Below are 57,671 nucleotides of genomic sequence, written 5' to 3'. Positions count from 1 at the left end.
GGGCTCTCCGGTGCTCGGCGTGGTGCATGACCCGGTCGCCGGGCGCACCTGGTCCGCCGTCCGGGGCCGGGGCGCCTTCGTACACGCCTCCGGCCCGTCCGGCCGGCCGCTGCGCGCGCCCCACCGGGCGGTGCCGGCCGCGCCGGTGCTGGCCTGGACCCAGGGGCACGAGGTACGCCGGGACGACAGCACCGCCCGCGCCCTCAAGGTGGTGCTCGACGGCACCGCCCGGCGGGTGCTGCAACTGTGGGCGCCGCTGCTGGCCTGGGTGATGCTGGCCCGCGGCGACATCGACGGTTTCGTCGGCTACCGCCCGGAGGCGGTCGATCTGCCGGCCGGGATGCTGCTGGCCGTCGAGGCGGGCATGGCGGTCCGCGCCCTCGATGGTGGCTGCTTCGACGACCGGTACGGCTGCCCGGCCGACCGGCGCAGCTTCGTCGCAGGGCCGCCGGAGACCATCGACCGGCTGGTCAAACTGGTGACCGCGGCACAATGGATCGAGCCGCAGGTCCGGCAGCTCACCCCGATCAGCCTGACGACCGTGGGCTGGTGAGCCCGGTACGTGGAGTCGTCAGGCTCGCCGGGTGGCGAACCGCTCGGCCAGGAAGGTCTCCCAGCTCCGCGCGCCGGTGTCGGCGCCGTCGAGGGTGAGGTTGTCACCGTTGCGGTACGCCCGGCCGGCCTTCCCGGGCAACCGGACCGGCAGCAACAGCCGGCGCTTGCCGACCGCCCGCAGGTAGCCGCGGATCAACTCGTCCATCCCGTACACGGTTGAGCCGGCCAGGTCAGGCACCAGACCGGCCGGCTCGCCGAGCGCCAGGTCGACCAGCCGGGCCGCCACGTCGTGGGCGTCGACCGGTTGGAACCGGAGCCCGCCCGGCACCGGGATCACCGGCAGCTTCGCCATCTTCTCCGTCACGGTCAGCACGAGGTCGTGGAACTGGGCGGCGCGTAGCGTCGTCCACGGCAGATCGGACTCGGCGATTGCCCGCTCCGCGTCCAGCTTGGTGCGCAGCCAGGCAAGCGGTACCCGGTCGGCGCCGATGACCGAGATGTAGACGAGGTGCCGGACGCCGCCGCGCCGCGCGGCCCGGACCAGGTTGCGGGTCGCCTGGTCGTCGCCTTTCTGTCCGCCGGCCAGGTGCAGGACGATGTCGGTCCCGCGCACTGCGGCGTCGACGCGGTCGCCGGTGAGCAGGTCGGCGGTGACGTGCTCGATGCCGGAAGCGGTCTGCCCGCCCCGGCGGCTGAGCACCCGCACCGGGTGCCCGGCCTCGCGTAGCAGCGGGGTGACAAGGCGGCCGAGGGTGCCCGTGCCGCCGGTGACCAGGATGGGTGCGCTCATGTCGTCCTCCGTGCTCGTCCGGGCCGCGAGTCGCGGTCCCTGCTGGGCTTACCGGTTCGACCCCGTGGAATCGGGGAACGTGACCGATGTGACCGGTGCCACAGAAAGCTGAGGTGCTGTCACACTGGCCGGCCGCGCCGGGTCGAGTGTGGAGACCGGGCGAGGAGGAACGGGACATGCACGAGGACAGTTGGCTGGCCGAGCGGTTCGAGCAGCACCGGCCGCAGTTGCGGGCGGTGGCCTACCGGATGCTCGGCTCGCTCACCGAGGCCGAGGACGCGGTGCAGGAGGCCTGGCTACGGCTCGCCCGGAGCGATACCGACGAGGTGGACAACCTCGCCGCCTGGCTGACCACGGTGGTCGGCCGCGTCTGCCTCAACACCCTGCGGGCCCGGCGCGTCCGCAGTGAGGAACCCCTCGAGGTGTGGATGCCCGATCCGGTGGTGAGCATCGCCGACGCGGAGGACCCGGCGCACGCCGCCGTCCTGGCCGACTCGGTCGGGCTCGCGTTGCTGGTGGTGCTGGACACCCTTACCCCGACCGAGCGGCTCGCGTTCGTGCTGCACGACATGTTCGCCGTGCCGTTCGACGAGATTGCCGACATGATCGACCGGTCGCCGACCGCCGCCCGGCAACTCGCCAGCCGGGCGCGCCGCCGCGTCCAGGGTCGCGCCCCGGCTCCCGATCCGGACCTGGCCCGTCAGCGCGAGGTGGTGGACGCGTTCCTCGCCGCCGCCCGGGACGGCGACTTCGACGGGCTCGTCGCTGTGCTCCATCCGGACGTTGTGCTCCGCTCCGACGGCGGCGTCGCCCGCGCCCGGCACACCACCGTGATCACCGGCGCGCAGGCGGTGGCGGCGCAGGCCACCACGTTCGGGCGGTTCTCCCCGTTCGCGCGGCCGGCCCTGGTCAACGGGGCCGCTGGGGTGCTCGTCGCCGCGGCTGGCCGCCCGCTGTCCGTCATGGCCTTCACCGTCACCGACGCCAGGATCGCCGCCATCGACGTGATCGCCGACCCGGAGCGGCTCCGCCGGCTCGGCCTCGCCGTGCTCGGCGACGACTGATCCCGGCGACGTCACGCCCGCCGGCCGCGTTCGCCTGCCGCAGCCGAGATATGGCCGGGTCAGGGGCCGATCAGCAGGGCGGCGACGGTGGCGGCGGTGCCGAGCACCGCGAGCGCGGCGCTGGTGGCCATGAACCGGCCCAGCGGGACGGCGACCCCGGCGGCCCGGCAGCGCTCGTACCAGATCAGGGTGGCCAGCGACGCCCACGGGGTGGCCAGTGGGCCGACGTTGGTGCCCACCAGCAGGGCCAGCAACTGGGTGTGGTGGTCGACGGCGATCACCGCCTCGCCGGCCACGTACGCGGGCAGGTTGTTGACCACGTTGGCGAAGAGCGCGCCGACCCCGCCGGCCCGCAACGCGCCCTCGACGCCCGCGTCGCCGCCGATCAGCGCGCCCATCACGGTGTCCAGGCCGTGCCGGCCGATGGTCTGCACGACCAGGAACAGCCCGGTGACGAAGACCAGCAGCCGCAAGGGGACCAGGCGCAGTGTCAGGCGGCGTCGGGCGCGGAGGGCGAAGCCGGCGACCAGGATCGCCGCGGCCACCCCGGAGGCGACCCCGATCTGGACCCCGGCGAGGATCCCGGCGACGAACAGCAGGCACGCGCCGAACGCGGTGCGGTACAGCACCGGGTCGGGCGGCACGTGCGGCGGCGGCGTGACGAACGGGTCGGCGCCGGCCCGCGCCGGCCGCCAGTACCACCGCCACAGCAGCAGCATGGTGATCACGATGGCGACCAGTTGCGGCCACCACATTCGGGCGGCCCACGGCACCGGTGCCAGGCCGATCCGGTCACTGGCCAGGATGTTCGTCAGGTTGGAGACCGGCAGCAGCAGGCTCGCCGTGTTGGCCAGCCAGACCGTGGTCATCGCCAGCGGCGTCGGCGGCACGCCGAGCTTGCGGGCCAGGGCGATCATCACCGGGGTGAGCAGGACGGCCGTGGTGTCCAGGTTGAGCGCGACGGTGGTGACCGAGGCGAAGCCGACGCAGAGCCAGAACAGCCTCCGGTAGCTGCCCCGCGCGGTGATCGCCACCCGGGCGGCGAGCGCGTCGAAGACCCCGGCCACCGCGGTCAGTTCGGCCAGCACCACCACCGTGCCGAGGAAGATCAGGATGGGCAGGATCCGGCGTACGGTGGCCTCGGCGTCCGCGCGGGGGAGCAGCCCGGTGAGAATACAGAGGACGCCGCCGGCGGCCAACCCGATCGCGATCCAGTCCAGGACGTGCAGCCGGCCCCAGCGGGATCGGTCCGGCGCGGCGGACGGCGGCTCGCCGACGGTCTCCACGACCCATGATCCTCGCACACCGCCGTACCGCCGCCCGGGCCCGACGCGACCCGGAGACGTCCCACTGTGGCCACGGATTGACGATCAGTGGCCATAATGGCCAGGTGGCTGTAGGCGCGCACCCGACCCGGTCCGACCGCCCCATCGACTTCTTCATCAGCTACTCGCCGGCCGACGAACGCTGGGCGACCTGGCTGGCGTGGGAGTTCGAGGCTGCGGGCTACCGCACCCTGCTCCAGGCGTGGGACTTCGTCGCCGGCACCAACTTCATCGACTTCATGGATCGAGGGGTCCGGGAGGCGGCCGTCGTGGTCGCCGTCCTGTCCGAACGCTACCTGCACTCCACGTACGGCAAGCTGGAGTGGCAGGCCGCACTGCGCGCCGACCCCGACGGCACCGGCAACAAGCTGGTCACCGTCCGGGTGGAGGACTGCCCGATCGACGGCCTGCTCGCCACCATCACGTACGTCGACCTGGTCGGCATCACGGATCCGGGCCAGGCACGGGCCCGGGTGCTGGACCGGATCCGCGAGGCGCTCGACGGGCGGGCCAAACCCGTCCGGCAACCGGCCTTCCCGCACCACCCTGCCGCCCCGGCCGGGGTGCTCGCCGCGCCCGTCGCCGGCCCGCCCGCGCCGCGCCGCGCCCGGCGTACGCCGATCAACCCGCCGCCGTTCCCGCCCGCCTCCGCGGCCGTGCCGGCGGCGCGGGGCACGCTGACCGTGCTTCAGGTGGCCGGGCCGCGCTTCGGTCGCGGGGTGATCGAGCCGGGCGCCCCGGTCACCCCCGGCGAGCTGCAGGAACACCTGATGGGTGACCTCACCCTGCTGATGAACGACGGGGTGCCGCGGCCGGACCTGCTGGTGGTGGCCGGCAACCTGACCGAGTCGGGCAGCCCGCGCGAGTTCTCCGACGCGCTCACCTTCCTCACCGGGCTGCGGGTGCTGCTCGGGTTGGAGCCGCACCGCCTGGTCGTGGTGCCCGGCCCGCGTGACGTCACCATGGCCGCCAGCCGCGCGTACTTCGCCACCTGCGAGGCCGACGACGTCGACCCGCAGCCGCCGTACTGGCCGAAGTGGCGGCACTACGCCCGGCTCTTCGACGAGCTCTATCAGGGACTCGACGACCGGATCTTCGACAGTGAGCAGCCGTGGACGCTGTTCCCGGTGCCGGATCTGCGGGTGGTGGTGGCCGGGCTCAACTCGACCATCGCGGTCACCCACCGGGAGGAGGACCGGTACGGCTTCCTGGGCGAGGCCCAGTCCGCCTGGTTCGCCCAGCGGCTGAGCCACTACCAGCAGTCCGGCTGGCTGCGGCTGGGCGCGATGGCGCACGCCCCGGGCGGGCGCAGCCCGTACGCCGACGAGGTGGCCGTCCCCGACGGGGTGACGCTGCGCGACCGGCCCTCGTTCCACCGTCTGGTCGGTCCGATGCTCAACCTGCTCCTGTCCGACGCCGCGTCCGGCGCGCGGGTCGACCCGGTGGTGCCGGTGGCCTCCGCCTCCCGGGACGGCCGGGCGCAGGTGCTGCGGCTGGCCGCCGACGGGATGACCCGCTGGGTGCTCGGCCGCGACGACCGGCACGACGTGGGCGAACCGACGGCGGTCGCCTGGCCGCGGACGGCGGCGACGTTCGGGGCGGCCGGCCCGGCCCAGGTGCCCGACCCGCGAACGCCCACACCGGCCGAGGGGCCCACCCAGGGCCCGCCCGCCGACGGCACGGCCGCCGCGCCGGCCGCGGTTCCGCCGGCCCCGCTGGACCGCCTCCTCGACCGGCTGGCCGAGGTCTGCGAGGCGCGGCACGACCGGGTGCTGATCCGCCGGGAGTCGGCCGAGCCGCCGCACCTGTTCGTCACCTACCGGTCCGACGGGGTGATCCGGCAGCAGCGGGTCGGCGCGTACGTGGGCACGCCGACCGCGGCTGACGTCGACCACTTCGCCCGGCGGGTGCACGCCACCGACCCGGACATTCCCTCCGAGCTGGTGTACGACGGCGACCGGGTGCCGCGCGGGCTGGCCGAGGAGGCGCAGCGGCGCGGCATCCGGGTGCTGCACCTGACCGAGTTCCAGGGTCTGCTCGACCTGCGCGAGTACGTCGCCGCGCAGACTGCCCGGCTGCAGGCCGACCGGCTCTACCCGCCTGGTCAGTACGTGCCGCAGCGTTACCGGCACCTGGTCGGTGCCGACCAGCGGGTCCGCGAGGACGTGGTGGACGAGCTGCTGGAGCTGATCTCCGCGCCGGACGGCCGGTTCGTGCTGGTGCTCGGCGACTTCGGCCGGGGCAAGACGTTCGCGTTGCGCGAGGTGGCCCGCCGACTGCCCACCGCCGCCCCGGACCTGATCCCGATCCTGGTGGAGCTGCGCGCGCTGGACAAGGCGCATTCGGTGGACGGCCTCGTGGCCGCGCACCTGGCCAACCACGGCGAGCAGGTGATCGACCTCAAGGCGTTCCGCTACATGCTCCGCCAGGGGCGGATCGTGCTGCTCTTCGACGGCTTCGACGAGCTGGTGGCCCGGGTGACGTACGACCGGGCGGCCGACCACCTGGAGACGCTGCTCCAGGCGGCCGAGGGGAACGCCAAGATCGTGGTGAGCAGCCGCACCCAGCACTTCAAGACCAACTCTCAGGTGTTGACCGCCCTGGGCGAGCGGGTCGGGCTGCTGCCGCACCGCCGGGTGCTGGCCATCGAGGACTTCACTCCCGGGCAGATCGAGACCTTCCTGCGCCACCGCTACGACGGCGACGAGCGGGCCGCCCGCCAGCGGATGGACCTCCTCGCCGGGGTGAAGGACCTGCTCGGCCTGTCCCGCAACCCGCGGATGCTCGGCTTCATCGCCAACCTCGACGAGGGGCGGCTGACGGCCGTGGCGGGCGCCGGCGGCACGTTCAGCGCGGCGGCGCTCTACCGGGAGATCCTGGAATCCTGGCTGGACTTCGAGGAGCGGCGCACCCAGGGGGTGCCGGGCGCGCCGGTCGGCCTGCGCCGCCCCGAGCTGTGGCACGCGGTGAGCCGGCTGGCGTTCCAGCTCTGGGAGAGCGGGGAGTCCTACCTTCGCCCGGCCGAGGTGGCCGAGACCGCCGGCCGGCTCGCCGGGCTGGCCGACTCCCGGCTGTCCGGGCCGCAGGCGGCGCACGCGGTGGGCGCCGGCAGCCTGCTGATCCGTACCGACGACGGCCTGTTCGGGTTCATCCACACCTCGGTGATGGAGTGGCTGGTCGCCGAGGGGATCGCCGCCCAGATCAACCGGGGCGAGGAGCCTACGGCCCTGGCGGTGCGCCCGCTGTCGGCGCTCACCGTGGAGTTCCTCGGCGACCTCGCCGACCCCGCCCGGTGCACGGCGTGGACCTCCCGGGTGCTCGGCGACGAGACGGCGGGGGAGACGGTCCGGGCCAACGCGTTGCGGCTCAGCGCCCGGCTGCGGCTGCCCGACCGGGCCGACCTGCGCGGCGCGGTGCTGCGCGGCGAGGACCTGTCCCACCGGGAGCTGACCGGGGCGGATCTGACCGCCGCCGACCTGACCGACACCCGCCTCGTTGCCACCAACCTGGCCGAGGCGCGGCTGGAACACGCCCGGCTGCGCGGCGCCCGGCTCGACCAGGCCCGACTCGCCGGCGCCGACCTGCGCGGGGCGGAGCTGGCCGGGGCCCGACTGTTCCGCGCCGACCTGCGCGGCGCCCGGATCACCGGCAGCAGCTGGCACCGGGCCGCGCTGATCGACGTGACCGCCGACCCGGCGCTGCTGCGCGCGCCGGAGCTGCGCGGCGCGGTGGTCGCCCCGGGCCGTCCGGTGATGCCGGGCCTGGCCCCGCCCGCCGTCGGCGTCTCGTACGGCTTCGAGGTGGGCCGGCTGCCGGTGCCGGTCGCCTACAGCCCGGACGGGGCGGTGCTGGCCGTCGGCACCGACGACGGTGGCGTGCTGATCTGCGACACCGCCAGCGGCCTGCCGGTGCGTACCCTGCAGGGCCATCGGGGGCGGGTGTACGCGGTCCGCTTCGACGCCGCCTCGCACCAGCTCGTCACCGGCGCGGCCGACCTCACCGTACGGCTGTGGGACGCCGACCACGGCGACGTGCGGCACGTCATCGAGGACGTCTTCGCCGGCTGGGTGTGGCCGCTGCTCACCGACGGGGCGCGGGGCCGGCTGGTGGTGGGCGACGCCGCGGGGGTGGTTCGCCTCTACGACACCCGCACGGCCCGGCTGCGCCAGGAGTGGCCCGGGCACGCCGCACCCATCTGGGGCACCTCGTTCAGCCCGGACGGCCGGCGGGTCGTGGTGGTGGACAGCGCTGGCGTGATCCGCGGCTGGGACATCGCCTCCGGCGACCTCGCCTTCGAGGCTCGGGAGCCGGAGGCGGTCTACCGGGTGGTGCACACCCCGGACGGCCGGGCGCTGGCCGCGGTCGGCCAGCACGGGCGGGTGTGGATCCGCCGGGCCACCGATGGTGAGATGCTGCGGCAGCCGCGCGGCCACGAGGCCGACGTCTACGCCCTCGACGTGCACCCCGACGGCACGTTGATGGCCACCGGTGACACCCACGGCGCGGTGCGGCTGTGGGAGGTGGAGACCGGGCGGCCGGTGCGGGTGCTGGGACGGCAGCGCGGCGCGATCTACAGTGCCCGGTTCAACGGTGACGGCACCCTGGTCGCCACGGCCGCCAGCGACGGAGTCATCCAGCTCTTCGACACCGCCGACGGCCAGCCCCGGCACGAGCTGACCCGGCACCGCGGCTCGGTCTGGCCGGTGGTCTGGCGGCCGGACCAGGCGCAGGTCGCCAGCAGCAGCAACGACGGCACCACCCGGATGTGGGACGTCCGCACCGGTCAGCTCCAGCACACTCTGCGCGGGCACGGCCGGCGGGTCAGCGCGCTCTCCTTCCGGGACGACGGCGAGGTGCTGGCCGCCTGCGGCAACGACGGCGTGGTACGGCTCTGGGAGCCGCGCACCGGCCGGCTGGTGCGGGAGCTCGCCAGCCCGGCGGACCGGCTGCTCTCCGCGGTGTTCTGCCCCGGCGAGTCGCTGGTCGCCTCGCCCAGCGGTGACGGCGGGGTACACCTGTGGAATACCGACACCGGCGCCGACGAGCGCGAACTCAACGTGGACACCGATCACGTCTGGGCGGCCGCGTTCAGCCCCGACGGCGACGCGTTGGCCACCGCCAACGACGACGACACCGTTCGGCTCTGGTACCGGCGTACCGGCCGGCACTTCGCCACGCTCGCCCCGCACCAGGGCCGGGTGCGGGCGGTCGCGTTCAGCCCAGACGGCGAGACCATCGCCACCGGCTGCGACGACCGGCTCGTCCGGCTCTGGGACGCGGCCACCGCGACCTGCCGGCTCATCCTCGAACACCACACCGACCGGGTCTACGGGGTGTCCTTCAACAACGAGGGGACGATGCTGGCCACCGCCAGCAACGACGGCACCGCCGTGGTGTGGGACGTGCCCACCGGTGAGCGGCGCACCGTGCTCACCGAGCACACCGGACGGCTCTGGTCCTGCGCGTTCAGCCCGAACGGCGCCCTGGTCGCCACCGCCGGGGACGACCTGGTCATCCGGCTGTGGGATCCGGGCACCGGCCGGCTGCACGGCAGCCTCGCCGCGCACACCCGGCGGGTCTGGTCGGTGGCGTTCAGCCCGGACAGCAGCCTGCTCGCCAGCGCCGGCGACGACGGCACCGTGCGGCTGTGGGATGTGGCGGATCCGGAGCACGCGCAGTTGCGGGCCACCCTGATCGGCCTGCCCGATGGCTGGGCGGCGGTAAGCCCGGACGGGCGATACAAGCTGGACGGCGACCCGGGCGGGCAGTTCTGGCACGTCATCGGCACCTGCCGGTTCGAGGTGGGGGAGCTGGACCCGTACCTCACGCAGGTGCGGCGGCTGTCGGTGGACGCGCCGTTCTGAGCGGAGCCGGCCGGGTCGGACCCGGCCGGCTCCTGGCGCTCACCGGGCCGTGCCCGGTCCTGCTCCGCTCAGCGTCGCCACTTCTGGTTCGCCCCGCCGGTGCAGTCCCAGATCTGCAACGGGGTGCCGTCGGCGGAGCTGACCCCGGTGGCGTCCAGGCACTTGTTCGACTGTGGGTTGACGATGTCCCCGGCGGAGCTGAACGTCCACCGCTGCGCTCCGGTGCCGTTGCAGTCGTACAGCTGCACCTTTGCGCCGTTGGCGGTCGACCCGCCGGTGACGTCCATGCACTTGCCGAGGGCGCGTACCGAGCCGTCGGAGTTCCAGGTCCAGCGCTGGGCGGCCGTGCCGTTGCAGGTCCAGAGCTGGATCGCGGTGCCGTTGGCGGTGTTGGAGCTGGCCACGTCCACGCACTTGTTGCCGTACCCGACGATCTGGCCGGCGGTGCCACCACCATCGCTGCCGTTGTCCCAGGCCTGAACGCGGACGTAGTCGATGGTCATCGTCTGCGGGTAGACACTGCTGCCGTCCGGCGAGCCGGGCCAGTTGCCGCCGACCGCCACGTTCATGATCATAAAGAATGGGTGGTTGAAGACCCAGCGGTTGTTGCCCGCGTCCGCCGGCGTCTTGCGCAGGTAGGCCACGCCGTCGAGGTACCAGGTGATGGAGTCGGGTGCCCAGTCGACCGCGTAGGTGTGGAAGGCGTCGGCGAGGGCCTGGCCGCCGGGCAGCGACGTCTGGCCGGTCAGCGGGTTGCCGCCGGAGTAGCCCGGCCCGTGCAGGCTGCCGTGCACGGTGGACGGCTCGCGGCCGATGTTCTCCATGATGTCGATCTCGCCGCTGTTGGGCCACGGGTTGGTGGCGATGTCGTTGCCCAGCATCCAGAACGCGGGCCAGATCCCCTGCCCCCTCGGGATCTTGATCCGCGCCTCGAACCGGCCGTACGCCTGGCTGAACGTCCCGTTGGTCAGCAGCCGGGCCGAGGTGTACTGACAGCTGCCGTACCAGCAGGAGTAGCCGGACGGGTTCTCCTTGCGGGCGGTGATCACCAGGTTGCCGTTGCCGTCGAGGGCGGCGTTGCGGGTGCTCGACGTGTAGTACTCCAGCTCGTTGTTGCCCCAGCCGCTGCCGCCGATGTCGTAGCGCCACTTGCTGGCGTCCGGCGCCGCGCCGGCCGGACCGTTGAAGTCGTCGGACCAGGTGATCGCGCCGGGTCCCGCTGCGGCCGGTGCGCTCGTGGTCGCGATCAGGCCGACCGTGAGACCCACGCTCGCGAGGGCCACGGCGGCGATGGTGCGGATGCTGCGCACAGTTGCCTCCCCTTGGTCGGTCGGTCCGTTCCCGACGGGTCCGGGCCAGACCGAACAGTTAACAAACCATACTAATAGACATACTTAAAGATATGGATTAAGTCTGTCAAGGGAGGGCTCTCCACCTCGCCGTTTCTGAGCCGCTGGTTCGACGCCGCGGGTGCCGCCGCTTCGGCGCCCCGCCCCGGCGGGCCTGACCGAGCGCACCGCTGGTCACCGTCGGTAATGACAGCCGGCATCGGAAGGGACCACCCCTCGTCGCCTTTGCTCTGCAGCCATGGACGCAACGGTCACGCACAGCTTCCGATGCGTATCTGGCTGCAGAGCAAAGGCAGAAGCAAGGGTGGGACGGGAGAGGAGCCGATTCTCCGAAATCCCTGGTCAGAGAGTTGGGCTGGCAGCAGCCGCCTTCACGGCGTCGATCAGTGACATTACGTGGCGTGACCGAAGCCATTCGACTCTGCCCGGCACTCACCGTAACCGTGAGGAGGTGGTCCAGTGCCGTCCCGCCGGACGTCAGGCCCAGGGGTAGCAGGCGGAGTGCCGGGAGCCGGGCCTGCTCAGCGGGCCGAGCGGGCGCCCTTGAGGCGGCGGCCCAACTCGCGGGCGATCTCCCGGTTGGCGTCCCGCTCGGCGAGGGCCTGCCGCTTGTCGTACGACTTCTTGCCCCGGGCCAGCGCCAACTCGACCTTGGCCCAACCGTCGGAGAAGTACATCGACAGCGGCACCAGGGTCACCCCGCCCTCACGCAGCTTCTCCAGGATCCGGGCGATCTCGATCCGGTGCAGCAGCAGCTTGCGGGTGCGCCGCGGCTGATGATTGGTCCAGGTGCCGTAGCCGTACTCGGCGATGTGTAGGCCGTACAGCATGATCTCGCCGTCACGCTCCTGGGCGAACGCGTCGACCAGCGACGCCCGCCCCTCACGCAGCGACTTGACCTCGGTGCCGGCCAGCACGATGCCGGCCTCGTACGTCTTGAGGATGGTGTAGTCGTGCCGCGCCTTCTTGTTCGAGGCGATGAGCTTGCGCCCGTTCTCCCTGGCCACGCCCACCTCCCGCTCGCCGACCCGGAGCAGGATACCCGCCGGCGCCGGCCGGGGTCGGCACCGGCGGGGTGGTCAGCGGGCCGGCACCGGATACGCCGAAATTGTGGCAGCCGGTGTCTTCTGGGCGTCCCGCCCCGCGCCTACGGTCAACCGTATGGAGCGCCTCACCGAGATTGCCTTCCGCCTGCCGAGGACGCCGGAATCGGCCGCCTTCCTCGGCCAGCTGCGCACCCTGCTCGCCGGCGTGGCGTACGCCGAGTCCGTCAGGGCGCCGGGCGGGGCGGTGGAACGTCTGACCCTCACCCCGCCCCGGCCGTCCGGCGCCCGTCCGCTGACGATCTTCGAGCTGGCCGACACGCCCACGCCGGCGGTCGCCTTCGACACCGGCCCGTACCTCGGTGTCGAGGGCGACGTGCTGCCCGACGTGCTGCCCACGGTGGACCTGGCGGAGCTGACCCGTAGGCTCGCCGGGCACGTCCGGCGGGTCGACCACACCGGCGTGAACCTGCCCGGCCGGACAACCTCTCCCGAACAATGGCGCGACCTCTTGCTGGCTCTCGCCTCGACCTCCACCCTGTACCGCTATCCCACCGGCGAGGAGTGGCCATTCATCCTTCCGTCGACCCCTGACGAGCTGCGCGGCAACATCCGTGACTTCGTGGTGGGCCGCGAGCCGCGGTTCGAGCTGGTCTACGAGGAGTGGCGGACGCGCACCGAGTGGCAGTTCGCGCTCTGGACCGACCTGACTCGGGCGGAGTTGGAGCTGCTCTTTCCCGAGCCCGAGGGGATCACCTTCCCCGGCCTCGACGAGATCTTCCGCGTGGTCCCGGTCAATCACCCCTGGTGGCCGGAGGTGAGCATCCGATTCGACCTGTGTTACCGCATCGAAGGTGGCCCGACGGACTGGGAGACTGGGGAGTGGTTGGTCACTGCGGGCGGCCGCATCCGCTGACGCCGCACCATCCGCCGGGCGTACGGCAATGCGCCGTACGGGAGGAACGCCCCGCTGAGCAGACAAAGCGCCGCCGCGACGACGAGAGAGAGCCGTATCGAGGTCGTGGCGGCGACGATCCCGCCGATGGTGATGAAGGCGGGCTGGACGGACTTGGAACTCACCGACCACGCGGCGCTGACGCGCGCCATGAGATGGTCGGGTGTCGCCTCCATGCGATACGTCGCGAATACCGGATTGAACAGGCCTGCGGAGGTCAAGAGCAGGAAATTTGAGGCCGTGATGACCGCGATCCCTACCGTGCCGGATCCGGCGAACGGCAGGGCGGCAAGCCAGGGGATGCGGGACAGCCCAAGCACGAGCAACGCACGGCGCTGCCCGATCCTTGCTACCACCTTTGGTGAGAGCATGGCACCGAGCAGGCCGCCGAGGCACGGTACGCCAAGCACGAAGCCGTATTCGAGCGGTGTTGCATGCATCTGTTGCAGTACCAGGACGGCCAGAAGCGGGCTGCTCCACATGATGGCGCCGCCGAAGAGCATCGCGTTGATGTACAACATACGAAGCGTAGGCTCGCGGAAGATCCACGACCATCCGCTAAGCAGCCTTCCGCGTTCGCGGCCAACTGCCTTCGTCGCGGCGGGTGCTGCTGCCGGGATTCGGCGCAGCAGCAGGGCGGAGGCGAGATAGCTCAGCGAGTCTATGACCACTGTCGCGAACGGTGTCGTCGCCGCGATGAGGGCACCGCCAGCAGGCGGGCCGGCGGACTGTGTGATCCAGTTGGCCGAATCGATCCTGGCGTTGGCGGAGGTCCGCTGGTCGGCTGGCACCACCGCCTTGACATATGCGAAACCCGCCGCGTTGTACGCGATGGCGCCGGTGGTCTGGACGATCGCTACGCCGCACAGCTGCGCGAAGGTCAGGGCGTCGGCGACGATCGCGACCGGAATCGTTGCCAGCGCGGCGAACCGGACGGCGTTGCTGACGACCATCACCCAGCGCTTCTCGCTCGCATCGATGAGCGACCCCAGCGGAACGGAAATGACGGCGCTGGAGACCGCGCCGATCGCCGCCAGCGCAGATACCTCAAAGGCACCCGCGTGCAGGACGAGGATCGCGATGAGCGGGAGCGCGCCCGCGCCGACGCCGCTGCCGACCGCGCTGACCGCGTATGCCTGCCAGAAACGGCGGAACGCGACCGGACGGATGGGCGACATCGTTGGTTCGCTCATGCGAGCTGCACCCCGCGGGTTGCGGACCCTGCGGTTGTCAGGATGGCTTGACGACCTGGGCGACGGACGCCCGCCACGTCGACGGCCCAAAGGTGAGGATCGGGCCGGTTGGGTCCTTGGAGTCGCGTACGCCGATGACGCCGGGCAGGTTGTCGGCGACCTCGACGCATGCTCCGCCGTTGGAACTGCTGCGGGTGCTCTTGCGCCATCGCGCGCCGTTCAGCTTATCCATGATCGCGCTTTCAAGAAGTCGACGGTCTGGTCTCGTGGCAGAGAGACGGACCTCACGGTATCCCAGACAGCCCAGAGAGAGGCAACATCATTCGTGATGCGGCCGGCAGCCTGGTCGTCGAGGTAGCCAACCTCCTCCCCGTTGGGCGTACTGGCGATGATGAACGGTCCGGCCTGGCCGGGGTGGAGCCCGGCAGGCAGGGGAAGGACGTGAACCATGACGTTCGGCCGCTGGGCAAGGTCGACCACTCGGGCGGAGTTGGAGCTGCTCTTTCCCGAGCCAGAGGGGATCACCTTCCCCGGCCTCGACGAGATCTTCCGCTTGGTCCCGGTCAATCACCCCTGGTGCCCGGAGATGAGCATCCGATTCGACCTGTGCTACCGCATCGAAGGTGGCCCGACGGACTGGGAGACCGGGGAGTGGTTGGTCACTGCGGGCGGCCGCATCCGCTGACGCGAGTGTCGAGAACGAGGTCCGTGGCGGGGGTTAGGTTGCGTACGGGAGGAATGCCCCACTGAGCATCGGCGGCTCCGGCCCCGCCAACACGCGGGGCGCTGCCAGTGGTGCGCCCGCCCCGTACGTCTCCGAGAACGCCGCCGGCACGGCCACCGTCGATCACCTGATCACCGCAAGAACCACTACCCGTCCGGGCCGAGGAACGACCGTGAGGTGACAGCCGTCCGGGCTACGCGCGACGCGGGCCGGCGCCGACGCCGCGGGCAGCGGCGTCGGCCAGGCCGGCATTCACCCCGCGTGAGCGCCGACGTGGCCCAGGTTCATCGGGCCGCTTCCCGCTCCGGGTCCGCCGCCGCACGTGCCTCGGCCAGATGACCCGCTTGGGTCACACGGTGTACGCCTGGTGCGGCCCATCGCCGGGCGCCACCCGCCCGGGACTGGCTGCCCTCCCCCGTACGCGGGAGACGGAGACCACCGGTTGCCACCGGCCCGCGGTGGGCCGGCGGCAACCGGTTGCGGTCAGGAGTGTTTCAACGTCTGCATCCAGTCGCGTAGCTGGCGGGCCTGGCGGTCGAGTTCGGTACGCGCCGCCTTGCTGCCGGTGGCGGGCTTATTGGCGATCGCGCTGATCCGGTTGAGCGACGTGGTGGCGGTGTTGTAGTCCCCTCCGAGGTAGGCGGCCTGGGCGTCGTCGAGCAGCGCGGAGGCGGCCTCGGCCGACGCGGGCTCCAGGGTGCCGTCGGCGGCGCCGGTGGTGATCAGCGTCCGGGTCTGTCGGTAGGTCGAGCAGTTCGCCTCGGTCTGGTCGGCGGTCCAGTGGATGCCGGCCAGCAGGATCCGGGTGAACGGGTCACGGTAGTACTGCGCGCGGTCGTGGCCGAGGATGAGGGAGAACTCGCGTCCGCCGTCGTACTCCTGGCACCAGGCGATCGGGTGGTCGCCGTTCATCAGCCGCAGCGGGTTGGTGGCGGCGTTTCCACTGTTGAGGCTGCGCTGGTACGACGACTCGTCGAGGCTGAGCAGCGTGTGCACCTCGGCGCGCGGGTTGTGGTCGAAGTTGTACAGCTCGTCGATGGTGAGCCACGTCTTCGGCAGGTGCGCCACGGCCGGGTTGGACGGGTCCTCGGTGTTGACCCGTACGTTGATGCAGCTGCCGCAGGTGCCTTCGCCGTTCTGGCCGCCGGGGTGGTTGGTGAACCACGCTCCTACCAAATCGCGGTACCACGGCACGTTGTGGATCGCGTCGGAGGCCCCGTGCAGCCCGAGGTAGCCGCCGCCGGCCTGGATGTATTCCTTGAAGGCGGCCAGCTCACCGGCGTTGAGGGCGTCCTTGTCCGGCGCGCTGTTGGGGTTGGTTCCGTCCACCGGCGAGGAGAAGATGATGGTCTTGTACTTTGCCAGGTCGGCGGCGGAGGTGAACGGCGTGCTCCGCAGCGAGTTGGGGGCCAGGCTCGGATCCCAGATGTCGACGTCGAAGCCGTACTGCTTGCCTAGTTGCTGCACGAGCAGGGCGGTGTCGGCGATGTGGTCGTGGCGGAAGCCCTTGGTGGCCGAGAAGTACAGCACCCGGTAGCTGGCGTCGGGGAAGTTGGTGGATGCCGCGAGCGGTGTCGCGGCGGGGATCGGGTTGGGTCCGGTGGCCGGCGTGACGGTCATGCCGGTCGGCGGGTCTGCCGGCAGCGTGCCGGTGACCTGCTGCTTCAGGTATCGGGCGTCGCTGACCAGGGTGTCGCGGGTCGGCCCGGATTTGGTGGCGCTTTGCGTGGCCGCGACGAACTTGTTGAGCAGGGTGGCCGCCGCGTTGGTGCCGCCGGTCTCGGCGAGGCTGGCGGCCTGGGCGAGGGTGGCGCGCAGGCTGTCGCCGTCGGCGGCGTCGAGGGCGCCGCTGGTGACGTAGCCGGCGATGAGGTTGTCGAGGTCGGTGAAGGACGTGGTGACGACGAACGCCTGGTCGAACCGGGCGGCGTTGCCGGCCGCGTCGCTGGCCACCACGCTGATGGTGTGCCCGCCGGTGGCCAGGGTGGAGGTGGTGACGGGCAGCGGGGTGACCTCGGTGCCGTCGAGCCACATGCGGTGGATGAAGACGCCCCCGGAGCCGGGCGCGGGATCGGTCCGGGTCGGGATCAGTGTGGCGGTGTGGCCGACGTGCCCGTCGACGATGCCTGGCCAGCTGACCACCGGGGCGACGGTGTCGATCCGGACGGTGATGGTGCGGACGGACTCCGCGGAGCCGTCGCCGCCGATGGCCCGGTAGCCGATGGCGGTGGTGCCCTCCTGGGTGATCTGCACCGAGCCGGTCAGGCTGGCGGGGTACGGGGCGGCCGCGGACGCCGCGGTCTGGAACGGCGCCGTATTGCCGAGCCGGTACTCCAGGCGTTGAACACCGTTGACCTCGTCGGTCGCGGACAGGTTCAGGGTGACCGGGCCTCGGTAGAAGCTGTTGGTCCCGGTCGGGGCGGTCGGGGTGAGAATGGCCGGTGCGCTGGTGGGCGCGGCCCAGGCCGGGGTGCCAACGGCGAGCGAGCCGACGGACAGGGACGCGGCGGGTAGGACGGCGGCGAGCAGGAAGCGCAGCAGTCGTCGGCGGGCGTCTGCGCCCGCTCGGCGGGACGGGTGTGCTCTGCGGGTTCTTGCTGGCGGGTGGTGGCTGGACATGCGGTTCCTTTCCAGTTCCGGCCCGGGGAAGTGGGGGCGGACCTCGACGAGCCAAGGGGACGCGATGTGTTCTCGGGCGAGAGGCTATCGCCGACAGCAACATGAAGCTAGATGCATCATTACGAAACTTTGAAATGAATCAGCAAAAGTTGCGCGTGGGAGTCCTGAAGCTCGCGCAGAGCGCGACGGGGTGGCGGCCGCGCACTGAACCGCCGCGCCGGGCTGGGTCTGTGACGGCTGCGGCGCGGACTGGGCGTGCCCGGCGTGGACGGCGGCACCGACGGACGCGGCTCGCCGGGCGGAACTCCTGCCGGAGTTCACGCGGCTGACCCGCCAGGCGATCCGGGACCTACGCGGTCGGCCGGACGGCCCTCAACCGCCCGAGATCGTACGGCGGTTCCTGTGGTTTCTGCCGCTGACGGACGAGGAGGCGCGCGCCGTGGCACTGAGGTTGCGATGAGCCGCCGCCGGCCCGAGCATCTTCCGTCGCGTCCGACCTGGCGTTGCCAGGCATGCGGCATCGCCTGGCCCTGCTCAGCCGCGAAGTTGCGCCTACTCGCCGAGTATCGGGGCCAGCGGGCCAACCTGCTGATCTACCTGGCGACCCTCCAGGCTGAGGCCGCCGTCCAACTCGCCGACTTGGGCGGCGGCACCGCACTGGCGGGCTTGCACGACCGCTTCCTCGGGTGGGCGAGACCGCGCGGGTAGCGGCGGGCGCAGGGCTACTTCAGAAAGTCCAGGAGCTGACGGGCGGTCTGTTCGGGGGCTTCCTCTGGGATGAAGTGTCCGACGGGTAAGGGCTCGCCGCGAACATCGTCCGCCCACTCCCGCCAGATGGCCAGTGGATCGTCGTACAGTTGGGCGACCGACCCCCGTTGGCTCCAGAGAAAGAGCACCGGGCAGGCGATCTTCCGCTTGCCCCGGTCCGCCTCGTCCTGCTGGTAGTCCAGGCTTGCGGCGGCCCGATACTCCTCGCAGATGGCATGCACGGTGGCGGGATCACTGAACTTCCGAACGTACTCCGCCCGTATCTCGGCCGGGAAGGCGTCCTTCACCTCCGGCCAACTGTCGAGCATGAAGTTGACCAGGACATCGGGCGCCGCACCGATGAACTGCTCGGGCACCGGCTCCGGTGCCGCCAGGAAGGACCAGACCCAGTACCCCAGGCTGAACTTCATCTCCGCCCGGCGGTAGGCGTCGCCGGTGGGGACGACGTCCATGACGGCCAGCCGGGTGACCGCGTCCGGAGCATCCAACGCGAGCCGGTACGCGCACCGTGCGCCGCGGTCGTGTCCGACGAGTCGGAACTGGTCGTAGCCGAGATCTCGCATGACCTCGATCTGGTCGCGGGCGGTCGCACGCATGCTGTAGGGCTCGTGGTCTGCGGTGCTGGGCGGCTTGCCGCTGTCGCCGTAGCCCCGTAGGTCGGTGGCGACGACGGTGTAGTGCTCGGCGAGCTGTGAGGCCACCCGGTGCCACATGAGGTGTGTCTCGGGAATGCCGTGCAGGAGGAGGACGGGAGGTCCGGTGCCGCCCACGCGGCCGTGGATTGTCGCTCCCGATGTCCTCATGTCGAATTCTTCGAACCCATCGAACACCGCAAGACCTCTCCGTGTGGGCTCGCTGCCCTGCCTGGAAGCTACCGGAGGGGGACCCGCCGCTTCCTCGAAACGGATATTCACGGCAAAGTGTGCGGACGTGCCAGTCGGCACGGCCGGGCGGTGCCACCGTCGTCACGCCTCGTATCCTTTCCGCCGGAAGGCCCGCGATGTGGAAGGGGAATCGGTGTGAGCGACCGGGGCGAGACGTTGGAGTTCCAGGCCGAGGCCCGTCAGCTGCTTCAGCTGATGGTTCACTCGATCTACTCGAACAAGGATGTCTTCCTGCGCGAACTGATCTCGAACGGGTCCGACGCGCTGGACAAGCTGAGGCTGGAGTCGCTGGTCGACAAGGATCTCACGGTCGACACCTCCGACCTGCACATCGAGATCGAGGTCGACAAGGAGGCCCGCACGCTGACCGTGCGGGACAACGGCATCGGCATGGCTCGCGACGAGGTGGTCGGGCTGATCGGCACGATCGCCAAGTCCGGCACCGCCGAGTTGCTGAGCAAGCTGCGCGAGTCGAAGGACGCTGCCGCCTCCCAGGAGCTGATCGGCCAGTTCGGCGTCGGTTTCTACGCCACCTTCATGGTGGCCGACAAGGTGACCCTGCTGACCCGCCGCGCCGGGCAGGACGGCGGCACCCGCTGGGAGTCCACCGGCGAGGGCACCTACTCGGTGGAGCCGGTCGACGAGGCCCCGCAGGGCACCTCGGTCACCCTGCACCTCAAGCCCGCCGACGACGAGGACAACCTGCACGACTACACCGCCGAGTGGACGATCCGGGAGATCGTCAAGCGCTACTCCGACTTCATCGCCTGGCCGATCCGGATGACCGTCGAACGGTCGGCCGAGGACGGCGCCACCACCCGCGAGGAGCAGACGCTCAACTCGATGAAGGCGCTCTGGGCCCGCTCCCGGGATGAGGTCGACGAGGCCGAGTACAAGGAGTTCTACCGGCACGTCGCGCATGACTGGGCCGACCCGCTCGAGACCATCCACATGCGGGGCGAGGGCACCTTCGAGTACGAGGCCCTGCTGTTCCTGCCGTCGCACGCGCCGCTCGATCTCTTCTCCCCGCAGGGCCGGCGCGGCGTGCAGCTCTATGTCAAGCGCGTGTTCATCATGGAAGACTGCGACGCGCTGATGCCCAACTACCTGCGCTTCGTCAAGGGCGTGGTGGACGCGCACGACCTGTCGCTGAACATCTCCCGGGAGATCCTCCAGCAGGACCGGCAGATCCGCGCCGTCCGCCGCCGCCTGGTCAAGAAGGTCCTCGCCACCCTCAAGGAGATGTCGGCCGAGTCCTACCGCACGTTCTGGACCGAGTTCGGCGCGGTGGTCAAGGAGGGTCTGCTGGAGGACCCGGACAACACCGAGGCGCTGCTCGACCTGGTCCGGGCTGCCTCCACCCACGACCCGGCCGAGCTGACCACCCTGCGTGACTACGTCGAGCGGATGAAGGACGGCCAGTCCGAGATCTACTACGCCACCGGCGAGTCCCGGGCCATGATCGAGAACTCCCCGCACCTGGAGGCGTTCCGGGCCAAGGGCTACGAGGTGCTGATCCTCACCGACCCGGTCGACGAGGTCTGGGTCGAGCGGGTCGGCCAGTACGACGGGAAGACGCTCCGCTCGGTGGCCAAGGGCCAGGTGGACCTGGAGACCGAGGAGGAGAAGGAGAAGGCCGAGGCCGAGCGCGAGGAGTACGCCGACCTGCTCACCTGGATGAGTGGCGCGCTCGCCGACAGCGTCAAGGAGGTCCGGCTCTCCTCCCGGCTCACCACCTCGCCGGCCTGCGTCGTCGGTGACGCGCACGACATGACGCCGACGCTGGAGAAGATGTACCGGGCGATGGGGCAGGAGGTGCCGCAGGTCAAGCGGATCCTCGAGCTCAACCCGACCCACCCGCTGGTCACCGGGCTGCGCAAGGCGCAGGAGCAGGGCGGCGACTCCACCGCCCTGAGCGACACCGCCGAGCTGCTGTACGGGATGGCGCTGCTCGCCGAGGGCGGGGAACTGGCCGACCCGTCGCGGTTCACCCGGATCCTCGCCGACCGGCTCGCCCGTACGCTGTGACGTCCTTCTCCGTCGGCCGCGGCAGTCACGCCGCGGCCGACGGAGGCGGCCACTTCACGCGGGTACGCAGACGTCCTGCTGGCCGGCTGCGGCGAGGGCTGCGGCCTTGTCGTCGCGGATCGCGGCGACGTTCGGGTCAGAGAGGATCGCGGCGAATCCGGCAGCGGTCATGCTGTCGTCTTTTTCGTCAACAGGGCCCGCAGCTGGGCCAGCGTGCCTCGGTATGCGTTGCAGTCGGTCTGTTTGGAGGCGCCGGGGCAGGTGAGGTTCGACCCGAACTGCCAGATCGACGGGCTCACCCCGCCGTACGCGGCCCAGCCCGGGCCACCGTTCCCACCCGCTTTCGCGTACACGGCGGCGGGTGCGCCGGTGGGGTTGCTGCCGTAGTCGCTGGCGACCAGGGGAATCTTGAGCACCCGCAGGTCGGGGCGGGCGAGATCCCCTTCCCAGATCCACTTCGGTATGTAGCCCGCCAGCAGCCGGTTGTCGACGGCGTGCCAGCGATCCACGAACCGGTGTACGTCGTCCCAGCGGGGCCACAGCCCGTTGGTGACCAACTCGGGGTAGCGCTCGACGTCGACCATCGCCCAGACCGCGCCGATCGCGTCGAGGTTGCGGCGCAGGTAGTCGACCTGCCGGTTGGTGCTGGCCTGATCGCCTTTGATCAGGTTGTGGTAGCCGCCGATCACGTCGAAGCCCGCGTGGGCCGCGCCGTGCGCCATGTCGACGGCGTGGGGGCTGGGCGGGTTGAAGCCGTTCGGGTCGCCGTAGGTGACCCGCAGGCACAGGACGGGGGAGGTGGCCTTGAGGAGGGCCGCCCAGTCGAACTTGCCCTGGACGCGATCCCAGTCGTGATGAGAGAGGTCAACATAGAATGTGGTCATTGCCATCACCTCTGCGGCATACGGTAGCTCGGCCACTCTGACCTGCGCAAACGTGAAGTTTGGTCGGTGCTTAGGCGCTTTCGGATGGTCCGCAACGCGGATGGCGAGGCGTTCGCCCGGCCGGGTGAAGAACTTCCCAAGACGTGGGCGATTGCGGCAAATCGCCCTTATCGTCGAGGCGTTCGCGATCGCGGACACCACGGGCCGGTAACGCCTAATTCCGCCGCCGGCCCGTGGTACCTGGACCTCAGGCGGGAGCGGGGGACCCACAAGTTCCTCGGTGCTCGACACCTCGGGGTGAAGCCGCCGACCGGCGGCCGGGCTCCTCGGCCCGAACCCGACAGCTCACCTCGTCGGCGTGGAGGAACCCACATGGCAACTGAATACGTCGCACGTCATCGACGAATCACCCGAGGTCGGGTCGCCGCGGGGGCGGCGCTCGTCGTCGGCGCCGTCGCCATCCTCGGGCCGGCCGAGCCGGCCAGCGCGTCCAGTGTGAACTGGGACGCCATCGCCCGGTGCGAGTCCGGCGGGAACTGGCACATCAACACCGGCAACGGCTACTACGGCGGCCTCCAGTTCTCGAAGGGCACCTGGAACGGCCACGGCGGGCAGAAGTACGCCAGCCGGGCCGACCTGGCCAGCCGGGGCGCGCAGATCGCCATCGCCGAGAAGGTCCTCGCCCGGCAGGGCATCGGCGCCTGGCCGGTCTGCGGCAGGAAGGGCGGCTCGACGAAGTCCACGTCGGTGTCCGTCAGTCGGCAGTCGCCGAAGAGCGCGATCAGCAAGCGGGCGTCGCGTCACGACCGGCCGGCGACCCGCAGCCACCGGCGTGGCGCGCCGGGTGCCGGCGGTGCCGAGACCTATGTGGTCAAGCACGGTGACAGCCTGTCCGTAATCGTCCACGAGCGAAACCTCGCCGGCGGCTGGCACGCGCTGTACGAGCGCAACAGGCGGGTGGTCGGCGACGACCCGAGCCTGATTCTCCCGGGCCAGCAGCTGCGCCTGCGCTGACGCGGGACGCTCGGCCCCCGGCCCCGTCCGTGCCCGGGGTGTGGTTGCTATGGTCACGGTGCTCCGGAAAGACGTGAAGAAAGCGCGGCTATGATCAACGACCCGTTCACCGCGGCCGAGAGCCTCGACGAGCTGCTGGCCAGGACCCAGCAGGCGCTGTCCTCGATGCGTTCGCGGGCCGCCGAGCATGCCGACGGCGACTCGGCGCAGCTGCTCCGCGCCGAGGGGGTCACGGCCGGCGGCCGGGTCCGGGCCGTGGCTGTCCAGGGTGGTCGGATCGAGTCCATCGTGGTCGACCCGGATCTGGCCGAGGCGGGGATGGAGACGGTCTGCGGGCACGTCGTGGTGGCCGTCAACGCGGCCCTCGCCGACCTCGACACCCAGGTCAGCGCCTCGGCGCGGGCCGACGTCGACGCCCTGGCCGCCCGGCTCGGCGGGCTGCAGGAGCAGTCGGTACGGCAGATGGAACTGTTCAGCCGGGCGATGGAGGACGTGGTGACCCGCCTCAACCGCAGCGCCGACGCGGGCACGCGGGCGGACCGCCTAAGCTGACGCGTCGGCAATGGAGTAGGGCTGACCTGACGAAACGGCCGGCCGTCGTGTTTCGACGGCCGGCCGCTTCGTTCGCGATCAGGACAGGTTGACCGCTGCGTCGTCGATGACGAAGGAGGTCTGCAGAATGACGTCCTCCACACCGGTGAACGAGATGGTGGCCGTCGTGCCGGCCAACGACGAGATGTCGAAGGACTTCTGCGTGTAGCCGGAGGCCTTGTTGAGGTTGGAGTAGGTGGCCAGGGTGGTGCTGCCCGCCTTCACGGTCAACGTGTCGTAGGCGCTGGTCGTGGTCGTCTCCGCGCTGTCGATGTGCAGCCAGAAGCTCAGGGTGGCCCGACAACCGGCGGGGATGGTCACCGACTGCGACAGGGTGTCGGTGTGCGTGCTGCCGTAGCCGTCCAGCCACGCCTTCCAGGAGCCGCTGTGTGCCGCCTGGCCGGTCGAGCTGGTGATGACACCGGAGGAGGCGGTCCAGTTCACGTTGCCGGACTCGAAGCCCGGGTTGGCCAGCAGCTGACCGGAGCAGGAACCGGTCGGCGGCGTGGTGGTCGGCGGTGCGGTGGTGGGCGGCGGGGTGGTGCTGCCGGAGCAGGTCGGGTCACCGGACTGCGCCGGCACGCTGACGGCGTCCCAGGCGGCCTTGACGGTGTTGAACTCGGTGCAGCTGGTCGGGAAGAGGTTCTTCGCCGCCTGCAGCGTCCAGGTGCGGTACTTCAGGTACGACGCCCCCGAGGTCTTCAGCAGCATCGCGTTGTACATGATCTTGATGGCGGTCTGGACGCCCAGGCCGGTCACCGTGCTGCTGTTGCAGGTGGGGCTGGTCGGCTGGCCGTTGGTGGGGTTGCTGCCCATGGCCAGCAGGTAGAACCAGTGGTTGCCCGGGCCGGCCGCCTTGTGCACTTCGGTGCTCGGGATGCTGCTGGAGTAGCAGTTCGGGTCGCCGAGCGCCGACGGGTTGTACATGTTGCGGATCGGGCCCTTGCCGACCAGGTTGACCATCTCGCCGACCAGGAAGTCCGGCGTGTCGTACGGGGCCGGCTCGTTGGCGAACCACTCGGTGGCCGCGCCGAAGGTGTCGGCGACGAACTCCTGGGTGCCGTTGCCGGAGATGCCGCCCGGGGTCTTGTCGTCGATGCCGTGGCCCATCTCGTGGGCGACCACGTCGAGCGAGCCGATCCACTGGCCGGCGGTGTTCTTGCCGATCTGGACCTGGGTGCCGTCGTAGTAGGCGTTCTGGTCGTTCAGGCCCACCCGGATCGGCCAGGCACCACCGCTACCGTTGGCGCCGTTGCGGCCCAGCCACTGCGAGAGCATCTTGTGCTCGGTCTGCGCGGCGAACAGTGCGTCGACGCAGCCGGTCTCCTTGTTGGTGGCGGTGCCGTTGCCCCAGGTGTCGGTCGACTTGCTGAACGTCGTGTTGTTCGCGGCGTCCTGGCAGCTCAGGTTGGTGTAGGTCGGGTCCTTCATGGAGTACGTGCTGCCCGAGAGCGTGGTGTTGAGGGTGACCGGGGGCGGGCCGTTCCACGCGCCGGTGCCGGTGCCGCGCATGACGTGCTCCTGCGTACGCAGGACGGCGCCGGTCGACGCGTTGACGTCGACGGTGAGGCGGCTGGGGCCGTCGGCATCGGTGCCCCGGACCGTGGTCTCCCAGGCCAGGGTCGGCTGGGAGTCGAGCGTGTAGACGACCAGTTTGGTGCCCTCGACGGCGCTGACCGTCTTGAGCTGGGCTCGCGCGGTCTTCGCCGCGGCGGCCGAGGTCAGCTTCGGCGTGATGGCGAGGTTGCCGATGCTCCGCTGCTGGGCGACGGAGGCGTACTTCAGGTTGCCGGCCGCATCGGTGGCCAGGACGAAGTCGCCGCCGACGACCGGCAGGCCCTTGTAGGTGCGCTCGTAGGGCACGTACTGGGTGCCCGCAGAGGAGATGACCTCCTGCTGCACGAACGCGTCGTCGGCGCTGGCGTGCAGGTAGGCGGGTCGCCCGGAGACCAGTTTGCCGGCCGAGTTGGCGGCGAGCGTGCGGGCCTGGGCGGCGTCGGGGCTGGGGGCGAGCGGGGGTGCGGCCTGGACGGCCGCGGCGGCGCCGGTGGCGACCAGGCCGGCCGCGGCTGCGCCGGCGAGCGCGGCGAGGCGGGGTGAGAGCTTCACGGGGGTGTGCTCCTGTTCCTAGGCCGCGCGGAGCCCGGTCAGGACGCGCGGCGTGGTGAGGCGGGACGACGGTCGGTCTCCGGAGCTGCCGGCGTGGCCCCGGTTCGACAGACCGACCGTGCGAGGCGCCGGGTTCGGCGTACTCGCTGGAGCACAATCACACGGCCTCGGGCGGTGAGCAATGGGTGAGCCGGTCAACCGACGTCCGTCGATCGCCGTCCAAACTTCCCCGATCATATGAGTCATGATCTTCAATAGCCGCTGATCAGGGCGGATGTTCTTCGTGCCGGGCGGCCGGCCGGCCGATATGCGGCCAATGCCGCTGTCGGCTGATGGCGCGTACTCGCCCCTCGGCCGAGATGTCGATCAGTCCCGACCCGTCTGGACTGTTCGCCGCGCCGAACGAATGGCCGATGATCGTTCAAGGCGGTTGGCGGGGAGGCCGTTCGGCCGATGGTCGTGGCTCGTGCCGGGTACGGGGAGGCCCGTACCCGGCACGACCAGGCCCGTATTGCTACTTGGTGGAGAGGACGGCGGTGCCCTTCTGGAAGTTCTTACCGGTGCCGTCAGCGCGGTAGTTGTTCTCCACGTTGCCGGCCGCGTCGACCGAGAACCAGTGGATCCTGGTCCCGATGGGCAAGGTCAGCGTCTCGCCGCCCTCCCGGACGCCGGCAGCGGCGTAGAGCGTGGACTCGTAGGTCGGTGCGCTGCCGTCGAGGGTGTAGAAGACCGCCGCTGGCTCGCTCACCGTGAACGTCACGTCCACCATGCCGGGCGTGCTGCTCGCGGTCACCGACAGGCCGCTCTTCGGCCGCTGGTGGTCGGTGTCGAAGTCCCGGGCCACCCGCATCAGCTCGACGAGACCGTTGGCGAACTCCATCGTCTCGGCGTGCGCCTCGTTCCACGCGGGCTGGAATGAGGTGCCGACCTCGAAGTTCCAGGCGTAGATGCCGTACTTGTACCAGAGCATGTCACCGGAGTTGCCGGCCGCCGAGTACAGCACGTCGGAGATCGGGCCGGTCCGGGCCGGCGTCACCGCCATGTTGCGGTGCCGCTTGATCGCGGTGAGGATCCGCGACGAGGCGCCCCAGAAGAACGACTCCTGGGCGAGGGTCGGCCGGGGCGCCGAGATCCGGTCCGGGGTGGTGTACGCCCCGGGCGACCACATGAAGTAGTTGCCGGAGGAGTGCAGGTTCATTGAGAACTTGATGTTCTTGTGCTGGGCCAGCCAGTCGAGGTTCTTGTCCTCCGGCTCGGACAGCTCGCTGGGCCCGGCGTAGGTGCCGCTGGTGCAGCTGCTGGACGCGCCCGAGTAGCCGTCGAACATGCTGTACTCGGTGTAGTTGCGGTTGTTGTCCACACCCCACGAGTTACGCCCGAGAGCGTCGGCAGCATCGGTCAGCGGGCAGTGGTTGGTCATGTTCTTTCGCTGCGAGGCGTAGTCGTAGAACGAGTAGTGGCCGCCGTCCGGGTTGATCGACGGGGCGATCCAGATGTCGAGGTTGTTGAGCAGCTGCTTGGTGTGGCCGTCGTGGCCGTAGTTGCGCAGCAGCCGCTCGGCGGTCTCGATGGCGACCAGCGGCGGTACCCACTCGCGGGCGTGCTCCTGGGCGTAGGCGAGGACGCCCATCCTGGACCCGTCGCGGTGCTTGCCGATCCGGATCGCGTACATCGGGTGCGGGTCGCGGGACACGCTGGCCGGCGCCTGCAGGCCGTCGGTGAGCCCTGTCCGGGCGGCGGCCGCGACCACACCGGCACCGGCGTCACCGCGGTAGGTGTAGGCCTTGACGAGTGACCCGGCGTTGACGTTCAGCGCCGCGACGACCTGGGCAGCGGTGCTGGTCAGGGCACCGCTGGAGTTGGTGGCCAGGCTGACCCGGATGTCCTTGCCGGTCACGGTCACCGACAGCGGCCGGTTGGCGGCACCCGGGTTGACCAGTTCGACGGAGATGTTGTTGCCGCCCTCGTGTCCCCAGTCCAGCGAGTCGACCGCCACCCGGTTGGCGTTCGTGGTGCCGAGCACGGTCTGCGCCTTGCGGCGGTAGCCGTTCGTCTTGTACGGCAGCTCGACGATCTCGGCCAGGCCGGGGAACTCGGCGGCGAGCTGGTGGATCCGCGCGTACAGCTCGGTCGGGGTCAGGTAGCTGGTGACGAAGTCTTTCTGGTAGCCCGGGCCCTCCGGGTCGTCGGCGGGGATGGGTAGCCATTCCTTGACCTGGGCGATGGCGACCCCGCCGGTCGGGCTGGTGATCCGGATCCGATCCGGGCGGGTCGTCACCGTCGAGGCGCCCCGGTGGTACATGTAGACGCCGGCGTCCACGAAGCGGGAGATGGTCTGGCTGCCGCCCGAGCCGAGCTCCGTGCCCTTGCCGCTGTCCCGGACGACCGTGAGCGTGTTGGTCGCGGTCTGGCCCTGGGCCCACTTTGCCTCGACCGACAGGATCTTGTCGGTGCCGGAGGTGTAGTAGTCGGCGCGAATGATCTTGACGTCGGAGGTTTCCGTGGTCGCCAGGGACGCGGTGAAGGCCTGGTTCTCCGCCTTGTGCGCGGCGATGGTCGCCTCGCGCTCCGCGACCCGCTCCTCGGAGTCGGAGGGTCGGAAGAGGACATCGCCGAGCCGGTAGCCCTGGGCGCGTAGGGCCGCCACCTCGCTCGGGGTGACCACCGCGTGGACGACGATGCCCTGCTCGGTGCGCGACACGTCGTGGTCGAGGTCGACACCGGTGGCGACGAGCTTGTCCAGCTCCTTGGTGTCGGCGAGCAGGACCTCCACCACGCTCGCTTCCTCGTCGAGGAGCTGGTTCAGCTCGACGCTCTCGCCGGCGCCGTCAGCGGGTGGTGTGACGGCGGAGGCCGGAGTGACCAGGAGCACGGCCGAGGCGGCCGCGATCGCGACGATGGGCAGCCGCCAGCGGCGGTTACCCGAGTTCGGCATTCGCATCTCTTCCCTTTCTGTCGAGGGGCGCGGGAACTGCGGGCCTTGACGGCCCGCAGAATCGAGTCCCGCGTGCGACGGCGGTTCGGCGCGGCCAACGGATGAGAGCTGACGGAATCGATGACCGGCACGTGTGACGAAATGCGTATCCGCCGCACACCGATGGGCGTCCAATATGGACGCCCGGCCTGATGTTTCGTCAATCCTGAACATGCCGTCAACGTTTGTCAATGGCGGGCTGCCCCTCAATGGGGATCCGTTCGGTGTGCAGTGCGAAATGCGTGCCGCCGTGTGGGCCCGGCAGCGGCGGTGCCCGTGCGACAAGCGTAGGAGTCAACGATCGCCATCTCCCACAGGTGTCCGATGACCTACCCGCGCGTCGGTACGTAGGTTCGGTGGTGGCCGATGTTGCGCTGATCCGCGTCGATTCGACCAGGGCTCGGAGCCCTGATCGGCGAGGTGTTCGGAAAGGAGGAATGCGCGGGGAGAAAGGCTAGCGAGAATGGGTTTATGCTGCCCGTGTTGATGGAACGACAAGCGGGCCATTTTCTGTGGCAACTGCTTCGTCCCGCGCGGCCGCACGACTCGACCTGATCGGCGCCGAACAATTCCACCGGATGCCCGGTCACGGCCGTTAGGAGTTCCGGGGCGGAACGCCGGGCAGCCGGCATCCCGCCCCCGGCCCGTCCGGGCCCGGCCGGTGGGGCCGGTCAGCGGCCGTGCTGGTACTGGCCGGTCAGGCGGCCGAGCTTCAGCGCCAGGTGCAGGCAGAGCCGCTCGTTGCCGTCCTTCAGATCCGTGTCGGCGAGCAACTCCACCCGCTGCAGCCGGTAGTAGAGCGTCGTCCGGTGCAGCCGCAGCCGTTCCGCCGTGGCGTGGGCGTTGCCGGCCAGGTCGAGGTAGGTCTCCAGGGTTTCGAGGAGCACCTGGTGGGCCTCGTCGCCGAGCAGCCGACCCAGCCCCGGATGCACCCGTGCCACGTCCAGATGCCGAGCGTCGACCCCGGACAGCAGCCGGTAGATGCCCAGGTCGGACCAGTAGACGATCGAACCCAGGGCCGGCAGTTGCACGCCCACCCGGGCCGCCTGGAACGCCTCCTGGTACGACCGCAGGCTCTCGTACAGGCGGGGCCGCGCGTCGCCGACGCCGAGCACCGTACGCGCCACCGACGCCAGCCCCCGTACCGCCCCGCGCAGCGCCTGATCGAGGTGCGCGGCGGCCTCCTCCGCGGGCCCCCGCCCGGCGTGGCGCCCGCAGAGCAGCAGCACCCCGTGGTCGTGCCGCACCAGATGCAGCGTCTCCCGCGACCCGACCCACTGTCGCGCGGCGACGAGGGCGTGCTCCAGGGCCAGCCGGGCCGTGTCGTCGAGCGCGTCGTCCGGGGCCGGAACGAGATGGGCGACCAGGGCGGTGACCTGGCCGTCGCTGCCGAGCAGGCCGTCGGTCAGCAACGAACGGACCGCCTCGCGGCGGGCCTCCGGGGACTCGACGAGCAGCGTTCGGGTGGCCTCCGCCTCTCGCTGCGAGGTCAACTCGCCGAGCAGGTTCTCCCGATAGAGGGCCAACGACAGGTCTGGCATCGCCTCGGTCACCACCGAGATGTCATCGTCGGTCATCCCCTCCGCCTCGTCGATGAACCATACGAAACCCAGCAGCAGGTCCTGATGCCGGATCGGCACGCACACCCGGGCCAGGAGGTCCAGCTCGGGGGAGGCCGGGGTACGCACCGGCTGCCGGGCCTCCATGATCCCGAGGTCCCGCGCCCAGGCGATCATCTCGGGGGTGGTGTGCCGGCGCAGGATCGAGCTTCGGCGTACGCCGTCGATCACCCCGCTGTGCTCGCTGTAGACGACGACCCGCTGACGCCGGTCCTCGATCAGGGCCGGCCGTTTCACGCGTGCCGCGATCCGGTCGACGATGCGTTGCAGTTCCATGCGCATGCGATGCTCCCGGAACAGCCCGATCTGTGCGAATCTCTCCGCTTGGCTCGGACTAGATATGTGCTGGTAGGACGGTTGGCTTACCTTCGATGATGTTGGCCCGCCGGCGCAATCCCCGTAACCGCACCGCAACATCCGTACGCTGATTAACCTCAGCAGTTTCGGCATCTGTCGGAAGACCGGGAGGGGGGACGCCCCTAACGTGTGCGATTGCCGGCCCGACGGGCGATGGTGAGTCGTCCTGTCGTCGGGCACACGAGTGGAGTGTCCGGGAAAGGAAGCGTCGTGGCCGTAACCAGGCCCTGGCAGGGCGTCATCGTCGCTGTTCCCACGCCGTTCCGGGCCGATCTCTCGGTCGACTACGACCGGTTTCAGGAGCACGTACGGTGGCTCACCGACGAGGGCTGCCAGGGCGTGGCGCCGTGCGGGCCGCTGGGAGAATATCGGTCCCTGTCCGACGGTGAGCGCGCCGACGTGGTCCGCGCCGCCGTCGAGGCCGTGCCGAACGGCCGGGCGGTGGTGCCGGGCGTCGGCGGGTACGGCAGCCGGCAGGCACGGCGCTGGGCCGAGCAGGCCCAGGCCGCGGGTGCGCAGGCGGTGCTCGCGCCTCCGCCGGTCGGGTATCCGGGCGGTGCCGCCGAGGTCGTCGCCCACTATCGTGAGGTGGCCGCGGTCGGCCTGCCGGTGGTGGTGTGCGGCGACCCGGCCGAGACCACGGTGGACCTGACGCCGGACCTCCTCGCCCGCATCGCCGAGACCGACGGCGTCGTGGCGGTACGGGAGCGGGACGTACGCTCGCTGCACCGCGTCCGCGACCTGTGCCCCCACCTCGACGTGCTGGTCGGGGCGGACGACGTGCTGCTGGAGCTGACCGTATGCGGTGCGACCGGGTGGATCGGGCACAGCCCCAACACCCTGCCCGGGCTCTGCCGGCGCCTGCAGCGGCTGTGCGCCGCTCGCGACCTGGCGGCGGCGCTGCCGTTGTACGCCCAGCTGCATCCCCTGCTCAGCTGGGGCTCCCAACCCGAGGTGGTCCAGGCCGTGAAGCTGGCGATGGAACAGATCGGCCGGTACGGCGGGCCGAGCCGGCCGCCCCGCGGCCCGTTGCCGCCGGAGACCGAGGCGCGGGTGTACCGGGACCTGCGGCGGGCGCTGCGGGCCGCCGACGGGTCTCCGCGCGGTCCGGCGCCGGGCTCGTCGAGCGTCCGGCGTGGCGGATAGCTGGTCCCGTCCCGGGGGGCGGGCACGCGGAACGCCCCGGCGAGGTGCTGGCCGGGGGCGGCAATCCGCCGGCGGCCGTCACCCCGTTCTCCGGGTCGCCGACGGCGCCCCGGTCGGCAGCGGGATCAGCGAGGGCGACCGGGTGGGTGTCGGTGCCGGCGGGTCGCTCGGGCTGGGGGTGGGGCTGGGTTCCGACGGCGTCAGGCTCGGCGTCGGCGTCGGCGAAGGGGGCGGCGTCGGCGACGAGGTGACCGGCGCCGGCCGGTTCATCGTGGGCGGCGGGGTGTCGTCGGGGAATCTCGGGTCGCCGAACCGGTACTTGTTCGGGTCGAGCTTCAAAGCCGCGGTCGCCTGCTCCATGAACTGTCGCCAGATCGGCGCGGGGCCGCTGGACCCGTACACCTGGTAGCTGCCGTCCTTCGTCTTCAGCGGCTTGCCGTCGGTGGTGCCGAGCCAGACCGCGGCCGCGAGGGCGCCGGTCCAGCCGACCATCCAGGTGTGCACGTTCTGGGTGGTGCTCTGGCCCGCCTGCCAGGTGCCGGTCTTGCCGGCGGAGTCCCAGCCGTTGTCCAGCTTGGCGGCCTTCACCCGGCGCAGCGTCCAGTCGAGCTGGTTGATCGCCTCCTCGTCCAGCCCGAGGTCGGTCTGCACCAGCCGCTCGGTGTACACCTTGTCGTCGCCCTTGCTCACCGAGCGGACGAAGTGCGCCTCGGCGCGCTTGCCGCCGGCGGCGAAGGTCGCCATCCCGTTCGCGTGGTCCTGCACGGTGATGCCGTACTGGCCGATGCCGACCTCGGTGGAGAAGCGCTTGGCCGCCTCGGCAGCCGGCTTGTTGCGCAGGTCCACCCGTTGCGACTGAGGGTTGCCCTGCTCGGTCGCCCACATCGAGTCGACCCCGGCTCGCTTCGCCATGTCGATGACCTTTGCCACGCCCAGCTTCTCGGTCAGCTCGAAGAAGGTGACGTTGAGTGAGGCGACCGTCGCCTCCCAGAGCGCGCAGTTCGGCTGGCAGGCGGCGTGCTCGGCGTTGCGGATCGGGCCGGCCGGGCTGCCCTTGGTCCGCCCCGACTCCGGGAACTCCTTCGTCTCCGGCGAGTCGAAGCGCCGCTTCACGGAGATCTTGTCCCGCACCGCGGCGGCTAGGTCGTACACCTTGAACGACGAGCCCGGCGGATGCTGGCCGAACCCGCGCGCCCGCCCGTCCTCGTCGTAGTACCAGCCGGCGTAGTCGGCGTCGGCGGCTCGGTCGCCGCCGTAGTAGCCGAGCACCCGCCCGGTGCCCGGCTCCACCGCCACCAGTGCGGCCTGCCAAGTCCTCGGCTGGTCGCGAACCGCTTCCGGAGCGGTGTCGCGGCGGATGTCGGCGGCCGACTCGGCCGCGTCCTGGACCCGCTTGTCGATGGTGGTGACAATCGTGTAGCCGCCGTCCCGGATGACCTCGTCCGGCTTGCCCTGGAACGGTTCAGTCCGGCGCAGCTCGCTGAGCACGTGCTCGACCACCAGGCCGGTGGGCCGGTCCAGCCCGGTCTGGCCGGCGTTGGGGTCGATCGGCAGGACCGTGTCCGGGTACGCCAGGTTCGTGGCCTGCTCGGGTGTCAGGTAGCCCAGCTTCACCATGCCGTCGCGGATGTAGGCCCAGCGGTCGATCGAGTTCTGCCGGGCCCTGGCGTTGCGCCGCGGGTCGTAGCCGGGCGCTCCCTCCGGGTCGTCCAGGTCGGCCTCCGGCTGCTTCACCATCGCGCAGAGGACCATCGCCTCCGCCTGGGTCAGTTGCTGGGCCGGCGGCGCGTCCCGGCGCACCGTCTTGCCGAAGTACGTCTGCGCGGCCGCCTCGATCCCGTACGCGCCCCGACCGAACGGGACGCTGTTCAGGTAGAAGCCGAGGATCTCCTCCTTGCTGTACTTGTCGGCCAGCTTCCAGGCGATGACCGCCTCGCGCAGCTTGCGCGAGTAGGTGACCCCGCGCAGGTCGGCGGCGACCCGCGCGTACTGCTGCGTGATGGTGGAGGCGCCCTGCCGCTGCCCGCCGGTCAGGTTGGACCACGCGGCGCGGAGTACCCCGCCGAAGTCGATGCCCTTGTTGGTCCAGAAGGAGCGGTCCTCCGCTGCCACGATGGCCTGCTTGGCGGAGTCGTTCATCTGGTCGTATGGGACGATTGTGCGGTTCTGCTCGCCCAGCTCCGCCATCGGGGTGCGACCGTCGGCGTAGTAGACGGTCGTCGACTCGGGGAGTTTGAGGTCCGCCGGCGTGGGCACACTGTCGAAGTAGTAGCCGCCGGCGACCAGGCCGGAGCCGGCCAGCAGCGCGAAGACCGCCAGGAAGATCAGGACACGTCGGCGTCGACGCTTCCGAACCCTGGTCGGGGCGGCGCCGCCGCCGGCGTGGTCGTTGTCATCGGTAGCAAGCACCCGCACCCCGTACCCTCCGACTGCTCGGCCGAATCGTGTCCCTGCTCGGCGTGCCAGGTTAACGAAGCTGGTCACGCTGACCCCACCGCCACGGTGACCGTTCGGCCGGGGCGGCCCCGCGCACGGGGCCGCCCCGGCCGTCTGCACCGTCCTCAGGCCCGGCTCAGCGCGGCGCCCAGCCGTTCACGCGGCCGTTGCGGGCCAGCGCGGCCGGTCGGCCGGCGTTGCCGACACGGCGGTCGGTCGAGAACGGCGAGATTCGCCACATCGGATGGGCGATGGTGCCGCTCGGCATCGGGAAGGCGTCCCGCTGGGCGTATCCGTGCCCGCGGAGCAGGTCCCGGTCGGCCTCGGTGAAGACCTCCGCGTACGTCGGCAGGCCCAGCGTGTCGATCCGGCGCTGCGTCCCGGCGAGGATGTCGGCCCGCCGCGCCAGGGTCTGTCCCGGTGCGGCCAGCAGCGCGAGATGGATGTGCGCCTCGGTGGGGCGCCGCGCGGCGAGGGCCCGGTCGAGGAGGTCGAACCGATCCCGGTGCTCACCGCACACGTCGGCGAGCCGGTCGACGTACCGGGCCGGTGGCGGGATCGGTCTGTAGCGGTGGAACCAGACGGTCGCCGCCGAGCCGTCCTGGAGCAGGAACGCGTCGCCGAAGAGCAGCGCGTGTTCGATCCAGATGCGGGCCACGGCGGCGAGTACGTACGGTCGGCGCTGCTCGTCGGGTACGAGCCAGGCACCGAAGGCGGTGGGGTGGAGGGCGTCGGTGACGAGATCGGCGATCCAGCCGATGTCGCGCCACCGGGCCCGGACGACGGGCATGCTCACGCTCATGGAGTAACTCCTGGTCACCATCGTGGTGGGTTATGGCAGAGACGCCGCCGGCGTGGGTCGTGCGGCCGGCGCGGGCCACCAGGGGCCGTCGGGCTGACGGGAAGAAGGCACAGCAACCCGGGCCGCCCTCGCGGACGGCACGGGCCGGCGCGCCGGTCAGGCGGGCCGGGTGCCCGGGCGGGGCGAGCGGGAGCGGAGGGTGTTGCCGTCGGACGGGTGGCAGCGGCGCCCCGACAGGGCGGGCGATGCCCAGGCGACGGCGGAGGTGTCGGCGAGGTGGCCGTGGACGCCGCCGAATGAAGCGAGTTCAGCATCGCCGGGGGCGTGATGGACCGGTGCGAAATCGACATCCGACTCGAGCGGGCCCCACCCGGTCGGACCGGTGGAGGACAAGGCTGCCGCGGTGTGCCGGGTGGCGGCTGACGCACCCGGGGCGGGCGCAGCGTATCTCTGGACGGCCGCCGCCGACGGGCCGAACAGCAGCGGTTCGATCTGGTCGCTCGGGCTGGCACCCGGATCGGTGGTCGTAGGTGGTGGGCCGGTGGTCGGATCCAGCGGTTCCGGCGGTACGGGTCGGTGGCCGGGTGGGGTGCCGCCGTGGCCTGGTGGGGTGCCGCCGTGGCCTGGTGGGGTGCCGCCGTGTCCGGGTGGGGTGCCGCCGTGTCCGGGTGGGGTGCCGCCGTGTCCGGGTGGGGTGCCGCCGTGTCCGGGTGGGGTGCCGCCGTGTCCTGGTGGGGTGCCGCCGTGTCCGGGTGGGGTGCCGCCGTGTCCTGGTGGGGTGCCGCCGTGTCCTGGTGGGGTGCCGCCGTGCCCGGGTGGGGTGCCGTGCCCTGGTGGGGTGCCGTCCTGTTCGGGTGGGGTGTCGCTCTGTTCGGGTGGGGTGCCGCCGTGCCCGGGTGGGGTGCCGCCCTGTCCGGGTGGGGTGCCGCCCTGTCCGGGTGGGGTGCCGCCGTGCCCGGGTGGGGTGCCGCCCTGGCCCGGTGGGGTGGAGCGTCCTTGCTGTCCTGATGCCATGAGCTGGCCGGGCGGCGCGGTGACCGGGTTGAGGGGGTGCGTTTCGGGTCGCGCCACCGGGCTCCGGCCGGGCTTGGGCGCCGCTTCGGCGGCCTGCGGCCTGCACCGTCCGTGGCTGGCCCGGACGGGACAGGCGGGCGACCGTGGCGCCCCCCGTTTCGGTGGACCGGCCTTCCTGGACGGGCTCAATGGGGTGTGTCGCGCGGTGCCGCCGGTGGCCGGGCCGCGTGGCGGTGCTGCGGCCGGGCGGAGAGCGCCGGCAGCCGGGTCGTGAGTGGCCTTGACGATCGGTGGCCGGTCGGCGGCGTACGCGGCGGCGTCGGTGGCGGCCTCGTGGCCGGCCCACGCCGCGAGCACCCCGCCGAGCAGGAGTCCGAGGCGCAACCCGCCCCGGATCAGCCACCTGCTCCGTCGAGTCAACCCGGTACCCTTCCGACCGGCAAACATCACCGACGATCAACGTTCGCACTGTACCGAATGCAGTCGCCCGAGCACATCCCGCGGCTCGGTCGTGTCGCGTACACCTAAACCGGGCCGCGGCTCGCCCGCCGACCGTCTGCTGTCCCGACCCGCCGGAGTTGCCCCGGGGCCGCCCCGACCGTGGTCGGGACGTATCCGGCACGATGCGCGGCATGGACGACGACGTACGCGGGTACCTGACCGAGCTGGTCGACCGGGCCCGCGCGGTGCTCGGCGGCGACCTGGTCGGGGCGTACGCCGCCGGGTCGGTGGGGCTGGGCGCGTACCAGCCGGGGCGCAGCGACGTGGACGTGGCGCTGGTGGTGGCCCGGCCGATCGGCGGGCCGGCGAAGCGGGCGCTGGTGGACCGGCTGCGCCACGAGACGCTGCCCTGCCCGGCGCGCGGCCTGGAACTGGTCGCCTACCGGCGGGAGGTGGCCGCCTCCGGCACCCCGGAGCCGGGCTTCGAGGTCGAGCTCAACACCGGCGTGACCATGCGGTTCCGCGCCACCTACGACCCGGCCGACCGGCCCGCCGCCGACGGGCGGTTCTGGTACGCCCTCGACCGCAGCATCCTGCGCCAATCCGGCCTGGCCCTGCTCGGTCCGCCCGCCGCCGAGGTCTTCGCCGAACCCGCCCCGGACGACCTGCGCCGGCTGCTGGTCGCGGCGCTGACCTGGTGGCTGGCGCTGCCGACACCGGACGGCCCGGCCCCCGGCGCGGAGGACGCCGTGCTGGGCGCCTGCCGTTCCCTGGTCCGCCACCGCGACGGGGTCTGGCTGGCTAAGGTGGACGCCGGGCGGCGGCTCGCCGCACGGGGCGAGGACGCTGACCTGATCCGGCGGGCGATCGCGGCCCGTCGGGGCGGCCCACCTCCTGACGGCGTCGAGGCGCGGGCCTTCCAGCGCCGGGTCCTCGACGAGGTCGCTGGGGGCATTGACGGCCCTCGACGCTCTACTGTAAACAAGGTGTACTGAGAGGTCGGGGAGGTCCCCATGCGACGCTTCGCACCGCTGGCCGCGCTCCTGCTCGCGCTCGCCGCCACCACCCCGACCGCCACGCCGCCACCCCAGCCGGCCCCCGCGCCCCTCGCCGCCACCCCGATCCAGGTCTACGGCGCCTGGCACTGCGGCAACGACTACTGCACCTGGGGCACGGCCCGTAGCGTGTCCGAGTTCGACAGCCAGAACCACTGGCTGATCGACCGAGGGGACGGCCACCCCTCGGTCAACCTGGTGGTGCTCAGCTTCGTCAACCCGCTCGACCTGCTGCGCCAGACCACCAACGCCACCACCCTCGACGGTGTGCCGCGCGGCATGACCGCCGACATCGTCGGCTGGTTCACCTCCCACGGCGTGCGGGTCATGCTCTCCCTCGGCGGCATCACCTACACCAATGACTGGAACGCCGCCCTCGCCCAGAACCCCACCCTGCTCGGCCAGCGGGCCGCCGCAGTCGCCACCCGGCTCGGCGTCGGCATCGAGATCGACTACGAGCAGGCCACCAGCCCGAACCTCGCCGGCCTGCAGGCCTTCATCGACGCCTACCGGGCGGTCCACCCGTACGACGCCACCGGCACCCGGCCCGAGGCCCGGCTCACCATCGACGTCGCCGCCGGCGACCGCTATCTGATCGATCTCAACCGCAAGGCCACCGCCGACTGGCTGCGTACCGACATCCCGGTCCTCGACTACGCCAACGCGATGGTGGCCGCCAAGCCCGCCTCCGCCAGCACCTCCCAGGCGAGCTGGCAGGAGCATGTCGACGGGAAGCCGCAGTACGGCCCGCCCGTGCCGCCGCTCGCCCCGGCCAAGTTCACCGGCGGCCTCTACCTCGCCCAAGGCGGCAAGCCGCTGCCGGAGTGCGTCGACTACGCCACCTCGGTGCAGAAGGCCGCCGCCCCGTACGTGCAGAGCGCCGCTCCCAAGGGCGCGGGCACCACCTCCGGCATGCTCGGCTTCATGTTCTGGGCGGCCGAGCGCCCCGCCACCAAGGCCCTCGGCACCGTGCCGCCGAACACCTGCGAGCGCGGCGCCGGCGCCGGGGCGACCGCGCTCGCCGTGCCGGTACCGATGCCGGCCCTGCGGCAGAGCTGACCGCGGTCAGTCCCGTACCCAGGTAAAGGTGACCCGCGCGCCGGCCGGCAACCGGTCCAGGTCGTTCAGCTCCAGCACGCCGGTGACCACGCCGAACAGCTTTGCCTTACGCAGCCGCAGCTGCCCCTCCGCGAGTTGGTAACGGTAGAGCCCGTTGGCGGCGGTGCGACTGTTGTCCTGCACCGCGATCGTCCAGTCCCCGTCCTTGGCGTGCAGGCCGATCTCCTTGCGCCAGGTCAGCCCGGTGCCCAGGTTCAACACGAACTCCACCTCGTTCGCGGGCTTGGCACCGGCCTCGATCCGGTAGTCGACCGCGTCGTGATCCCGCGTGATCAGCTGGCCCGCCGGCAGCTCCGACCAGGCCGGCAGATGTGAGGTGGGCAGCGGGTCACCCATCGGCAGCTTGGCCAGCGCGCCGTCCGGCACCACCCCGACCCGGTCCCAGCGCAGCCCGAGCGCGGTGAACGTGGTGGGATCCGGCACGTGGCGCAGCGCGCCACCGGACACCAGGTAGACGGGGTCCTTGTGCTCCTCGCGAAGCACCGTGCCCTCGGCCGGCACCGGGGCCAGGGCGCGCAGCGAGTCGCGCGGCACGACGCGGACGTCGGACCCGGTGAAGCCCAGCCGCAGCAGGGTGTCCGGGTCGGGGATGTGGAAGCCGCGCCCGCCGTAGGTCACGTACACCTCGGGGCGGTCGATCTCCCGGAACAGGATCCGGTCCCCGGGCCGGTCGGCGACGTACGCCGTGGAGCCGTCCGGCAGCTCGACCACCTCGGTCCAGCGCAGCCCCAGCCGGTCGAACTCCTGCGGGCTGGTCACCCAGAACTTCGCCCCACCGTACGTGACGAAGATGCGCGCGTCGGAGCGGTCGCGCAGCAGCTTGCCCTTGGCCAGGTACCAGGGCAGCCGGGGGGAGTAGCGCTCCACGAAGAAGCCCCGCCACTCGTCGCCGTTGCTCTGCCGGATGACCCGGTCGGCCGGGTCGTACGCGGTCTTGAACTCCAGCACGTCCTCGCGGCGGCGGTAGCGGTTGTCCCAGATGAAGACCCGGGTGCGGGCGGAGTCCTGCTCGTAGCCGTACGCCACCACCTGATGGTCGTTGGCGAAGCCGCCCGGGTCCCGCGACTGGACCAGGCCGAGCGGCTGCGGGAGCCCCTGGTCGAGTAGCTGCTTGAGCTTGGGGAACTGTTCTTCCCGGGTCATCCGGGCCACCCCGATACCGCCCAGGGTCGTCGGGTGGTCCGAAGTGCTCATGAACTGGGCGTACGTGGTCCAGTTGTCGAGGATGCTGGTGATCAGGCGGTCGTAGATGTAGTCGGCGACCGGGTTGCCATCGGCCGGAAGCGTGGCCGTGTCCGGCACCGGGAGCCGCTGGTGCCAGTGGTCCAGCGCGGTGAATGCCATGCCGCCGCACCGGCCCCTGGTGTCGGTGATCGGCACTCCGGCGATCTTGATGTGGTTGACGAAGCCGTTGGTGAAGGCGAACGCGTCCCGGGCGGGACGAAAGGACACCCGCATGAGCATTCTCCTGAGCCGTTCAGTAGGTGACCCGGACGCCCATCTGCGCCCAGGTGAGCCGGCCGACGATGCCGTCGCCGGTGAGGCCGCGCATCCGCTGGTACCAACGGACCCCCGCCTCGGTGACCTCGTCGAAGTCGGTGCCAGGCGGGCCGCACCGGCGGGTGCCGATGAAGCGCTTGACGAAGGCGACGTCGTCGCCGGTGCTGCCGTGCCGGACGGTCCGTGAGCCGGGCGGGTTACCCGCCGTCGCCGGTGGCGGTGCCGTGGCGCGCCGCAGCGCGGCGAGGGTGGCCGGGCCGACGATGGCGTCCACCGTCAGCTTCTGGGCCTGTTGGAACGCGCGCACCCAGGCGGTGGTCCGTGGACCGAACGCGCCGTCGACCGCCAGCGCGGCACCGAGCCGGTTGACCAGGGTCTGCAGTTCCCGGACGTCGCTGCCCTGGCTGCCGTTGCGCAGTATCCGGTCGCCCAGTCGGGTCTCCGACGCGGTGGCGATGCCCCACGGCCGCTGGCTGTCCTCCAGCGCCCGCTGGTGGCTGACGCTGACGTGCAGGTGCTTGTCGTGTGGGTTGTCACCGGTGTAGCGGGCGGCGGCGAAACCGCGGGTGCGGCTCCAGATCACCCGGTTGTAGATCACGTACTCGCAGGACGGGTGGGTGATGCACTCGCGGACCACGAGCAGCGGGTCGATGCCGTCGACGTCCACGTCGATCGCGTTGACCGAGCCGTCGTCGCTGTCCGGGTTGTGGTCAGAGCGGGAGCCGCGCGCCTGGTGGGCGGCGTCGCCGATCCAGCCGTCGGAGGTGCGGTCCCGGTGCGGCCACCGGGCGTTGATTTCCTCGCGCAGCACCCGCAGGGTGGGTGCCAGGTGAGCGCTCACGTCAGTGCTCCTCGTCCATGGCCAGGTCAAAGTCGACCTCGTCGCCGATCAGGGACTCCGGGTCGTCGTCCTCCTCGAAGACGGTCACCTGGTAGTCCGGGTCGAACGTGGCGGTGTCCATCACCGTGCCTCCGCTTTCTGCTGGGGTAGGCGCGCGGCGTCCACGCCGGCGGCTCGCCTCGCCCTCGCCGGCCCGCCGAGGCCGGCAGGGTGAAGGTCTACATCCACTGTCGAAAGTCGAGGTCGGTGCGGCAAGACAGGTGTCGGCTATCGGCGACGCGGCGACCCGAGCGGCGGCCGACCCGCGCCGATCGAGCTGGGTGGCCGCCGACCGGCGGGCCGGCCGTACGGGATCGGTGGAGCCGAGGTCTCCTCCGGGTGGTCGTGCGCTGGCCTGATCGGCGCGGCAGCCCACCGGTTCGGTCGAGGCCGTCCACGCCGCTTGCCTAACGGCCATGCTGTACGCGCTGGCCATTTCGGTGCCGATGCTGGCCCTGTGGCAGAGCCGAGATCGGTCAGTGACGGGAGTTCGCTGAAGGCCGCCCGTCACCGGCCCTGTGGCGGGCGCGCCGCTGTTCGTGGCGGGCCACCGCCTCGCGCCGGCAGTCCAGGCAGAGTCGCTCCGTACGCTGCTGGTCATTCCGGGTTCTGCTGACGATGCGGGTGTTTTCGTCAGTACGGACGTGCCCATTCCGGCAGCGGGTCACCAGCTCCGCTGCGGTGCGTCGGTAGCCGTATCGGGTGCGGGCATACTGCCGGGCGCACTCACGACACTCGCCGTTGCTGCGCGATCTGCCCACCTGGAATGTGTCGTGACCGCGAGGACAATGCTGTAGGGGTGGACGGGGACCCTTCCGTCGGCCCTTGTCCTTGACTTTCTGGCAGGCGATGCAGCCGCCCGAGGGGTAACGACCGGTCTCGGCGTAGGAGTGTCCCTTGGCGCATCTGATATGTACGTCGCCACGTCGAGGAGGACCCTTGCGACGGCGGTCGGGATGACAGCCTGCACAGGTTCCGTCCGAGTTGACACCGACCTTCTGCCGGACGTGCCCGTTGCGGCACGTGCGTCGGCGTCTGCTCGACGTCGCTGCTCGCTTGCTGTTCTCCGGGCGGGACACAGCTTCAAGGTGATCAGAGTTGAAGCAGGCCGGCTTTTGGCAGGGGTGGTCGAGCGTCAGGTCACCGCCGAGCGTGCCACCGGCGAGTTCGTAGGCAACCCGGTGAACGTAACGGGTCCGGCCCGCGACGGAGAGGACGCCGTAGCCGCGCACCTTGGCGCCGGTCCAAATCCAGCACCCTTCACCGTCAACGAGCCGGCGGGCGAGAAGCCGGTCTGCTAGGGGCAGGTGCCCAAGGGGCTTTCCGAAGTGGTCCCGCCGCCGGAGATTCTCGGTCCGGGTGACCAACTCCAGGTGAGCCGGATTGACGCAGGCCCGGTCTCGGCAGAGGTGATCAATTTCATGGCCTGGCGGTACGTCACCGACGAATGCGGCGTAGGCGAAACGGTGCCCACTGACACGCTTGCCGTCGGCCATGATCGAACCGTAGCCGTTGCTTCGGGCTCGTCCAATCAGATACCAGCAGGAGTTGGTCTTCTCGATCGCCGCGATGAAGCGCGAAACATGCGGCTGTACCTGCTGTTGAGTCAATGGCACGGGCGATTATGACATCGGTGCCGCCAAACAGCGGCAACGTGACGCGGGCGTCAGAGACATGGCTGACACCCTGCTTCACCATCGCCCAGCACCTCGGCCAGGCCAGCGCGTATAACGGCGGTCAGTTCGGCGTGGGACGGACCGATGGCATCGGGCAGCATAGCGAGCACCCGCGGGGCGAGCGCGTCGGCAAGCGTGTGGCTATCGGCCGGTGTGCGGGACCGACCGACGACGACCGGCGCCCCGACCGGCGCGCTGGCCGCGAGGTCGGTTTCGGCGCGCGGCTCGGGCAGCCGGGCCAGCGCCGCCCGTACCGGTGCCGGGTCCGCGGCCTGCCGGGCGACGGCCTCGCCGATGACGCGGACCGTCTGCAGGATCTCGTCGAGCACCGCGAGGGTGGACATGCCCTTCGGGATGCCGTCGCCGGCGTGCTGCCACGGCAGGGCGCCCAGTTGGCGGGCCACGGCCGGGTCCTTCAGCAGGGCGAGGAACCGCTGCACGTCGGTGCCGCCGTCGTCGACGACCAGGCCCCAGGGGCGTTGGTCCCGCTCGGCCGCCGCCGTGGCCCGGATGCCCAGGTGCAGCCGGCCCCGGCCGGGGTCGGTGCCGGGGTATGGCCGCCGGATCCAGCTGTCGTCGACGCGGGCGGTGTTGCCGGCGAGGATCCACTGTGCGGCCGACGGGTGGCGCTGGAACGCGGCCAGCAGCGCCTCGGTGTCGACTCCGGTGACGTCCACGTCGAACGCGTCGACGGTGTCCCGCGCGTTGGGCCGGTGGTCGGCGTGGTGGGTCGCGTCGACCACGATACGGTCGGTGCCCGGCCAGCGGCGGGTGATCTCGGCACGCAGCGCGTCCAGGGCAGGGGCGAGCCGGCGTGGTGCCTTGGACTCCTGGGTGATCAAATCCCGCAGCGCCTGCTGCTCGGCCGTCCGGTCGGTGAGGTCGCCCTCGTCCCGGTGGAAGTGTGACCAGACCTGGCAGCCGTTCGCCTTGGCCCAGGCGTGCATTCGCCGGTACCAGTCGGCGCAGCGGCTGCCGTCGGCGTCCAGGTCGGCCGGGTAGCCGCCCGCCGTGGTGATCCGTGGGTGGTTGATTTCGGCGATGCCCCAGGGTTTTCCGGTGGCCTTGGACAGCTCGACCATGATGGCGAGGGCCGCGGCCGGGTCCTCGTAGCCGGCGGGGCGGAACGGGTTGCGGGCCTTCGCGTCGTACGGGTACCAGTCGGCGAGGACCAGGTCGACCGTGTCGGCCTCGTGGTCGGGCCACCAGGCGCGCCAGTCGTTGACCCGGCGTCCGGTGGCGTCGACCCGGCGTACCCATTGCAGGGTCCAGCAGACCGCGAGCCGCAACCGGCCGTCGTGCCGGGCCGGGTGGTTCCCCACCTGGGTGCGGGTGCGGGTCCACGACCGGCGGAACACCTCCGGTGTCGGGTCGCCGCCGGTCTGCTGCTCCGGTTCGTGGTGCGGCACCAGGATCAGTCGGCCGGTGCGGCTGGTGGCCTGCCAGGCGGCGACGAACGCGGCGGCGTCCACGTCCGGGTCCTTGTGCGAGACGATCACGTCGGCGGCGGCGGGCGTCTGAGCCAGCCGTTGCCGTTGGTCGGTCCAGGCCGACGCGGGCAGGCCGTCGCCGGGCCCGAAGAAGATCCGTACGCAGCTCGTGCCCGGGTAGGTGGCGAGCATGCTGGTGACCGTGCGGGTACCCGGGCACCAGCCGGTCGGCATCACGCGGGCACCTCCACGGCCAGCGGCTCCAGGTCGGCGCGGACGGCCTTGACCTCCCAGTAGAAGGCGTGCGAGGCGGTGGAGCCGTCGACCGTGCGGACCCGGAAGGCACCGTCGCGGACCCGGCCGGCGGCCAGCGCGGCGACCGGCTCGTCGTCCTCGAAGACCGGGGTGAGCTGGACCGTGCGGCCCTCCGGGCGGGTCAGCGCCTCGAAGTACGCGGGCAGTTCCACGGTGGCGACGCCGTGTTCGAGGCGGCCCTCGCCCCGGTAGTAGACGCCGTTCTCCGGTCCCTCGATCGCGGCGTGGATCAGTTGGCGGCGCTGCGTGGCGTCCGGCGGGTCCAGCGGGTGGTCGATGGCGAACTGCTTGGACTTGCCCCTGATGACGCCGCTGTCGGCGTACATGCTGATGGTGTAGCCGCTGGTCTGGTTGAGGCCGAGGTAGATGCCGCCGGAGGAGAACAGGTCGAAGGTGCTGATGCCGCCGCCGCTCCACGAGGCCGCCGGCGGCGTGTCCGGGCCGACCTTGAGCTTGCCCAGGATGGTCACGTCGCCGCCGAACTGGCCGCGCTTCTCCACCCAGAGGCAGCCCGCGTCGGGTGCGCCGTCTCCCGAGAAGCCGACCCAGACCCCGCTGCGGTTGAGCAGGTGCAGCCGCTCGGGGCCCTTGGTGTGCATGCGGCCGGCGCCGATGATGAAGTTGTCGGCCGGCACGTTTATGTTCCCGCTCAGGTTGAGGACGCCCTGGACGCTCAGGTCGCCGGTGCCGTTGGCGTCCTTCACCACGGTGACGCCGCCGGTGGCCCGCAGGTTGAAGGCGCCCTCGGCGATCGCCGACAGCCCACCGCGCCCGCGCAGGGTCGCCGCGCGCAGCTCCCGCACCCCCAGATCGGCGTACGGCTTGCTGCCTTCGGCGTACGCCAGGCTGGGGCCGTCGGCGCTGCGGTCGACCAGTTCGAAGCCCTTGCCGGCGCGGAACGACAGTTGGGCGTGCTGCACCCCCGGCCCCCAGAAGCCGAGCGCGGTGACCACCTGGCCGGCGCTGACCGTCGCGCCTTCGAGGCTGCCCAGGTGCAGCATGCTGCCGCCGATGCGCAGCCGGTCGGCGCCGTACTGGTGGAACGCGATGAGGTCGTCGGGGTCGTTGTTGTTGGCGATCCGCAGGATCGTGTTCTCGCCGGCGTAAGGCCAGTAGCGGATGTACGCCTCGTCGCCGCTGCCGCCGCCCGGGTCGGGGGGAAAGGTGACGCCCGCCTGCGATCCGGCGCCGACGGTCGGCACGATCGCGCCGACCGGCACCCGCAGCCCGGCGACCTGCCGGCCGGTGCTCTGCACGGTCACCGTGCCGGCGGCCCGGGTCACCTTGCCCAGCAGCACCGCGTGCGCCAGGTCGGTGGGGGCGGTGGCGTTGACCTTGACCAGCCCCTCCTCGGTCCACCGGGTCTCCGCGGCGACCCCGCCCTCGTCGCGCAGGTCGGTCAGGAACTCGTGGTACTCGATCCAGACGAAGAAGGTGCCGTCGCCGGGGATCGTGGCGCGCCGGTTCTCCGGCAGCACGATGACGATGCCGTCGCCGTCGATCGCGACGCCCTGGCTGACCGTCACGTCGCTGCCGGTCGGGGTGAGGTCGAGGCCACTGACCACGCCCATCGGCTGGAGCAGCCGGGCGGCCAGGTTCTGCCGGGCCAGCAGGTAGTCCAGCGCCTGGGTGAGGTCGGCGGCGCGCAGGTACTCGTAGTCGTAGTACCGGGGCCGCGCCATCGGCAGCGGCAGGTTCTTCTTCCAGATGATCGGCATGAGCGTTCTCCGCTGTCTGTGTCGGTCGCGGGCGGGTGGTCAGCGCGGTTGGACGGTGTCGTAGCGCAGGCCACTGGAGACCTCACCCGCGCCGAGGTGCCGGGCGCGGCCGAGCCAGAGGTGGACCGACCCGTCGGTCCACCGGGCCAACTGCCACTGCCGCAGCACCCGGCTGCCGGCGCGCGGCACCTCCTCCTCGGGAAAGGCCAGCTCCACCAGCCGTCCGTCGCGTTCGCGCCAGTCGAGCAGCCGGCTGTAACCGGTCACCGCGACCGGCTCCCCGTCCCTGGACGGCTGTTGCAGCGGGACCCGGCGCAGCCGGACCACGTCGGGGCGGTCCTGCGTGGGGCCGGGCAGCAGCGGCACCCAGTTCTCCGGCACGGTGGTGGCGAAGGCGTACGACAGCGCGGGCACGTCCGGGTCGGCCGGCGGGCGGGGCGGCACGGCTGCCCGGCCGACCTGGGCGGTGCGGTCGATCGGCCGGCCGGTGGCGCCGGTGACGATCCGTTCGATCGCCCAGGCCAGGTTGGCGGTCTCGTCGCGGCCCAGGCGGACCTCCTCCACCGGGGCGGAGTCGAGGGTGGCGGCGGCGGTGGCCGGCAGGACCAGCACGTCGGTTGTCCCGCCGCCGGGACGGGCGGGCCGGAACAGCGCGGTGGACTCCGGCGCGGCCGGCACCAGCGTCTGCCCGCCGAAGGTGTCGGTGACCAGCAGCGAGCGGATCCGGGTGGCCGAGCCGACCGGCAGCTCCAGCGGCAGCAGGAAGTGGTCGTTGGCGTAGATCAGGCCGTACTCGACCACGAACATCCGGGCCAGGTCGCCGGCGCCGGCGCCGATGCCGGCAAGGTTGACCCGGGCGTCCTCCAGCTCCCAGAACCGGGTCGACGGCATGCCGGCGTACGCCACCGGGGTGGGCAGCAGCACCTTCACCACGTCCTCGACGCCCGGGCGCGCCTCCAGCGTGGTGCCCGGCTCGTGGTCGAAGTGGTACCAGTCCAGCCGGTTCCCGTCGTACTCGCGCGCGGTGAGCACCAGCTCGGCCTGGCCGTCGTGCGCGGCGACGGCGGCCTCGTACTCCATCCGCTCGCGCCGCCACGCCGACCCCTCCAGCCCGGGGGTGCTGAACAGCGGGGTGAAGTCGGCCGGCGGCCACGGCGGCGCGGTCGGCCGGGCCCCGCCGGTGGCCAGCACACCCGGCAGTTGCAGCAGGTAGCCCGGGGCTGGCCCGGCGGACCGGGCCGGCACCCCCAGCCAGGTCAGCCAGTCGGCGACGGCCTGGCGGACGGAGGCGAGCAGGGCGTCGGGCACCCGCACCTGGCGGGTGAACCGGTCTTCCGCGCAGGCGCGCAACGCCAGTTCCCCGTGCGGCACCCGGCCGGCGGCGACGCGCAGGTAGCCGACGGTCTCCGGGTCGGCCGCCGAGGCGCCGTCCGGTGGGGTGGCCGGCACCGGGTAGGTGGCGCACACCGTCGGCCCCAGTTCGCCGGCGCCGGCGTCGGCCAGCAGCCGCAGCAGCTGCTGGCCGCTCTCCACGGCGAAGCGCAGGTCCCCGGCGGTCGCGGCGGCCTCCCGTTCCACCAGCGTCTCCCACGGCACTGCGGCGGGCAGTCCCACCGCCCCGGCGTACGGGCCGGGCCGGTAGCGGGTGAACCGGGCGACCTCGGCGTGCACCCGGGCGGCGACCGGTGAGCCGGCGTCCTCGCCGGTGAACTCGCCGAGCTGCCACTGCCGGGCGAGCAGCCACAGCGGGTCGGCGATCCGGGCGTCCACGGCCGGCGCGAGGTCGGCCCGCCGGGTACGCGGCTCCAGCCGGGTCCAGGTGGTGACCGACGGCGATTCGGTGGCGGCCGTCGGCTGGTCGACGGTGGTCACGGTGCCTCCTTTGCTCGCGACTGCGGGGCTCGCAGGACCGGCTCACTCCTCGCGCTCACGGTGCCTCCTGTCCGCCTTGCGGCGTCAGCGTCGCGTCCGGCACGAAGTCGGTGGTGGTCGTGGTCTCGGCCACGTTGGTCGGGAAGTAGAGGGCGGGCAGGAACTGCCCGGCCGCGCCGAGGGAGTCCAGGTCCACGGCCCGGGCCTGGGCCAGGTCCATCGCCTCCTCCAGCACCTGCGCGAGGCTGCCCGGCTGCCAATTCGTCGCCCCCTGCGGCGCGAGGCCCAGCAGCACCGCATGCGGGGCGGCGGCGCCGGGCGCGTCGTACTCGAAGGTGAGTCCGGTCTGCACCTGCCCGGCCGGCACCACCTCGGTCCACTCGTCGACCACCAGGCCGTGCACCGGGCGGGTCGGGTCGATCCCGCCGGGGGCGACCACCACCAGGGACAGCGGCTCGGTGCCGGGCTTCGGCGGCGCCTCACCGACCCAGCGGTCGCCCGGGGCGTACGGCAGCTGCGCCACCCGAACGGTGGCCGGCAGTCGCACCACGCCCCCGGCGTCGAGCGCGCCGGCGGAGGTGAGGACCTCCTGCAACCGGCCCACGGCGGGGCGGACCCGGCCGTAGCGGGACAGCCAGCGGCGTACCGGATGGGGTGAGCCGCCCTGGAGCGCGTCGCTGGCCGCCAGGGCGGTGGCCAGCTGCGCCGGCTGCGGCGCGGTGGCCCGGGGGAGCACCGGCATGTCCGGGCCGAGCAGGGCCCGCAGGCGGGCGATCTGGGCCTCCCGGCGGCGGGCCGGCGGCGCGTCCGGCCGGTCGAAGTCGGTGGCGGGGTCGCACCGGCATTCGCCGGGCGGGCACGGCGTCCGGTCGTGCAGCTCGGCGATGACCCGGCAGTGCGCGGCGAGCCGGCGGTCCAGTTCGAACCGGGTGGTGGCCGCGGTGTCGGCGACCGCGTCGGCGCTGCCCGGGCGTGGGGGCGGCGGCACCGCGCCGACCACGCCGAGGCCGGCGGCGGCGGTGAGTAGGCGGCGGGCGGCCGCCTCGTCCCCGGCGGCCAACTCGGCCAGCCCGGTGGCGGTCCGCCGGGTCGCCTGCCAGGTCTCGTCGGCTTGCGCCTTGGTGCCCTCGTCCGGCTGTGGCGGGACCGACGGGTCGGTGCCGAGGTCGGCGGCGACCACCGGCCGGGACCGGCCGTACAGGTCGCGCAGCACGTTGACCGCGTGCAGGAACTCGGCGAGGCTGACCCGGTCCAGCGGCCAGCCGGGATCCCGGCCGTAGTCCAGCTCCAGTGTCCATTCGTCGCCGACCTCGGTCGGCCGCAGCGGCCCCCAGGCGTCCAGGGCGATCCGGCGGTCCAGTTCGGCGTCGTCCGGCTGGCCGGGGTGCGGCGGCGCGGCGAGCAGGTCCACCGCCGGCGTCTGGATCCGGTCCAGGCTCGCCGGCCGCCAGACGGTGGCGGTGATCCCGTCCGGGGCGTGCCAGCGGTAGCGCCAGAAGACCCGGAACGAGGGCGGCAGCAGCACGGAGGTGAGGGCGTCCACGGCGGTGCCGGCGATGCGCGGGTGGTCGCCGCGCCCGGCCGGCCAGTCCTGCCGGAGCCGGGCGAAGCGGTCGTCGGCGTTGACCAGCAGCAGCACCCGGTGGGTGAGCGCCGTCCCGGTGACCGGAGTACGGGTGACGTGCAGCTCGGGCGGGTTGGTGGCCGCCCCGGAGGCGGCGTCGACGGCGGCCGCGGCCCGGTTCAGGTCGCCCAGCGCGAGCTGGTGCACGCTCTCGGCGAGCAACGTGTCGGCCACCGCGTCGACCGCCTCGGCCAGGTCGGCGAGGATCTCCGCGACGGCGGTGCGTTCGGTGGCCGAACGGTTGCGCAGCCACTGGTTGAGCTGGCCGGCCTGGTGCAGCCGGTGCAGCTCCAGACCGTCCACGGTGGCCGTCGACTCGACGGTGGCGGCGATCGTTGCGCCGCCGTCGGGGGTCGGGTCGACGCGGTGCGCGCGCACTGGCGCGAGCGCGCGGAACGTAGGCAGGAGGTGGTCCCACGGGCCGGCCGGGTGGTCGTGCAGGCCGCGTTCGAAGCGGTAGCCGAGCAGCGCGCCGAGGCTCTGCCCGGCGCGTACCCCGTCGAGGAGTTGCTCGGCGAGGCGGACCCGGCGGGAGGAGAGTTCCACCGCGAGGCCGGGGTCGCCGCCGTGGCTGCGGGAGGCGCTGCGCAGCACTGCGGCGGTGACCGCCTGCGCCGGGGAGGGGGCGTGCACGTGCCCGGCGCCGGCCGCGGCCAGCGGCAGCTTCGGCGGGGCCACCGATTCCGGGATGTCCGCCGGTCGGTCCACCATGGTCGGTTTCGGTGCCGGCGCGAGGTCGACCAGCCAGCCGTAGCCGCCGACGTGCACCCCGGGCGTCCCGCCAGCGGTGAGCTGGGCCAGCCGCCGGGTGGCCAGGGAGGTGATCCAGGCGTCCAGCCGGTGGCTGGCCAGCCCGAGCGTCCCGGCCAGGTGCCGTTCCAGGTCGGCGGTGGGCAGCTTGTCCTCGAGGGCGTCGCGCAGCCCGGTCAGGGTGGTGCGGAACGCCCGCAGGTCGGCGGTGGCGCGGACCTGCCGGGGATCGTCCCGGACGCCGGCCAGGTACGTGCCGACGGTGTCGGCGGTGCCTGGCACCGGCGTGTCCAGCCGCCTGCGCAGCACGCGGGTGCGGTCGCGTGGGCGGACGTCCACCAGTTCCGGCTCGGGGAGCTCCGCCGCCTCGGGCAGCCCCGCCTCGGTGGCGAACGCGTGGGCGGCGGCCGAGTGCTCGGCGATCAGGGCGGCCCGCAGCAGCCGGTGGAAGAGCGGCACCGGGCCGGCGCCGGGGCTGACCGGGATCTTGTCGCCGCGCAGACCGACCGCGGCCAGCGCGCCCAGGTACGCCCGAACCCGGTCGGCGCGGGGGCGTCCGGGGCCGTCGAGCAGCGGGGTGCCCAGCGCGTACGCCTGCTTGGCGAAGACCGCCAGGGACAGTCGGGGGTCGGTGGGGCCGCCCAGCCCGATCGCGGTCAGCAGGTCGCGGGCCGGCTCCACCACCTGCTCGCGCCAGTCCGGGCCGAGCCCGAGTCGGGCGAAGCGCCACAGCCAGCTGACGTACTCGTTGCCGAGCATGCTGCGGGCCCGGACCTCCAACACCCGGGCGTCGGTGGCGAGGATCTCCAGCAGGGTGCCCTCCGGGTCGCGCAGGCCGGGCACGATCCGCGGCACGGGAGAGGGCAGCCAGACCTGCCGCCACAGGTTGTGCAGCAGCGCCACCGCCTTCGCCTCGCCCGGCCCGGCCGGCTGCCAGTCGCGCAGGCTGGCCACCGGCAGCAGCCCGTACGGTTGCCGGCCCACCCGCAGCGTGGGCAGCGGACCCTCGGCGTGCACGTGGGTGACGAAGTGTTCGCGTACCGCGGCCTGCTCGGCCGGGGTGGCCACCGGCAGCAGGTGCCGCAGCAGGCTGCCGAAGCTGGCCGGCCAGAGCAGCCGGCGGACCAGCCGCCCGGTCGGCCGGTCGACGGCGGTGGCGCCGGTGGCCCGGGCCAGCGCGGTCGGCGCGCCGGTGCGGGCCGGCTGCCGGCGGGCGGCGGTCAGCGCGTCCTGCGGGGCCGCGGTCAGCTCGAGGCCCAGCACGGTGGCGGCCAGCGCGGCGGCGCTCTCCGCAGCGGCGGCTTCGGTCGCGCTGTCCCCGCCGGTCACCGGTGTGACGGTCGGGGCGGCCGCCGGGGTGTCCGTGTCGGTGTTGTTGGTGGGGGTGTCCGGGGCGAGGAACGCCAGCCCGTCGGTGGCGGCGTGCGCCTCCAGCAGCCGGGCCAGGGCCCGGGCGGACCCGGCCGGGCCGGTGGTGGTGTCCAGCCCGAAGACCAGCAGCCGCTCCACCGGCTCCGGCTGGCCCTTGGCGTCGACCGGGACGGTGACGGTGAACGCCATGCCGGCGGCGACGGCGGTGGCGAAGTCGACCGCCCACCGCATCCCTTCGTCGACCGGCGGCGCCTCGGCGGAGAGCCGGTCGATGCTGCCGTTGCCGGTGAGCACCGGGCTGGGGCCGACCGGCAGGTCCTTGGTGACCGGGGCGGACGTGCCGGTGAACAGCTTGCCGCTGGCGGTGCGGCCGACCGCGTACCACTGGTTGGGCAGCAGCCGGGCCCGGGCCGGCTCGCACCACGGGCCGGGGCGGGGCAGCGGATCGGTGGGGAAGACCCCGCCGACCGGTTCCAACACCCGGGCGATCCAGGCGGCGCGGGGTGCGCCGAAGCGGCGGACCAGGTCGCTCCAGGCCGCCTCGTCGGGGGTGCCGGTCGGCCCGCCCGGCTGCCCGTCCCCCCAGTACGCCCGCCCGGCGGTGATCTCCTCGTTGGTCAGCCCCGGCTCGTGGTCGTCGACGTGGATCTGGTCGGGGTAGACGCGGATCTTCAGGGTGGCGCCGGCGAACCGGGTTTCCAGGCGTACCGGAAGCATGACCGCCGGGACGGTGGCGGCCAGCGTCCACGGGGTTCCGGTGAGCGCGCCGGACAGCGGCGGCCGGTCGGCGGCGTACGAGGTGCTGCTCATGCTCGGGTCTCCGGCGTCGGTAGCAGGTCGCTGGCGTGGCGGGCCAGGAGGACGGGGCGTTGCAGCAGCGCGAGGGCGGTGTCGGCGGCGTTGCGGCCCTGCTGGGCGCCGAAGACCACCGCGTCCGGTGGCGGCGGGTCGCCGGTGAGGTCCACCCCGAATCGGGGTGCGGTCGGCTGCTCGCGGAGCACGAAGAAGTGCCCGGCCGGCCCGTCGGCCTGGCGGTCGGCGCCGCGCGCCACCTCGGCGGTGTAGGGGAAGCCGAACAGCAGCAGGTCGGGGGAGAGCCAGGCGTTGAAGATGGGCAGCACGTCCGGCCCGGTCGGGGTGCGTTCCTGCGGGCCGGTCCAGGTCGCGGCCCGCATGGTGACGACGGTGGACGGATAGCGGCGTAGCAGTTCGCCGCGGATGACCAGTACCAGCGCCTGTTCTCCGGGCGCGCCGACGGCGGTCAGGTGGCTGCCCAGCGGACCGTTGCGCCAGGCCGGGTCGGTCAGCGGCGGGATGTCGGTCAGCGGCGCGCCCGCCGAGACGGCCCCGCGTACCTCCCAGAACTGCCGGAACCAGGTTTGCTTCGGGTCGGCGGGGAACTCCCGCCACAGCATCTCCCGGCTCATCTCGTGGTTGAGCCCGACCAGGAACGCCTCGATGAACCGGGGGTTGGCGGCCAGCGCGGTCATCGTCTCCGGCGCCACCGCCGGCAGGTTCGGCACCACGTGCTCCTGGGAGAGGCCGCGCAGCAGCTCGTAGGCGGGCACGTCGAAGGTGACCCCGGCGAGCAGCCGGCGCAGCGGGTCGCCGCTGTCGGGCAGGGCGTCGACCAGGTCGCCGTCGCCGAGGCTGAGCCCGGCGAGCACCTCGCCGGCCACCGCGGTCTCCGGGCGTACGGTCTCGCGGACCGCGGCGGCGGCGGTGGCCATGTCGACCGGGGCGGGGCGGTGGTCGCGGGCCAGCGACTGGGCGGGGGCGAGCCGGTCCTGGTGGGCGGCGGCGGCGGCCATGAAGGTGTTACCCATCTTCTCCCGGTCGGTGACCAGGTCGGCGCGCAGGTCGGCCAAGGCGACGGTGCAGCCTTTGGCGCCGGGGTCGGCGGCCCCGGTCACCGTGACCAGGGGGCTCCAGTCCACCGGCACGCCGTTCGGGTCGAGGTCGAACCCGACCCGGTATCCGATGGTGGCGCCGGTGCGCCGGGCGACCACCAGGTCGGGGCGGCGGGTGCCGCTGATGTCGGCCACCGCCACGCCGGCGCCGTCCGCGCGGGCGGTCGCCGTCTCGTCGGGCACCGCCCGCGGCGCGGTCCACCCGCCGACCACCCGGCCGCGCCGGTTGACGCCCCGCCCGGTGAGGTAGCGTGCCACCGGCGTGCCGCCGACCGTGCCGGTGGCGAAGACCAGCAGGTCGGGCACCTGGTCGCCGGTCATGTCGAGCAGGTCGATGCCGACCGCGGTGAACCGGTCGAGCTGCATCGGGGTGGGCAGCGAGTCGGTCCAGCCGTTGACGACCGCGCCGTCGTCGTCGAGCCGCCAGCCGATCCGGTAGTACACCCGGTTGTCGGCGCGTCCGGGCCGGTCCACTGCGTACGCGACGATCAGTTCGGGGCGGCCGTCGCCGTCCAGGTCGGCTAGGGCCACGTCGAGCCCGGCGGTGTCCGCGCTGACCGGGTCCGGCAGCTCGTACGGGCCGGTCCAGCCGCCGGTCGCCGTGGCGTTCGCGTCGGCGTCCCGGCCGATCCAGTAGGCGATGCGGCAGGTGCCGGCCGCCGTTCCGGGCAGCAGCGCGGCGGTGACCAGGGTGGGACGCCCGCCCGGCAGGACGGTGCCCAGGGTGGTGGCGGTGGCCCGGGCGATCGCCGGGATCGTCGGCCCGTCCGTCGCGGCGGTCAGCGCCGGTTCCTGCACCGCGCCGTCATCGCCGATATTGTGGGCGACCTGGGTACGGGACCGGCTGCCGGCGCCCTGCCCGAGGGTGTGGGTGAAGACCAGCGAGGCGAGCAGCCCCACCTTCGGCGCGAAACGCACGTCGGCGGGGGCGGGCGCGTCGACCGGCCCCACGCCGCGCGGGTCGGCCGGCGTGCCGTGGTCGACCCAGCCCGTCGGGCGCGAATAGCCCCAGCGGTACGAGGTGAGCCGGCCGTCGGCGGTGACCGCGAACAGTTCCCCGTCGCGCGAGTCGCCGGCGAACGGGCCGGGCCGGTGTGCGCCGAGTCCGCCGGCGGGGGTCGCGGTGGTCACCGCCTGCCAGTACCAGTAGTAGAGTCCGTGCCCGTCGTGGTACCCGAGGTAGCGGGCCATCAGGCGGATGTCGGTGGGGTTGGTGGGGCTTGCGGCGAGGGTGAGGATGGCCGGCCCCTCCTCGTGGCCCAGCGGTGCGACGTCTTGGGCCAGCGAGATCACTCGGCGGCCGTCCGGCACCGGGTTGTGCGGCAGCGTGCTGCCGTCCCCGTACAGCGACACCAGTTGCCCGGCCGGCGTGACGTACTCGATGCCGTACTGCCGGTTGGGATACGCGTGCTCGGCGGCCGGGGAACCCCAGACGGCGGGCCCGGTGAACTGCCGCCACTGCTGTCCGTTGTGGGCGAACAGGCGGTTCGCGCTGGTGGCGACCAGTACGCCGACGAACGACGGCCGCGGGGAGCCCCAGAGCCGTTCGTTGCCGCCGACGGGGCTGCCCAGGGATGCCCAGGAGCGGTTCGCCGGGTCGAAGCGCCACAGCGCGGCGTCGCCGCCGAGCACGTACAGCACCGAGCCACCGACCACCGGCCGGCTGTGCACCCCGGTCGGGGCCCCGCAGTCCGTCCACACCCAACGGTCGCCGTCCCAGGCGCGTTCGAACAGCCGGCTGTTGCGGGTCCGCACGTACACCCGACCGGGGGGCATGACCGCGCCGGAGGTCGCCACGGCGGTGCCCGGTGGGGTGCCGTGGTCGTGCCACACCCAGAGGCCGGCGTCGAACCGACGTCGCTCGAACAACCGGCCGTCGGCCGCCCCGACGAAGAACCGATTGCCGGTGAGCAGATCGCCGCCGTTGGTGGCGACCCAGGTGACCGGGTCGTCGGCGGCGCGGGCCATCCGGGCGGGCGGCCCGCTGGTCCCGGTGCGCCACCAGCCGTTCGTCGCGGCCTGCTCGATCACCGCGCGGGTCAGGTCGCCGACGCCACGGCCGTCGCTGACCAGGGTGTCCAGGACTGCGCCGCCGGCCGGCACCCGGGCGGCCGGCACCGGGCTGGCGCCGCCGGCGAGCCGGGCCAACGCCGTTGTCGCGGCGTCGTCGTCCACCCGGCTGGCCAGCGGCCCGCGGGGGCGCAGCAGCCGGCGGAGCGGCGCCGACGCCGCGGCCTTCGCGCCCGGGTTGGCGTCCAGCAGCCGGTCCAGCGGGCCGGCGGCGCCTGCGGCGAGGCCGCGGGCCGGTAGGTCGACCAGGTCGTGCACCGGTTGGGTCAGCGCGACGAGCCGGTCGTCGTCGATGGTCGCGCCGGAGGCATCGGGGTCGACCCGGCGGGCGTAGAGCGCGGTGGCGGTGTCCCGGGCCGCCTGGCCCCGGCGCAGCTGCTCGTTGGCCTCGCGGATCTCGGCGGCCCGCTGCCAGGCCGCCGCCGCCAGGTCCTCCTGGTGCCGCTGCACCACCTGGGTGCCGAGGGCCGCGGCGGCGCGGTAGCGGGGGTCCAGGTTCAGCCCGGACAGCCAGCGGGGCTCCGTGCCGGGGGCGGGCAGTTGGGTCTCCTGGGTGTGGATGTCGCCGTACAGCGGTGGGGTGAGCCGGTCCGCGGCGTGCCGCAGCAGCCCGGTGAGGGCGGTCTGCCAGGTGGCGCGGACGTCGTCGGCCCAGACGGTCGGGGTCATCCCGGGTGCGGCGAGGGCACCCTCGAAGCCCAGCACCGAGCGGCCCTCGACGCCCTCGTCGGGCTGTTGTGGCAGGCCGCCGCCGGGCGCGGCGATGTCCACCGGTTGCCGGCCGACGTCGGCGGGCAGCGGCCGGGCACGCAGCCGGCGGGCCAGCGACTCGAAGTCGCCGTCCGGTCCGGTGCGGAACGTCCAGTGGTGGTAGACGGGCAGCAGCACCGGGTCGTCCGGCCCGGGGTGCGCCGATCCGGGTCCCCAGGCCGGCGCGAGCGGGCCGGCGTCGTCGACCGGTTCGCCGAGGCCGGCGCGGACGCCGGCCGCGAAGGCGGGGACCACGGCGGCCAGGTATTCGGCGCCGGCGGCGAGCCGGCGTGGGCAGAGCAGCCGGGACAGGGTGCGTTCCGGGGCGGTGGCGATCACCTCGGCGATGTCCTCGTCCTCGGTGGTGACCAGCACCTGGGCGTGCGCCCAGGCCCACGAGTCGGCCAGGGCGGGCAGTTGCCGCATGGTGGTGGCGAGCCGGGGCAGCGGCTGGCCCGCCTCGGTCCGCAGCTGTCCGCCGCCGTCGACGGGTACGACGACCAGGACCAGCCAGGGGCGCAGGGCGCCTCGGGCGTCGGGCCGGGCCGGCGTGTAGAGCCAGGGCAGGTCGGGCCGGTCGAACTCGACGGCCGCGAACATCGAGACCTCGACGTTCTCCGCGCCGGGGGCGGGGAAGCTGCGGATGATCTCTTGCGGATCGATGCCGACCACGTCGCCGGGGCCGTGCAGCACGGCGGTGGAGGTGCCGGTGATCTCGCGGGTCTCGCCGGTGGCGGTCTCGGTGCCCAGAGCGGTGACGCTGAGCTCGACCGTGGCCCGAGCGCGTGGCAGCGCACCGGTCAGCGGGTCGGTGTCGGCGACCACGCGGGCGACGCCGTCGCGTACCCAGGGCAGGAAACGCAGGCCACCCATGTCAGCGGACCTCCAGTTCGGCGGGGACGATCCGGGGCTGCGGCACCCGGACCCGGGGCCGGCGCAGGGTCCCGGCGCGCCGGGAGGGGGATCGGTCGGTGGTGTCGGCGCCGCGGCGCGGCGCGGGCACGCCGGAGCACCCGCAGGTCACCCGCGTCGGGGTACGCCCGTTCGTTGCTCTGCACCGACAGCCTGACGTACGCCGAATCC

General features: G+C 72.4%; 37 protein-coding genes, 1 pseudogene and 1 riboswitch (1 of these 39 running past the window's edge). Of the genes and pseudogenes, 13 read left to right on the top strand and 25 right to left on the bottom strand.

All coding sequences use genetic code 11. From position 1 onward, the window contains the following. A protein-coding gene (locus AB0C02_RS21880) for an inositol monophosphatase family protein (protein WP_357550533.1) crosses the window boundary here: on the top strand, positions 1 to 553 show its 3' portion. Its footprint begins 350 nt before the window's first position; the window shows 553 of its 903 coding nt (coding positions 351-903); its start codon lies off the left edge, out of view; its stop codon occupies positions 551 to 553. An 18-nt stretch (positions 554 to 571) separates the two neighbouring features. On the opposite strand, the gene AB0C02_RS21875 is transcribed toward AB0C02_RS21880, so the two are convergent. Continuing rightward, positions 572 to 1,345 carry an NAD(P)H-binding protein gene (locus AB0C02_RS21875; RefSeq protein WP_357550532.1) on the bottom strand — a complete coding sequence of 258 codons (774 nt, stop codon included), beginning with the start codon at positions 1,343 to 1,345 and terminating at the stop codon, positions 572 to 574. 176 nt (positions 1,346 to 1,521) lie between these two features. On the opposite strand from AB0C02_RS21875, the gene sigJ reads away from it, so the two are divergent. After that, complete coding sequence (gene sigJ / locus AB0C02_RS21870; RefSeq protein ID WP_357550531.1) at positions 1,522 to 2,409, top strand: RNA polymerase sigma factor SigJ; 888 nt, start codon at positions 1,522 to 1,524, stop codon at positions 2,407 to 2,409. A 59-nt stretch (positions 2,410 to 2,468) separates the two neighbouring features. On the opposite strand, the gene AB0C02_RS21865 is transcribed toward sigJ, so the two are convergent. Then, positions 2,469 to 3,695, bottom strand: coding sequence for an SLC13 family permease (locus AB0C02_RS21865; protein ID WP_357550530.1), 1,227 nt, complete (start codon positions 3,693 to 3,695; stop codon positions 2,469 to 2,471). Between the two features lie 104 nt (positions 3,696 to 3,799). Here AB0C02_RS21865 and AB0C02_RS21860 point away from each other — a divergent pair, with 104 nt between their 5' ends. Beyond that, the gene (locus AB0C02_RS21860; RefSeq protein WP_357550529.1) at positions 3,800 to 9,598 is read left to right on the top strand and encodes a TIR domain-containing protein; all 5,799 of its coding nucleotides are present in this window, start codon (positions 3,800 to 3,802) and stop codon (positions 9,596 to 9,598) included. Between the two features lie 68 nt (positions 9,599 to 9,666). Here AB0C02_RS21860 and AB0C02_RS21855 read toward each other — a convergent pair whose 3' ends face one another. Next, positions 9,667 to 10,908 carry a family 16 glycosylhydrolase gene (locus tag AB0C02_RS21855; RefSeq protein WP_357550528.1) on the bottom strand — a complete coding sequence of 414 codons (1,242 nt, stop codon included), beginning with the start codon at positions 10,906 to 10,908 and terminating at the stop codon, positions 9,667 to 9,669. Between the two features lie 560 nt (positions 10,909 to 11,468). Then, positions 11,469 to 11,954 (bottom strand): SsrA-binding protein SmpB, encoded by a 486-nt coding sequence (gene smpB / locus AB0C02_RS21850; RefSeq protein WP_357550527.1) that lies wholly within the window; start codon positions 11,952 to 11,954, stop codon positions 11,469 to 11,471. Between the two features lie 154 nt (positions 11,955 to 12,108). On the opposite strand from smpB, the gene AB0C02_RS21845 reads away from it, so the two are divergent. Beyond that, positions 12,109 to 12,906, top strand: coding sequence for a hypothetical protein (locus AB0C02_RS21845; protein WP_357550526.1), 798 nt, complete (start codon positions 12,109 to 12,111; stop codon positions 12,904 to 12,906). Here AB0C02_RS21845 and AB0C02_RS21840 read toward each other — a convergent pair. From AB0C02_RS21840 to AB0C02_RS21830, 3 genes and pseudogenes are all read right to left on the bottom strand, one after another. Then, entirely contained in the window at positions 12,831 to 14,138 is a 1,308-nt protein-coding gene (locus AB0C02_RS21840) for an MFS transporter (RefSeq protein ID WP_357550525.1), read from the bottom strand. The genes AB0C02_RS21845 and AB0C02_RS21840 overlap by 76 nt on opposite strands. A 37-nt stretch (positions 14,139 to 14,175) precedes the next feature. After that, on the bottom strand, positions 14,176 to 14,370 hold the full coding sequence (locus AB0C02_RS21835; RefSeq protein WP_357550524.1) for a DUF397 domain-containing protein: 195 nt from the start codon (positions 14,368 to 14,370) through the stop codon (positions 14,176 to 14,178). Further along, positions 14,358 to 14,618, bottom strand: a pseudogene (locus AB0C02_RS21830) (Scr1 family TA system antitoxin-like transcriptional regulator); the annotation flags it as partial. The pseudogene AB0C02_RS21830 and the gene AB0C02_RS21835, both read right to left, overlap by 13 nt. Between AB0C02_RS21830 and AB0C02_RS21825 the strand changes: the two are divergent. Further along, positions 14,587 to 14,823: a hypothetical protein gene (locus AB0C02_RS21825; RefSeq protein WP_357550579.1), complete on the top strand. Its 237-nt coding sequence runs from the start codon at positions 14,587 to 14,589 to the stop codon at positions 14,821 to 14,823. The pseudogene AB0C02_RS21830 and the gene AB0C02_RS21825 sit on opposite strands and share 32 nt — an antisense overlap. Before the next feature lie 522 nt (positions 14,824 to 15,345). Here AB0C02_RS21825 and AB0C02_RS21820 read toward each other — a convergent pair. Beyond that, positions 15,346 to 17,481: a ThuA domain-containing protein gene (locus AB0C02_RS21820; protein WP_357550523.1), complete on the bottom strand. Its 2,136-nt coding sequence runs from the start codon at positions 17,479 to 17,481 to the stop codon at positions 15,346 to 15,348. A gap of 456 nt (positions 17,482 to 17,937) precedes the next feature. Between AB0C02_RS21820 and AB0C02_RS21815 the strand changes: the two genes are divergently transcribed. Continuing rightward, positions 17,938 to 18,189 carry a flavin reductase gene (locus tag AB0C02_RS21815; RefSeq protein WP_357550522.1) on the top strand — a complete coding sequence of 84 codons (252 nt, stop codon included), beginning with the start codon at positions 17,938 to 17,940 and terminating at the stop codon, positions 18,187 to 18,189. A 14-nt stretch (positions 18,190 to 18,203) separates the two neighbouring features. Here the strand turns inward: AB0C02_RS21815 and AB0C02_RS21810 are convergent, their stop codons facing one another. Then, positions 18,204 to 19,052 carry an alpha/beta hydrolase gene (locus AB0C02_RS21810; protein WP_357550521.1) on the bottom strand — a complete coding sequence of 283 codons (849 nt, stop codon included), beginning with the start codon at positions 19,050 to 19,052 and terminating at the stop codon, positions 18,204 to 18,206. 216 nt (positions 19,053 to 19,268) lie between these two features. Here AB0C02_RS21810 and htpG point away from each other — a divergent pair, with 216 nt between their 5' ends. Beyond that, positions 19,269 to 21,161 carry a molecular chaperone HtpG gene (gene htpG / locus AB0C02_RS21805; RefSeq protein WP_357550520.1) on the top strand — a complete coding sequence of 631 codons (1,893 nt, stop codon included), beginning with the start codon at positions 19,269 to 19,271 and terminating at the stop codon, positions 21,159 to 21,161. A 167-nt stretch (positions 21,162 to 21,328) separates the two neighbouring features. On the opposite strand, the gene AB0C02_RS21800 is transcribed toward htpG, so the two are convergent. Continuing rightward, positions 21,329 to 22,045, bottom strand: a complete 717-nt coding sequence (locus tag AB0C02_RS21800; protein WP_357550519.1) for a hypothetical protein — start codon at positions 22,043 to 22,045, stop codon at positions 21,329 to 21,331. Between the two features lie 201 nt (positions 22,046 to 22,246). Beyond that, a riboswitch (cyclic di-AMP (ydaO/yuaA leader) is annotated at positions 22,247 to 22,419 on the top strand. Here AB0C02_RS21800 and AB0C02_RS21795 point away from each other — a divergent pair. Next, positions 22,418 to 23,059: a transglycosylase family protein gene (locus AB0C02_RS21795; protein ID WP_357550518.1), complete on the top strand. Its 642-nt coding sequence runs from the start codon at positions 22,418 to 22,420 to the stop codon at positions 23,057 to 23,059. (Overlaps the previous riboswitch by 2 nt.) A gap of 90 nt (positions 23,060 to 23,149) precedes the next feature. After that, complete coding sequence (locus AB0C02_RS21790; protein ID WP_357550517.1) at positions 23,150 to 23,611, top strand: YbaB/EbfC family DNA-binding protein; 462 nt, start codon at positions 23,150 to 23,152, stop codon at positions 23,609 to 23,611. 78 nt (positions 23,612 to 23,689) lie between these two features. Here the strand turns inward: AB0C02_RS21790 and AB0C02_RS21785 are convergent, their stop codons facing one another. The 3 genes from AB0C02_RS21785 to AB0C02_RS21775 all read right to left on the bottom strand — a co-directional run bounded on the left by AB0C02_RS21785 (position 23,690) and on the right by AB0C02_RS21775 (position 30,634). Then, on the bottom strand, positions 23,690 to 25,759 hold the full coding sequence (locus AB0C02_RS21785; RefSeq protein ID WP_357550516.1) for a M4 family metallopeptidase: 2,070 nt from the start codon (positions 25,757 to 25,759) through the stop codon (positions 23,690 to 23,692). 514 nt (positions 25,760 to 26,273) lie between these two features. Continuing rightward, on the bottom strand, positions 26,274 to 28,694 hold the full coding sequence (locus AB0C02_RS21780; RefSeq protein ID WP_357550515.1) for a M14 family metallopeptidase: 2,421 nt from the start codon (positions 28,692 to 28,694) through the stop codon (positions 26,274 to 26,276). A 710-nt stretch (positions 28,695 to 29,404) separates the two neighbouring features. Continuing rightward, complete coding sequence (locus AB0C02_RS21775) at positions 29,405 to 30,634, bottom strand: helix-turn-helix domain-containing protein (protein WP_357550514.1); 1,230 nt, start codon at positions 30,632 to 30,634, stop codon at positions 29,405 to 29,407. Between the two features lie 285 nt (positions 30,635 to 30,919). Between AB0C02_RS21775 and AB0C02_RS21770 the strand changes: the two genes are divergently transcribed. Further along, a complete protein-coding gene (locus AB0C02_RS21770) occupies positions 30,920 to 31,855 on the top strand; it encodes a dihydrodipicolinate synthase family protein (RefSeq protein WP_357550513.1) in 936 nt (311 codons plus the stop codon). Between the two features lie 78 nt (positions 31,856 to 31,933). Here the strand turns inward: AB0C02_RS21770 and AB0C02_RS21765 are convergent, their stop codons facing one another. The 3 genes from AB0C02_RS21765 to AB0C02_RS21755 form a co-directional block, all read right to left on the bottom strand. Beyond that, a complete protein-coding gene (locus AB0C02_RS21765; protein WP_357550512.1) occupies positions 31,934 to 34,264 on the bottom strand; it encodes a transglycosylase domain-containing protein in 2,331 nt (776 codons plus the stop codon). Positions 34,265 to 34,427: 163 nt separating this feature from the next. Then, positions 34,428 to 35,093, bottom strand: coding sequence for a hypothetical protein (locus AB0C02_RS21760; RefSeq protein ID WP_357550511.1), 666 nt, complete (start codon positions 35,091 to 35,093; stop codon positions 34,428 to 34,430). Between the two features lie 156 nt (positions 35,094 to 35,249). Further along, positions 35,250 to 36,527 carry a hypothetical protein gene (locus AB0C02_RS21755; RefSeq protein ID WP_357550510.1) on the bottom strand — a complete coding sequence of 426 codons (1,278 nt, stop codon included), beginning with the start codon at positions 36,525 to 36,527 and terminating at the stop codon, positions 35,250 to 35,252. A 212-nt stretch (positions 36,528 to 36,739) separates the two neighbouring features. Between AB0C02_RS21755 and AB0C02_RS21750 the strand changes: the two genes are divergently transcribed. Together AB0C02_RS21750 and AB0C02_RS21745 are read left to right on the top strand one after the other, a co-directional pair. Beyond that, positions 36,740 to 37,543 carry a nucleotidyltransferase domain-containing protein gene (locus tag AB0C02_RS21750; RefSeq protein WP_357550509.1) on the top strand — a complete coding sequence of 268 codons (804 nt, stop codon included), beginning with the start codon at positions 36,740 to 36,742 and terminating at the stop codon, positions 37,541 to 37,543. 18 nt (positions 37,544 to 37,561) lie between these two features. Next, on the top strand, positions 37,562 to 38,662 hold the full coding sequence (locus AB0C02_RS21745) for a hypothetical protein (RefSeq protein WP_357550508.1): 1,101 nt from the start codon (positions 37,562 to 37,564) through the stop codon (positions 38,660 to 38,662). 6 nt (positions 38,663 to 38,668) lie between these two features. Here the strand turns inward: AB0C02_RS21745 and AB0C02_RS21740 are convergent, their stop codons facing one another. The 3 genes from AB0C02_RS21740 to AB0C02_RS21730 all read right to left on the bottom strand — a co-directional run bounded on the left by AB0C02_RS21740 (position 38,669) and on the right by AB0C02_RS21730 (position 42,520). After that, positions 38,669 to 40,174, bottom strand: a complete 1,506-nt coding sequence (locus AB0C02_RS21740) for a hypothetical protein (RefSeq protein WP_357550507.1) — start codon at positions 40,172 to 40,174, stop codon at positions 38,669 to 38,671. 25 nt (positions 40,175 to 40,199) lie between these two features. Then, complete coding sequence (locus AB0C02_RS21735; RefSeq protein WP_357550506.1) at positions 40,200 to 41,063, bottom strand: peptidoglycan-binding protein; 864 nt, start codon at positions 41,061 to 41,063, stop codon at positions 40,200 to 40,202. A gap of 515 nt (positions 41,064 to 41,578) precedes the next feature. Further along, a complete protein-coding gene (locus AB0C02_RS21730; protein ID WP_357550576.1) occupies positions 41,579 to 42,520 on the bottom strand; it encodes an HNH endonuclease in 942 nt (313 codons plus the stop codon). Between AB0C02_RS21730 and AB0C02_RS21725 the strand changes: the two genes are divergently transcribed. Continuing rightward, positions 42,410 to 42,730 (top strand): hypothetical protein, encoded by a 321-nt coding sequence (locus AB0C02_RS21725; protein ID WP_357550578.1) that lies wholly within the window; start codon positions 42,410 to 42,412, stop codon positions 42,728 to 42,730. The genes AB0C02_RS21730 and AB0C02_RS21725 overlap by 111 nt on opposite strands. Positions 42,731 to 42,768: 38 nt before the next feature. On the opposite strand, the gene AB0C02_RS21720 is transcribed toward AB0C02_RS21725, so the two are convergent. From AB0C02_RS21720 to AB0C02_RS21695, 6 genes are read right to left on the bottom strand one after another with little or no spacing between them, the layout of a single operon-like run. After that, entirely contained in the window at positions 42,769 to 44,442 is a 1,674-nt protein-coding gene (locus AB0C02_RS21720) for a hypothetical protein (RefSeq protein WP_357550505.1), read from the bottom strand. Beyond that, positions 44,442 to 46,241, bottom strand: coding sequence for a hypothetical protein (locus AB0C02_RS21715; protein ID WP_357550504.1), 1,800 nt, complete (start codon positions 46,239 to 46,241; stop codon positions 44,442 to 44,444). Before AB0C02_RS21715 ends, AB0C02_RS21720 begins: the two co-directional genes overlap by 1 nt. A 39-nt stretch (positions 46,242 to 46,280) precedes the next feature. Then, positions 46,281 to 48,113, bottom strand: a complete 1,833-nt coding sequence (locus AB0C02_RS21710; RefSeq protein ID WP_357550503.1) for a hypothetical protein — start codon at positions 48,111 to 48,113, stop codon at positions 46,281 to 46,283. Between the two features lie 55 nt (positions 48,114 to 48,168). Continuing rightward, on the bottom strand, positions 48,169 to 52,668 hold the full coding sequence (locus AB0C02_RS21705; protein ID WP_357550502.1) for a hypothetical protein: 4,500 nt from the start codon (positions 52,666 to 52,668) through the stop codon (positions 48,169 to 48,171). After that, positions 52,665 to 57,461, bottom strand: a complete 4,797-nt coding sequence (locus AB0C02_RS21700) for a hypothetical protein (RefSeq protein WP_357550501.1) — start codon at positions 57,459 to 57,461, stop codon at positions 52,665 to 52,667. Before AB0C02_RS21700 ends, AB0C02_RS21705 begins: the two co-directional genes overlap by 4 nt. Before the next feature lies 1 nt (position 57,462). After that, a complete protein-coding gene (locus AB0C02_RS21695) occupies positions 57,463 to 57,591 on the bottom strand; it encodes a hypothetical protein (RefSeq protein ID WP_357550500.1) in 129 nt (42 codons plus the stop codon). Positions 57,592 to 57,671: the final 80 nt, after the last annotated feature.

Origin of the sequence: Micromonospora sp. NPDC048999 (assembly GCF_040649295.1) — a bacterium.
In the GTDB taxonomy this organism is placed as follows: domain Bacteria; phylum Actinomycetota; class Actinomycetes; order Mycobacteriales; family Micromonosporaceae; genus Micromonospora.
Note: the sequence above shows the minus strand (reverse complement) of the source record. Positions and strands in the feature narration are given on the sequence as shown.

Coding starts and splice junctions, on each gene's coding strand:
- AB0C02_RS21875 (WP_357550532.1), bottom strand. CDS start 1,345: ATGAGCGCACCCATCCTGGTCACCGGCGGCACGGGCACCCTCGGCCGC.
- sigJ (WP_357550531.1), top strand. CDS start 1,522: ATGCACGAGGACAGTTGGCTGGCCGAGCGGTTCGAGCAGCACCGGCCG.
- AB0C02_RS21845 (WP_357550526.1), top strand. CDS start 12,109: ATGGAGCGCCTCACCGAGATTGCCTTCCGCCTGCCGAGGACGCCGGAA.
- AB0C02_RS21840 (WP_357550525.1), bottom strand. CDS start 14,138: ATGAGCGAACCAACGATGTCGCCCATCCGTCCGGTCGCGTTCCGCCGT.
- AB0C02_RS21835 (WP_357550524.1), bottom strand. CDS start 14,370: ATGGATAAGCTGAACGGCGCGCGATGGCGCAAGAGCACCCGCAGCAGT.
- AB0C02_RS21825 (WP_357550579.1), top strand. CDS start 14,587: ATGACGTTCGGCCGCTGGGCAAGGTCGACCACTCGGGCGGAGTTGGAG.
- AB0C02_RS21820 (WP_357550523.1), bottom strand. CDS start 17,481: ATGTCCAGCCACCACCCGCCAGCAAGAACCCGCAGAGCACACCCGTCC.
- AB0C02_RS21815 (WP_357550522.1), top strand. CDS start 17,938: ATGAGCCGCCGCCGGCCCGAGCATCTTCCGTCGCGTCCGACCTGGCGT.
- AB0C02_RS21810 (WP_357550521.1), bottom strand. CDS start 19,052: ATGAGGACATCGGGAGCGACAATCCACGGCCGCGTGGGCGGCACCGGA.
- AB0C02_RS21800 (WP_357550519.1), bottom strand. CDS start 22,045: ATGACCACATTCTATGTTGACCTCTCTCATCACGACTGGGATCGCGTC.
- AB0C02_RS21795 (WP_357550518.1), top strand. CDS start 22,418: ATGGCAACTGAATACGTCGCACGTCATCGACGAATCACCCGAGGTCGG.
- AB0C02_RS21790 (WP_357550517.1), top strand. CDS start 23,150: ATGATCAACGACCCGTTCACCGCGGCCGAGAGCCTCGACGAGCTGCTG.
- AB0C02_RS21780 (WP_357550515.1), bottom strand. CDS start 28,694: ATGCCGAACTCGGGTAACCGCCGCTGGCGGCTGCCCATCGTCGCGATC.
- AB0C02_RS21775 (WP_357550514.1), bottom strand. CDS start 30,634: ATGCGCATGGAACTGCAACGCATCGTCGACCGGATCGCGGCACGCGTG.
- AB0C02_RS21760 (WP_357550511.1), bottom strand. CDS start 35,093: ATGAGCGTGAGCATGCCCGTCGTCCGGGCCCGGTGGCGCGACATCGGC.
- AB0C02_RS21750 (WP_357550509.1), top strand. CDS start 36,740: ATGGACGACGACGTACGCGGGTACCTGACCGAGCTGGTCGACCGGGCC.
- AB0C02_RS21745 (WP_357550508.1), top strand. CDS start 37,562: ATGCGACGCTTCGCACCGCTGGCCGCGCTCCTGCTCGCGCTCGCCGCC.
- AB0C02_RS21720 (WP_357550505.1), bottom strand. CDS start 44,442: ATGCCGACCGGCTGGTGCCCGGGTACCCGCACGGTCACCAGCATGCTC.
- AB0C02_RS21715 (WP_357550504.1), bottom strand. CDS start 46,241: ATGCCGATCATCTGGAAGAAGAACCTGCCGCTGCCGATGGCGCGGCCC.
- AB0C02_RS21705 (WP_357550502.1), bottom strand. CDS start 52,668: ATGAGCAGCACCTCGTACGCCGCCGACCGGCCGCCGCTGTCCGGCGCG.
- AB0C02_RS21700 (WP_357550501.1), bottom strand. CDS start 57,461: ATGGGTGGCCTGCGTTTCCTGCCCTGGGTACGCGACGGCGTCGCCCGC.